A 55,003-nucleotide genomic window follows, 5' to 3' on the forward strand; every position below is an offset into this window, starting at 1 on the left:
GGAGCGACACACGAGGTTCGAACTCGTGACCTCAACCTTGGCAAGGTTGCGCTCTACCAACTGAGCTAGTGTCGCATCAACAACGTTTCCGCTGTTTAGGGCTGCGAATTATAAGAGCATTTTTTTGTGATGCAAGTCCTTCCTTCAAAAAAACTTTATTTTTTTACTGAACGACGAAAAAGCAATCAAAAGCGATATAAATTACAACAATTTGGATCGCAACCTTAACAGTTAAATCTTGAAAATAGTACCTCGATAGTACTTAAGTTCTGCGATGGACTCACGAATGTCGTCCAAGGCCAAATGTGTTCCCTGTTTTGTGAACCCATTTAGCACCTCAGGTTGCCAGCGACGTGCTAGTTCTTTAAGAGTACTAACGTCAACATATCGGTAATGGAAGAACTCTTCCAACTCAGGCATGTGCTTGTATAAAAAGCGACGATCCTGCCCAATGCTGTTACCACATATTGGCGACGCCCCTTTTGGCACCCATTTTTCTAAAAATTCAATGGTTTGTGCGACTGCGTCTTGTTCTGAGATTTGACTGTTTCGAACGCGCTCCACCAAACCGCTTGCCGTATGCGTATTAGTACACCAGTCGTCCATTTTCGCTAGTTCTTCTTCCGGCTGATGAATCGCTAACACTGGACCTTCAGCCAAAATATTTAGTTCGCTATCCGTGACAATAGAAGCAATTTCGATGATTTTGTGCGTTTCAGGATCAAGCCCTGTCATCTCTAAATCAACCCAAATTAGGTTTTGATCGCTAAAGGACATGGTTACGCCGCCTATTTGTTTATCGATAAAAGAGGTACTATACCTCAAAATACGAGAAACACGATACTCATACACGGAGCCAAGAGTACGGCTCAACCATTTGAGTAAATTCACATAAAGTACAGAATTGTGGCAAAGAAGAAAAAGTTAACCAAAGGTCAGGTGCGACGCGTACGTAGCAACCAACAAAAGCGTTTGAAGAAGCAAGAAGAGTCCATCCAGTGGGATGAAAACATGCTAGGCGCCAGCAAGCAAGGTCTCGTGATCACTCGTTTTGGTCAGCACGCGGACATTGAAGACCTTGAAACAGGCGAAATTCAACGCTGTAACCTCCGCCGTGGTATTGAGTCTCTAGTATCTGGCGATCGTGTTTTATGGCGCGAAGGATTGGAGTCTATGGCGGGCATCTCTGGTGTTGTTGAAGCGGTAGAACCTCGCTCTTCAGTGCTCACTCGTCCAGATTATTACGATGGCCTAAAACCCGTTGCAGCCAATATTGATCAAATGGTCATTGTCTCTTCGGTATTACCAGAGCTATCGCTAAATATTATTGACCGCTATCTCGTTGCATCAGAAACACTGAATATTGCGCCATTGTTGGTCTTAAATAAAGTCGACCTTCTAGAAGCCGATGATCGTGCAATGTATGAAGAATGGCTCAAAGAATATGAACGCATTGGCTATAAAGTGCTTCTGGTCAGCAAGAAGTCTGGAGAAGGCATTGCTGAACTAGAAACCCTGCTGCGTGACCGAATTAATATCTTTGTTGGTCAATCAGGCGTAGGGAAATCCAGCTTAGTCAACGCGTTAATGCCGGAACTAGAGAGCGAAGTGGAAGAAGGCGAAGTCTCTGAGAACTCTGGCTTGGGCCAACACACCACGACGGCTGCACGTTTATACCACATTCCAACGGGTGGCGATTTGATCGACTCACCTGGAGTACGTGAATTTGGTCTTTGGCATTTGGAAGCAGAAGAAGTAACAAAAGCATTCGTTGAATTTCGACCATATTTAGGTGGTTGCAAGTTCCGAGATTGTAAACACAATGATGACCCAGGCTGCCTTCTACGTGAAGCTGTCGAGAACGGGGAAATTAACGAAACTCGCTTTGAAAACTATCATCGCATTTTGGAAAGCATGGTTGAAAATAAAGCAAATCGTCAGTATTCACGTAATAAAAAAGCCGATCTGTAATTGAGTTAAGGCTGTAACTGTGTAAAAAGTCTTCACCTAATACTGACAAGCAAATTAAATTTCAGTAACATCACGCGCCCTAAAGCGCGAATCTAACAGAAGTATCGGAATTAAAGATGGACAAGTTTAAAGTTGGACTGCAGTACTGGATCCCACAACACGGCCTCACTCGCCTAATGGGTAAACTGGCTTCAGCAAAAGCTGGCGGTCTAACAACAGCAGTTATTCGTTGGTTTATCAAACAATACAATGTGAATATGGATGAGGCAAAGCACTCAGATCCTAAGCATTTTAAAACGTTCAACGAGTTTTTCGTTCGTGAGCTAAAAGAAGGCGCACGCCCAATTTCTGAAGGCGAAAACGTCATCACTCATCCAGCCGACGCTTGTGTTAGCCAGTTTGGCCCTATTGAAGATGGTCAACTTATCCAAGCAAAAGGTCATCACTTCTCAGCACAAGAATTGCTGGGCGGTGACGCGAATTTAGCGGGCGAATTTAAAGATGGTTCTTTTGCCACATTGTATCTATCTCCGCGCGATTACCACCGTGTACACATGCCATGTGACGGCACTCTGCGCCAAATGATTTACGTACCAGGTGACCTGTTCTCAGTAAACCCTCTGACAGCAGAAAACGTACCGAACCTATTTGCACGTAACGAGCGTGTGGTGTGTATCTTCGATACTGAGTTTGGTCCAATGGCACAGGTGCTTGTTGGTGCGACAATTGTTGGCAGCATTGAGCAAGTATGGGCTGGCACGATCACTCCGCCTCGTGGAAACACTGTCTACAAATGGGATTACCCAGCAGAGGGTGACAAGGCCGTGATCTTGAAAAAAGGCGAAGAGATGGGCCGCTTCAAACTGGGTTCTACTGTTATTAACCTGTTTGCCAAAGACGCGATTGAGTTTGACGCAAGCATGGAAAACGGTAAGCCAACCGTTATGGGCACACCTTACGCCTTGAAAAAATAAGTAAAACACCGTTAAAGAGCCCTTTATTAAGGGCTCTTTTTATTGATAAAAAGCAAAACTCCGTTCGAAATTTAGCCTCTATTTCTCAAACTCATACCTGCCTCTAAGACCCTCATTCCACAATCAATTATCCTGCGCTTAGAATGAATATTTAGAGGGGCAGCCAATGCCAAAGATGAGTGTAAACACGTTGGCGAAATTGCTGGTGTGCTTTTTAATTCCGCTCGGTGTTTTGATGATGCCGATCGATGCTATTCCTATTGACGATCTCACTTTAATTCAGCATCGCCTGTTGGCTATTTTTCTTCTTGCTGCCCTACTTTGGGTTCTCGAGCCGGTTCCCGTTTTTGCTACGTCCATTCTTATTATCGCTCTTGAACTGATCATGATATCGGATAAAGGTTTGCATCTATTTCGCAATCCACCAGCGGGGCATGATTTAGGGGAGTTAATTGCTTACACCGATATTTTCTCGGCCTTCTCTTCACCGATCATTATTCTTTTTATGGGTGGTTTTGCTCTCGCGATTGCGGCTTCCAAATACGAGCTCGACAACAACCTCGCCCGAGTGCTACTAAAACCATTCGGCACACAACCTAAGTTCATCATGCTGGGCTTGATGTTAATTACCGCCGTTTTTTCAATGTTTATGTCCAATACTGCCACGACCGTGATGATGCTAGCCCTGCTTGGCCCCATCGTCGCTTCAGCACCTAAAGGGGACTTAGGGATTAAAGCACTGGTGTTGTGTATTCCAATTGCCGCGAATACAGGCGGCATTGCGACTCCGATAGGCACGCCACCTAATGCGATAGCGCTTCAATATCTCACTGGAGAAAACGCGATAGACTTCCTATCGTGGATGACAATGGGTCTACCATTTGTGTTGGTACAACTCACTGTAGCTTGGTTCTTGTTGCAAAAGCTGTTTCCGTCTAGCGAACCAGAAATGAAACTAAAGCTAGATGGTACATTCAAAAGGAGCTGGCGTGCGATCGTCGTCTACATCACTTTTGCACTAACCATTGTGCTTTGGATGACAACGAAAGTGCATGGCATGAATACATACGTTGTCGCGATTATCCCACTAGCAGTGTTCACGTTAACGGGCATTATGGGAAAAGAAGAGCTCAAGCTGATTAACTGGGATGTTTTATGGCTGGTTGCCGGTGGTATAGCAATTGGTATTGCCTTAGACAAAACGGGCTTAGCCGAAGCATTAGCGCACGCCATTGATTACAGCCTGCTATCACCATTTGCCGTTGTTTTAGCCCTATCAGTAGTGTGTTGGTTAATGGCGAACTTTATGTCTAATACCGCAACAGCAAACTTATTGATGCCTATTGCTGCCGCTATTGGTACATCCATGCCAAGCCTTATTGCGGTTGGTGGCCTACAAGGTTTACTGGTTGTCGTCGCCTTCTCCGCATCACTTGGCATGATCTTACCGGTTTCCACACCACCAAACTCTTTGGCTTATTCAACAGGCCTCATCGAGAGCAAAGACATGGCGAAAGTAGGCCTGATTCTCGGTTTGATTGGTCTACTTATCGTGTATGGCGCAGTTTTGGTACTGTTTTAATCGAAGAGCTCCATGAAAAAGCGTGTTGTCATGGAGCTGCTCTCCAGCTACTGCCCTTACAGAGCGGCTTTTACATCCCATAAATTTCGTGCATATTAAGACTCCTCTACTCTACAAGGACGTCGACACATCATGGGTTACGAATGGCTTGCTTTATGCGCCGCTTTTCTGTGGGCAGTTTCTAGCCTAATTTCGGTCATTCCTGCACAACACCTAGGCGCATTTTCTTACAGCCGCTGGCGTATGGGCTGCACAGCCGTGATCTTATCAACTATGGCCTGGATAACTGGCGGCTGGTTAACGGTTTCTTGGGAACATGTAACGCCAATGATGGCCTCAGGACTGATTGGTATTTTTATTGGCGATACCGCTCTATTCGCGTGTTTGAATCGTATGGGGCCAAGACAAGCCGGGTTACTCTTCTCTTGCCACGCCGTGTTCTCTGCCATCTTGGGCTACTTCTTATTTAGCGAAGTCATGACCACAATAGAACTACTGGGCGCATCATTGGTATTTAGCGGCGTGGTGATGGCGATATTCTTTGGCCGAAGAGGTCAAGTGAATAACGTCTTGGAAGACATTAAAGGTAACATCTGGGTGGGCATTGGACTTGGCTTAACCGCAGCAATGTGCCAAGCATTGGGCGGCATCATCGCCAAGCCAGTAATGCAAACCAGTATTGACCCAGTTGCGGCTTCTGCTATTCGAATGATCAGTGCCTTTTTCGCCCACAGCATGTTGTTAATTCTAGGAGTCAAAGTCGCTCGCTCGACGCAACACATTACTTGGCGCATATTTGGTATTACTGCGCTTAATGGTTTCTTGGCGATGGCCGTCGGCATGACGCTAATCTTATACGCACTGCAAGAAGGAAATGTAGGTATGGTTGCCCTTCTATCTTCAACCACGCCAATTATGTTGCTACCACTGCTCTGGATTTACACCAAACGCCGACCAAACCGATTTGCATGGTTGGGCGCAGCCCTAGCTGTGATTGGTGCGGGCATATTGGTTCAGTAACCTTGCAGACCAGTCCTTACTGCCAGATACAAAAAAGCCCGAGTTTAAACTCGGGCTTTTGTCATGCTGAGCCGTTAGTTAACTATTTAACTAATACTTCACCCGTCATTTCTGCTGGGATTTCCAGACCAGCTAGAGAAAGCATGGTTGGTGCAAGGTCAGACAGTTTACCGCCTTCTTTGAATTCAACCACTTTGTCACCTACATAGATTAGAGGCACTGGTAGGTTAGTGTGAGCAGTGTGGATGCCGCCAGTTTCAGGGTCGATCATCATTTCTGCGTTACCGTGGTCCGCAGTGATCAATAGTTGACCGCCAACTTCTTTGATTGCTTCAACCACTTTACCCACACTTTCATCTAGAGCTTCGATTGCTTTCTCAGCCGCTTCATAAACGCCAGTGTGACCAACCATATCTGCGTTCGGGTAGTTACAGATGATGGTATCGAACTTACCAGACTTGATAGCCGCAACCATCTTATCTGTTAGTTCTGGAGAGCTCATTTCAGGCTGCATGTCGTACGTTGCAACTTTTGGTGAAGCAACCAATTGACGCTCTTCGCCTTCAAATTCGTTCTCAACACCACCGTTGAAGAAGAAAGTCACGTGTGCGTATTTTTCTGTTTCAGAGATACGTAGCTGAGTTTGACCTTGTTTAGATAGCCACTCACCGTAAGTGTTTTCTAGAGACGCAGGTGGGAATGCGATAGCTAGAGGGATATCAGCCGCGTATTGAGTCAGCATCACAAAGTTGATTGCTGGGAATACTGCACGCTCAAAGCCGTCAAACGCAGGAACGAATGCACGAGTGATTTGACGTGCACGGTCAGCACGGTAGTTCATGAAGATAACCGCATCACCATCTTGCATGATTGCGTCTTCTTGACCTTCCGCTTTGATAGCTGTTGCTTTAACGAATTCGTCGTTTTCTTCACGAGCGTAAGCCGCTTCTAGACCTGCAACTGCCGTTTCTGCTGTGAACTCAGCTTTAGCTTGAGTTAGAAGATCGTAAGCAACTTGGACGCGATCCCAGTTGTTGTCACGGTCCATTGCGTAGTAACGACCTACTAGAGAAGCAACGCGGCCTTTACCTAGTTTCGCAAATAGGTCTTGGAAACGTTGTAGTGAGTTTTCAGCACTACGTGGTGGTGTGTCACGGCCGTCTAGGAAGCAGTGTAGGTAGATTTTCTCTGCGCCACGCGCCGCTGCCATTTCAACTGCAGCGTAAATGTGGTCTTCGTGAGAGTGAACACCGCCTGGAGACATCAGGCCCATGATGTGTACTGCTTTTTCAGCTTTCACAGCAGAGTCGATTGCTTCAACTAGCGCAGGCGTTTGTTCGAACTCACCATCAGCAATTGATTTAGTGATACGAGTCAGGTCTTGGTATACAACGCGGCCTGCACCAATGTTAGTGTGACCAACTTCAGAGTTACCCATTTGACCATCAGGAAGGCCAACATCCATGCCTGAAGCAGAGATTAATGTGTGTGGGTTATTCGCAATCAGAGCATCCATTACTGGTGTTTTCGCATTCGCAATTGCGTTACTTGCTGTGTCTTCACGGTAACCGTAACCGTCAAGGATAACTAGAGCCAGTGGCTTCTTAGCTGACATAGTGATGACCTCATCAAATTTAAGTAACTTTTGGCGTAGGGCCTCGCTGCCCTATCTAACCTTGAAACAAAACTAGCGTAATTTTACTACACTTTTTAACCAAAACTGTAGGTTAAGATCAAATAATGTTTGCGATTTATTGTTGCTATCTTACAAGTTAAGCGAACAACGAGTCAGTGCCGACAATCGTGTTCCACAAGCATAGTCATTTCTAATACGCTTTGTACACCCCAGTCTAAGTTCGGTTTTCTTACGCTTCTCATTCTTATTTTTGCACTTGAAACAGCGCTAATTTAAAGCAACATCAAACAAGATGGGTTAATACCTATTGTTCTCTTTTCTCAGTAAAACAGAAGTCACTTAAACCGATAAGTCCAATAGGCAAAAGCAATCAAGCTACCAGAGCGAAATGTACGGATAGTAAGGGCATAAAGGGTTTATAGAGATCTCAATTATTCGTTAGAAAATTTTAACCCTCTCGCCTAAGAGCCGTAACCTCGCTATACTCCTGCTTTATTTTTCCGCCAACAGCGTAAGAGCTCAAGACATGCAAGAGTACATTGAATTTTTCCAACAGAACATGATTCTATCTTTGGTTTGGGTAGGTCTTCTTGTCGCCTTTATCATGAACATCGTGAAGTCAGCGACAGCCGCATACAAAGAAATCAACGTAAACCAACTGACTCATCTTATGAACCGTGAAAACGGCGTTGTAGTGGATATCCGTACCAAGGACGAGTTCAAAAAAGGTCATATCACCGACTCACTTCACATTTTACCGTCAGACATCAAAGCGGGTAACTTGGGTAGCCTTGAAAACCACAAATCAGACCCAATCATTGTGGTATGCAAGACAGGACAGACCGCTCAAGAAAGCGCAAACCTATTAGTAAAAGCTGGCTTCGAAAAAGTGAGCCTACTAAAAAATGGTTTGATTGCGTGGAACGAAGCGAACCTGCCGTTAGTTCGCGGTAAAAAGTAGGAACGTGGCAAGAACGAAAGTTCGCGTTTAAACGCGCTTTTACCAAGCCTCGCGGACAAAAAACTGAGCAAATTGAAAGCAGTTGGAGCACTAAGTTGTGACGCTTTGCACGTAATACACGCTTCATCTAGTCAAGGTAGATTGGCTCAGTTAGTCTCAGGACATACCAGTTTTCTGAGCTTAGACGTTTCTAGGCTCAACAAATATTGATTTAAGGATTAAAAAATGGCTGAAGCAGCACCTCAAGACGCACAACAAAACTTCGCAATTCAACGCATCTTCCTAAAAGACGTTTCTTTTGAAGCGCCGAACTCTCCAGTAATTTTCCAGAAAGAGTGGAACCCAGACGTTAAACTAGACCTAGACACTCAAAGCCGTGAGCTTGGTGAAGGCGTTTACGAAGTTGTTCTACGCCTAACCGTTACTGTGAAGAACGAAGAAGAGACTGCGTTCCTATGTGAAGTTCAACAAGGTGGTATCTTCACTGCTGAACAAATGGAAGCTGGTCAACTTGCACATTGCCTAGGCGCATTCTGCCCGAACATCCTATTCCCATACGCTCGTGAAACTATCTCAAGCCTAGTCGTTAAAGGTACGTTCCCTCAACTGAACCTAGCGCCAGTAAACTTTGACGCGCTATTCATGAACTACCTACAACAGCAAGCTCAACAAGGCGAAGCTGAAGCGTAATTCACGTTTTATAAGTGACGAATAGCCACAGTGCTGACGTCACCGAATCAAATAAAATGCACAGAGCGTCTACCATCCGATGCAATGTGCATTTTTTATTTCTGACAAAAGTTCCTAGTTCCTAATCGCCAGAAGGCGTAAAATTTGACGATTAGGAACTAGATTCTACTAGTAGCAAGACAATTAGGCGGTAGCATGACACAAGCAAATACAAACAATGCTTACGGTAAAGACATCGCAATGACTGTGATTGGCGCAGGCTCATACGGCACCTCTTTGGCAATCTCACTCGCTCGTAACGGCGCGAACGTTGTCCTTTGGGGACACGAGCCAGAGCACATGGCTCGCCTAGAAGCAGACCGAGCTAACCATGCCTTCTTACCAGGTGTTGATTTCCCTGAAAGCTTGATCATTGAATCGGATTTAGAAAAAGCCGTTCAAGCAAGCCGAGATTTGTTGGTTGTGGTTCCAAGCCATGTCTTTGGCATCGTGCTAAACAGCTGTAAACCATTCTTGCGCGAAGACTCTCGCATCTGTTGGGCAACCAAAGGGCTTGAACCTGAAACGGGGCGCCTACTGAAAGACGTCGCTTATGACATTATCGGTGAAAACTACTCACTAGCAGTATTGTCTGGCCCAACGTTTGCGAAAGAGCTCGCAATGGGTATGCCGACAGCAATTTCAGTTGCGTCTCCAGATTCTGAATTTGTTGCGGATCTACAAGAAAAAATCCACTGTAGCAAAACCTTCCGCGTATACGCTAATAGTGACTTTATTGGTATGCAACTGGGCGGCGCTGTGAAAAACGTTATTGCGATTGGTGCAGGTATGTCTGATGGTATCGGTTTTGGCGCCAACGCCCGTACTGCATTAATTACTCGTGGCTTAGCTGAAATGAGTCGCCTTGGTGCTGCGCTGGGTGCACAGCCAGAAACCTTTATGGGCATGGCGGGTTTAGGCGATCTTGTCCTGACATGTACCGATAACCAATCACGTAACCGACGCTTTGGCTTGGCATTAGGCCAAGGTAAAGACGTTGATACGGCTCAAGAAGAAATTGGTCAAGTGGTTGAAGGTTACCGCAATACAAAAGAAGTATGGCTACTTTCTCAACGTATGGGTGTTGAGATGCCGATAGTTGATCAAATTTATCAAGTATTGTATCAAGGAAAAGATGCGCGCTTAGCAGCGCAAGATTTACTTGCTCGTGACAAAAAAGCCGAAGGAAAGTAGCAATCTACCGCCCTTTGCAGCTCATCTGAGAAAAATTGAAGTTGTCGGGTCACGGAAGAACCACTCTGGATATTGAGAATGAAACACTGCGAAAAACAAAAAGTCTGGAACAAAATTGTCTCAGAAGCCCGTGAAATGTCAGAACAAGAGCCTATGCTGGCGAGCTTCTATCATGCCACCATTATCAAGCATGAAAGTTTGTGTGCCGCTCTGAGTTATATTCTGGCTAATAAATTGAACACCGCTTCCATGCCAGCGATGGCTGTACGTGAAGTGGTTGAAGAAGCCTTTGCAGCTGATCCAACCATCACTGACGGCGCGGCTTGTGATATTTGTGCCACGGTCAATCGCGACCCTGCTGTTTCAATGTACTCAATGCCATTGCTGTACCTAAAAGGCTATCACGCACTGCAAGGCTACCGAGTAGCAAACTGGCTATGGAAGCAAGGTCGTCACGCTCTTGCGACTTACCTACAAAATCAGATTTCGGTAGCATGTCAGGTCGATATCCACCCTGCAGCGCGCATTGGTAGTGGCATCATGCTCGACCATGCAACAGGCATCGTGATTGGTGAAACTGCCGTGGTCGAAAACGACGTGTCTATACTGCAAGATGTCACCCTTGGTGGTACTGGTAAAGAATGCGGTGATCGTCACCCGAAAATTCGCGAGGGTGTGATGATCGGAGCTGGTGCAAAGATTCTTGGCAATATCGAAGTCGGTGAAGGCGCGAAAATCGGATCTTGCTCTGTGGTATTGCAAGCCGTGCCTCCTCACACAACGGTGGCTGGCGTGCCTGCAAAAATCGTCGGACGTCCAAAAACGGATAAACCCTCTCTCGATATGGATCAAGGCTTTAACGGCAAGTCGCAAAGCTTTATCCATGGAGATGGTATTTAATCGTCAACAAACCTTTTTGACAACAACGTGGTAGGTAACTCTCAAGTGCGAAAACAAAATCACCCTGTTCTACGCTCGGCTATTTTATTAACTTGTGCTTTATCTGCCACTTATCCCATTACCTCCTCTGCTGTGAGTCAGCAAGAGCTCAAAGGCGTATCCAGTGAGATAAGCCGTCAGCGCAAATCGCTCTCTTCCCAAGAAAAGCAGCTCAATGAGTTACAGAAATCACTAAAAGATCAAGAGCTTGGTATTTCTAAGCTTGAGCGTGAAATACGACAAACCAAGTCTAACCTCGCACAAGCAGACAAAAACATAGAAAACCTGGAAGAGAAAATTGCCTTGCAAGAAGCACAGCGTCAAGAGCAAGAAGAAGAACTCAAACAGCTGCTGCAAACGTATTACGTAACCGAGCGAGCGAAGGCCAATGGTCACTTGTTAAATCAAGGTGTGGAAGAAGACCGCATGAGCCAATACTTCCAGCATTTAGCTAAAGCACGTGCTGAAGTGATTGATGCGATCACCAAAATAACCCAAGAATTAGCGCACAACAAAAACCAGCTCGAGCTAGAAAAAGAGCAAATCGAGACTCTGCTCAAGCAGCAATCCGAAAAACGTACAGCGCTAGCGAGTACACAATCCAAGCGTAAGCAAACCCTGAATAAAATTCAGAGCAGTATCAAGAATGACAAACGCTACTTAGCCGAGCTGCAACGCAACGAAACCCGTTTAAAAGCAGAGATCGCCAAAGCAGCGAAGCGTAATGCGGTGCCAATGGACGGACTCGGCAAACAGCGCGGTAAGTTGCCTTGGCCACTCAAAGGCAGTGTGTTACACAACTTTGGTACGCGACAAACTGGGCAGGTAAATTGGAAGGGTATGGTGTTGTCTGCCAACTATGGTCAACAAGTGAAAGCCGTTTATCCTGGTACTGTCGTATTTGCTGAGTATCTGCGCGGATACGGTTTAGTGGTACTGCTCGACCACGGCAAAGGTGACATGACCCTCTATGGTTACAACCAAGCCTTAACTAAAAAAGAAGGCGACCGAGTCACCGCCGGCGAAGTGATTGCTCTCGCGGGTGATACAGGTGGTCAAGACAGACCATCGCTGTACTTTGAAATTCGTCGTAATAGTGAAGCGCAGAATCCGAAATCTTGGTTAAAACGCTGATTATCTGACTCATAGACTTATAATAAAAAAGGAGCCACTCGGCTCCTTTTTTGTATTCATATTTTGGAAAATGCTATGCGTAGTAGGTTTCTACCGCATCAATAAAAGCATTCACATCATCTTTGCTTAACGCGTTGATTCCTGCCGCCGCCTCTCGCCCCCCACCTGTCGGGAACTGACCACACACGGCAACGGCACCTTGTTTATTGTTTAATGGGGCGCGGAGTGAAACCGTATAAGTACCATCTGCATTTTCAGTAAGTACCGCATGCGCAGAGTCAGGGGTTTGGTTTGCTAGCCAGTTGCCATAAACACCACTGATTCGGCGTGATGCCGCCGTGTTTGGTAACTCAAACAACTTCAGCTTACCACTCTCATGCATGGCAGGCACTGCGAGAGCCGCCTCCATGTCTTGTTGGTAAGCCGATTGCAATTGGTAGTATGGCGAGGCCGTATCTTCAATAGCTTCAAATGGTGACGTGTACTTCAGCAAAGCTCGGTACAGCTCCGCAGGGTGAAAGTGTAAATCTTCGACCTTCGATCCGTAGCCGTTGTAGTTAATTAAAGTACCCAGCTCTTTTAGCTGCTCTTTCTGTTGCTGCAACAAGCCCGCGTTATTCGCTAACTCATCGGCTTTAGCAATCATGTTATCGCCATAAGCCGCCGTAATCGCCCAGTCATGAAAACGCCCATCAAGCAACTTATCGACAATCAACGCCGTGCACATGTTGGCATCGAGATCGATGTGCGCATCCAAATTACCATGCTGAGGAATGTCGCCCGCTTTGTGATGATCGGCGTAAAAGACGTGCGCGCCTTGAGCCAAAGCTTGCTCTAGACCTGCCATGTTCTTTTCCATCGAAATGTCTAACACAGTCAGCTCATCACCCGCTTGCACGTCTACTTTTTCCACCAGCTTGATGTCGCGCTTTACACCGGTTATTAACTGGGCATCGACAGGATCAGCCAAACGCAATTGTAGAAGAGCAATGATGCCATCAGCATCACCATTAAAAATGTCGTAATTCATGGGGCGATAGTTCCTTTATCGAGAATCTTATCCCTGCAAGGGTTTTTAGCGTATGGGACTATTGTGCGTGGCATATTTGACAAGTCAACTCGAGCCACGACTCGAAAATGAGAGTGACTCTCGAAATATTAAGCAGTTTGACGTTTAACTGTGTAGATTGCTAACCGCATCTTCTAATAACAGTAGCTGCTCTAAGCCCTGCTCAGTTGCTAATGGCTTAACGACATTAAGCATCTGCAACATCCCTTGCTTCACCATTTGCTCGGTAATGTTGGTTTTTGAAGCCATCGCGGATTGATACGCCAACCAACTACACGCAATCAAGTGCAATGTACATACCAATGACTTCAACTGTTGTTGATCGACATTCAACAGCTTCATCGTTACGAACTCTTGCATAATAGCAATGAGGTTCGCTTGCAGCTTCTCTTGCACATCGATGTACTGTTCGTGTAGCTGTTCATCTCGTGACAAGATTTCTGGTAAGTTTGCGTAGAAAAAGCGGTATTTCCACATCAAGGTAAAAATAGAGTCTAGGTAGCTCTTCAGCATAGTCAGGCTCTCTTGCGAACCTTGAATAGGGGTAAATCTTTCTAAAAGTTCTGCTGAATAAAGCGCAAAGATCTCACGAACGATTTCTTGCTTATTGCGGAAGTGGTAATACAGATTACCAGGGCTAATTTCGATGTGATCGGCAATGTGATTGGTGGTGATGTTGCGCTCACCATGTTGGTTGAACAACTCCAGTGCCGCGTAGACGATTTTGTCGCGCGTTTTCATTGTTATCGTGTTCCCTCTTCATTAACGAATCGAGTATAGCGACTTCACCAACCTAGGTCGATAGAGGCTCCAAATACGGTAACATAACAGACCAGTTAAGATGCCAGTTGAGTTGGCGACAAGGTCTAACCAAGAAGTTTGTCGCCCTACATACCCTTGCAACCACTCAATAACGGCGCTGAATAGCAAAATACTAATCGCCACCGCCCAACGTTGACGCCAACGCCACACACAAAAACAACCTAAAAACGCAAAGCCGCTATACGCCATAGCGTGCTGCATTTTGTCGAGATACGCGATATTGCCCCAGTCTTGCAGTTCACCTGAACTCAGAGATAAAAAAGCGATCAATATGGCGTAGCTAAAGATGACGAAACGTGCAGCCGTCAGGTTCATTGGACGTCCTTATGCAATTGGAAATGGAAAGGCCGTCACTTGATCAATGTGGTCACAGCCTAGCGCCAGCATGATCAAACGATCGATACCCAACGCGACCCCTGCACAATCTGGCAACCCTGCTTCCAGTGCAGAGATCAGATGATAATCGATCGGCTGTGGTTTTAAACCCATTTCGATACGCTTTGCGTTATCTTGTTCAAAGCGCGCTAATTGCTCTTTCGGGTTATCCAGTTCATGAAATCCGTTCGCCAGCTCTATCCCCTTAAAGTACACTTCAAAACGATCCGCGACGCGATGATCTTGAGGATTGATTTTCGCAAGCGCCGCCTGTGATGCAGGGAAGTCGTACACAAAAGCCGGCACGTCCTGACCAATTTTGTTTTCTACTCCCACGCTAAATAGTAGTTGCAGCAGCGTATCGCGATCTTCTTCTGGCTCAGCAATGTCACTCAAACCCAGCTTGCTTGCCGCCGCTTTCAGCTCAGTCATTGAGCCTTCCAGTGGACACGCACCCAACACATCAATGAAGGCTTGCTGATACGTCATGCGCTGCGCTGCGCCACACTTCAATACCAGCTGCAACAGGTCATCCATTTCATCCATCAATTTATGATGGTCAAAGCCAACGCGATACCACTCCAACATCGTGAATTCAGGGTTGTGGTAGCGACCATTCTCTTCATTACGAAATGCTTTGTTGATTTGATAAATACAACCGCTGCCCGCAGCCAAAAGGCGCTTCATATGGAATTCTGGGCTGGTCATAAAAAACAGCTTACTGCCATCGGCATAGCCTGGGCCAACAAACTCGGTTTGGAAAGTATGCAAATGGATGTCAGTCACGGTTGCGTGACTCATGGCTGGCGTATCGACTTCCATCACCTGTCGGTCAGCGAAGAATTGTCGAATCGACGCGATTAACGTCGCACGTTGACGAAGTTGGTCAATGGAAGCAGTAGGTTGCCAGTTGGTTTGCATAACAAGTCTCTCAAACTTTAATTCAGCGAGGAAAGCCTCATTCTACATTCTTTTTACTCTTCAAGAAGAGAGGAATATCCCTTCTTCTTTTTACTAATGTGCTCGCCAATTTGAGGCAAGCATTACTCGTGCCGCAGAACAAAAAACACTCAGTTAAAATCCTATTATCCATGCGGTTAATGTCGCGCAACACAGGTTTAACATCCCTAATGTTAATGCTTGAGGGCCAAAACCTCGATGCCGTGATAGCAGTCACATAACCTATAAATTCTATGCCCTTAAGTGCATTACCGAAGCAAAAACCCAATTACATCAATTTTTCTGCCATGTGGCTCATCTACACTAACCCTACTACTTTTGGGGAGTTCTTTTTAAAGAGCGCCTCGTAATGACAATAACAAGCGGATTTCCGCAATCACACACTGGAGGATAACTGTGCAAATTATCACCACAGATATCGCAGTCATCGGCGCAGGCGGCGCTGGTCTTCGTACTGCTATTGCAGCGGCTGAAGCAAACCCAGACTTAGAAGTCGCTCTGATTTCTAAAGTTTATCCAATGCGCTCCCACACGGTAGCTGCAGAGGGTGGCTCAGCAGCAGTTATCAAGGATGAAGATAGCTTAGACAACCACTTCAACGACACTGTTGGCGGTGGTGACTGGCTATGTGAACAGGATGTTGTTGAATACTTTGTAGAGAACGCGACTCGCGAAATGATCCAAATGGAGCAATGGGGTTGCCCATGGAGTCGTAAAGAGAACGGTGAAGTCAACGTACGCCGCTTTGGTGGTATGAAGGTTGAACGTACTTGGTTCGCTGCAGACAAAACTGGCTTCCACATGCTTCATACGCTATTCCAGACATCAATGAAGTACAGCAACATCAAACGTTTTGATGAGTACTTTGTGGTGGATCTGCTTGTTGATGAAGGCGAAGTTCAAGGTCTGATTGCTATTCACATGTCTGAAGGCGAGCTTGTTACTATCAAAGCAAAATCTGTTGTTCTAGCAACAGGTGGCGCGGGCCGTGTTTACCACTGTAACACCAACGGCGGTATCGTAACGGGCGATGGTATGGCAATGGCTTACCGTCACGGCGTTCCTCTACGTGATATGGAATTCGTTCAATACCACCCAACAGGTCTTCCTGGTACAGGTATCCTGATGACGGAAGGTTGTCGTGGTGAAGGCGGTATCATCGTTAACAAGAATGGCTACCGTTACCTACAAGATTACGGTATGGGCCCTGAAACTCCAGTTGGCCAACCGAAGAACAAATACATGGAACTGGGTCCTCGTGACAAAGTTTCTCAAGCTTTCTGGCACGAACAACAGAAAGGCAACACCATCAAACACCCACTGGGTGACGTGGTGCACCTAGACCTTCGCCATCTTGGTGAGGAGTACCTACAAGAGCGTCTACCGTTCATCTGTGAACTAGCAAAAGCTTACGTAAACGTGGACCCTGCAAAAGAGCCAATTCCAATTCGTCCAACCGTTCACTACACCATGGGTGGTATTGAAACGGACGGCGGTTGTGAAACTCGCATTAAAGGCCTATTCGCGGTGGGTGAATGTGCGTCTGTTGGTCTTCACGGTGCAAACCGTCTAGGTTCAAACTCACTGGCTGAATTCGTAGTATTTGGGCGCGTAGCGGGTGAAAACGCAGTGAAACGCGCGGCAGAATTCAAAGGTTGGAACGACGCGGCAATTGACGCGCAAGTCAAAGCCGTTGAAGAGCGCATCGCGAAACTGATGAACCAAGAAGGCGACGAAAACTGGGCAGAAATACGCACAGAAATGGGCCACACCATGGAAGCGGGCTGTGGTATCTACCGCCAAGAAGATTTGATGCAAGCGACTATCGACAAAATCACTGAGTTGAAAGAACGCTACAAACGCATCAGCATCAAAGACAAAGGTAAAGTGTTCAACACAGACCTTCTATACGCAATCGAAGTGGGTTACGGCCTAGAAGTCGCAGAAGCGATGGTTCACTCTGCGATTCTACGTAAAGAATCTCGCGGTGCGCACCAACGTCTAGACGACGGTTGTACAGAACGTGATGACGTGAACTTCCTAAAACACTCACTTGCTTTCTACAAGCCAGAGTCAGCACCAAGTATCGATTACAGCAATGTGACCATCACTAAGTCACAACCAAAAGCTCGTCTATACGGTGAAGCAGCAGAAAAAGCAGCGGCTGAAGAGAAGAACGCAGAGGAGCAAGCATAATGTCAGCAAATCGCATTCAAAAAGTAGACATCCTGCGTTACGACCCAGAAAAAGATGCAGAACCATACAAGCAAACATTCGAAGTCCCATTCGATGAAACCATGTCTGTACTTGACGCACTTGGTTACATCAAAGACCACCTAGACAAAGATCTGTCTTACCGTTGGTCTTGTCGTATGGCGATCTGTGGTTCTTGCGGCATCATGGTGAACAACGTACCGAAACTTGCTTGTAAGAGCTTCCTACGTGACTACCCAGACGGCGTGACTATCGAGCCTCTAGCGAACTTCCCAATCGAGAAAGACTTGATTGTTGATATGACGCCATTCATCGAGCGCCTAGAAGCAATCAAACCATACATCATTGGTAACGATCGTAAACCAGAAGACGGTACGAACTTGCAAACGCCAGAACAGATGGCGAAATACAAGCAATTCTCTGGCTGTATCAACTGTGGTCTATGCTATGCAGCATGTCCTCAGTTTGGTCTTAACCCAGAGTTCATCGGTCCTGCTGCACTAACGCTAGCCCACCGCTACAACCTAGACAGCCGTGACAACGGTAAAGATGAGCGCATGAAGCTTATCAACGGTGAAAACGGTGCTTGGGGTTGTACGTTTGTTGGTTACTGTTCTGAAGTTTGTCCGAAGAACGTTGACCCAGCAGCGGCTGTAAACCAAGGCAAAGTGGAGTCTTCTATGGACTTCGTGATTGCTATGTTGAAACCTGATGGTTCACCAAAGAAAGTGGAGGCATAAGGATGAGCAATCGTAAACCTTACGTTCGTGAAGTAAAACGCACTTGGTGGAAGAACCATCCTTTCTACCGCTTCTACATGCTACGTGAAGCGACGGTGCTTCCGTTAATTCTATTCACTCTGTTCCTAACTTTCGGTTTAGGTTGCTTGGTGAAAGGTCCTGAAGCATGGCAAGGTTGGTTAGCGTTCATGGCGAACCCAATCGTCGTCGCAATCAACATCGTTGCACTACTCGGTAGCCTATTCCACGCTCAAACTTTCTTCAGCATGATGCCACAAGTAATGCCAATTCGTTTGAAAGGCAAACCAGTGGACAAGAAGATCATCGTATTGACTCAGTGGGCCGCGGTTGCGTTCATCTCACTGATCGTTCTCATCGTGGTGTAAGGAGCTGAGCAATGAAACCGAATTATAGTGTAAACACATCACCAAAACGTTCTGATGAGCCAATCTGGTGGGGTCTGTTTGGCGCAGGCGGTACTTGGTTCGCGATGATCACGCCAATCACTGTTCTTGTGCTAGGTATCTTGGTACCACTAGGCGTGATTGACGCAGAAGCGATGAGCTACGAGCGTGTCTCTGCATTCGCAACCAGCATCATCGGTGCGCTATTCATCATTGGCACGCTAGCATTGCCAATGTGGCACGCAATGCACCGTGTACACCACGGCATGCACGACCTTAAATTCCACACTGGTGTGATTGGTAAAATTGCATGCTATGCATTTGCAGGCCTCATCACTGCACTAGCAGTTATCTTTATCTTCATGATTTAAGAGACTGACCAAAAAAGAAAAAGCTGGCTAAATGCCAGCTTTTTTATTGCTTTGGGTTACCTATGATCTTTTTGCTTTTTAAGCTTTTGACCACCCATGATCTTATTGCTGTGCGACCTTCTTTGTCTGGTCCATAAGACCCAGAGCACCAAAGCCAGTAATCACATCTAGGTTTGTTTTCAAGCCCGTTTCGTCACTTCCACCAATGTAATTTTGTGGCATCTGAACTTGGAAGTTTTGCAAATTGTTGTACAGCGAGTTCGCTACGTCTCGATTCAATTCTGCCAAGTAAACTTCACGGTTTGCTCCTAACGCCGCATACTTACCTTTTAGGACTTCAGATTCTGCGCGACCTTTCGCTAATATCGCTTTCGCTTCAAACTCAGCAGAAAGTGCGTTCGCTTTTTGAATCGCTAAGTTAGCCTCTGCGATAGCTAGCTCTTTCTCCTTCTCGACTTCAGCAAGTCGTTTGGTCTTTTCCACTTCAACGATTTCACGCTCTGCAATCTGACGTGCAACTTCCACTTCTTTTTGCTGAGCAATAATTGCGAGTTCTTTACCACGCTGGGCGTCTTGCACCTCACGTGTTCGTTGAATCTCTTTGCGTAACTGCTCGGTCTCTGCCTGTGCTTTCGACGTTTCTTGTTCCTGAATCGCGCGAATACGATCCGCCACTAAACGCTTTTTATCTGCCAATAGCTGATCTAATTGCTTTTCTGGCTGCGGGTCACCAATGGTCACCTGCGTCACTTGAATGCCGTATTGTTGTAACGGATTGTCTTGACGAATTGGTTGCCCGGTTTTGTCTACGACAGGCACGGTTTTCCATACCAGTTGATTGGTGCGCTGTAATTGGTTCGGATTGGCTTGATTCGCCCCAACAGGCGCAAGATCCAACTCTTCCACTTCAACCTGACGTCGCTCTGTTAGATAAATCCCCTCTCGTAACTGATCGCCAAGTTTCGATTTGAACTGGTTCAAGCCACCTTGGAAAAACTCTTCACCCGTGTATTGGGTTGCGGTAATCACCGTTACGTTACGTGCGTTCTTTACAAGCAGCGCATCGATCAAGTTACTGTTGTTGCGGAACTCTTTGTGCATCTTCTTCACCGCTTCAGGGTCATTACTGAGCTTAAAGCGGAATGTTACGGGGATCTGACCAATATAGGTGTCGGCAAATCGAACCTGAATCGCATCAAGGCGTTGATAAAAATCTTCGCCCTTGCTGTTACCGAATGACACGGTGATCACTTGGTCATACTTGGTGATTTTGGACAGAAATGGCATGCGAAAATGAATGCCAGGTTCAGTAAACACATCCAACTCACCAGTAATATTATTCTGATGCACGTAGCTGTAACCCGCATCGGTCATCAGCACCGAGCTATTAATCGTTAAGCCTATTGCCAACAGCGGTACGCCAAATACGGCTGCTTTTAATCCTTTATGTAGTAACTGACGTCTTTCTTCCACCTTTAAACCCCTTCCTAAACCTCTGCTTTCCATTTTGTTCTCCTTTTTGGATTGTTACTGAGTTAAATCGATAAAAATCAGATTGCTATGCAACTCAGCGACAAGTACTAATGTATCAAAATGTTACATTAAGGAATAATCGACAGATTCATGGAATAAATAAGATTTTTACGAATAATACAAAATCATCAAAAATTTGCGGAGAATATCGATGTTTTACGCTGAGGGATTAAAAGAGAAGAATCACAGGCAATAAAAAAGGCCGCCGAAGCGACCTTTCTAACAATCATATAAAGTGCTTACTTCACACGACCTACGTATTCAGCAGTACGAGTATCTACGCGAATCACTTCACCAATTGAGATGAACAGAGGAACACGAACAACAGCGCCAGTTGATAGCGTCGCTGGTTTACCGCCAGTACCTTGAGTATCACCTTTCAGGCCTGGGTCTGTGTCTACAACTTCTAGCTCAACGAAGTTTGGTGGAGTAACAGTAATTGGGTTACCGTTCCAAAGAGTGATCATACAAGTGTTGTTTTCTACCAACCACTTAGCGTTTTCACCTACCGCTTTTGCATCCGCTGCGATCTGTTCAAACGTTTCACTGTTCATAAAGTGGTAGAATTCGCCGTCTGAATATAGATAATCTAGGTCGATATCCATTACGTCTGCCACTTCACAAGTGTCACCAGACTTGAATGTTTTCTCTAGCACTTTACCAGAAAGAAGTTTACGAATTTTAACACGGTTGAACGCTTGGCCTTTACCTGGTTTAACGTATTCGTTTTCCAGAATTACACAAGGCTCGTTATCAAGCATTAACTTAAGACCGCCTTTAAATTCATTGGTGCTAACTGTAGCCATTTTTTCCTCTTACATTCTTAGAGCTAAATTCAATGCCGCACATAATAACCCGAAAAGTCGAATCTGTTGAGCAAAACTGGCTCAAACAGTTGGCGAATGGGATCTCTGATCCTGCAAAATTGCTCGAAATACTGGAAATTGATCCTTCACCGTGGCAAGACGGGTTTGCCGCGCGCAAGCTGTTTGCACAGCGTGTACCGCAAAGTTTTGTCGATAGGATGGAGAAAGGCAACCCTAAAGACCCTCTTTTACGTCAGGTTTTACCACTGAGCGACGAATTTGAGGTGCATCCGGGTTACTCCAATGATCCATTGGAAGAGCAGGACAATGAAGTCCCTGGCCTGCTACACAAGTATCGCAACCGCGCCCTGATGATTGTCAAAGGTGGCTGCGCGGTAAATTGCCGTTACTGCTTTCGTCGTCACTTCCCTTATCAAGAGAACAAAAGCGGGAAACAAGCCTGGACCAAGTGCTTAGAGTACATGGCACAACAACCAGAGTTGAACGAAGTCATCTTCTCAGGTGGTGATCCATTAATGGCAAAAGACGATGAGATTCATTGGCTTTTAGAGCACATTGCTCACATTCCTCACATCAAACGTCTGCGTATTCATAGCCGTTTACCTGTGGTGATTCCAGCTCGAGTCACTGATGAACTATGCCAACTTCTGCAAGCATCAAGGTTACAAATCATCCTCGTCACTCACATCAACCATGCCAACGAAATCAATGACGAATTTGCTGAACAGATGTTCAAGCTCAAAAGAGCGGGCGTTACGCTTCTAAACCAAGGCGTTCTGCTGAAAGGCGTGAATGATTCGGTAGAAGCTCAAGTGGCGTTAAGTGAGGCCTTATTTGACGCGGGTATCTTGCCTTATTACCTCCACGTTCTTGATAAGGTGCAAGGCGCAGCGCACTACTTTATTTCGGACGAAGAAGCGAAAGCTATTATGCGCGGACTCATCACGCGTGTATCGGGTTATCTGGTACCAAAACTCACACGAGAAGTTGGTGGCAGGCCAAGTAAAACGCCGTTGGATTTGCATTTAGAATAAGCTCTGACACTCAATTAAATTTGTCGTCTAGATTGATTATTTTTGTTCGCTTTGCACGGTAAGTCTATGCATACTCCGCACTTTTGGAGGTCAAGATGCATACAGCATTCGAACAAATTTTCGATCTTGGCCCATTCAGTTGGCCTGCCCTACTATGCTGCGCCATTAATGGGCTCATGATCGGTATAGAGCGCCAAACTCGTGGTAAACCGGTTGGCATTCGCACAGCAATATTAATTATTTCAGGCACCTACCTGTTTATGTCGATGGCAGTGTCGTTATCGCCAAATACTCTTGATCAAGCACGAGTGCTTGGTCAGATCATTACTGGCGTCGGCTTCTTAGGCGCTGGCGTTATGATGACACTTGATGGAAAAATCCATGGCGTAACATCCGCGGCTGTAATATGGGTGCTAGCAGGTTTAGGTTTGATGATAGGTTTAGGTTATTTAACGCAGTCGGTGGTTATTACTCTCCTGACATTAACCGTGTTGTTAGGTGTGGATAAAGCAGAAAACCACATCAAAGCATTACGCCGCGGTGTTCATCAAAGAATTCAACAACGCAAAACTTCATCACGATTAATTAAATAGTTAACGCTCCGAGAAACTCGCTTCATCCCATCTGTAATTAAAAAGCCCTCGACGAACATCGAGGGCTTTCTGTATATAAAGATTCTGACTTTCTCAGGGATTACTTAGCAAAGTTGATGAGTGGGAAACACTTGAAGAAACCGTTATCCGCACAGTTCAAAAGACCAATTTGCACGCCATCGATTTGATCGGTCATGTTGAAGAAACCAAACTGGAAATTAGACTTCTTAGAGATACTCGCTAAGCCCACATCCGCCATGGTGTAGCCTTCAGAATAGTTCACCGCGCTCCAGTTCAAGCCTTTTACGTTGTTCGTAATGTTAACAGCACCCAAGTTAACACCCGTCGTCTGACCTTGGTTCCAGTTAACTAAGCCTAAAGACGCGCCTTTCATTTCTTGATTTACTTTTGCTGCGCCAAAAAACAGACCGAAGTTCACACCTGTCGTACGATCCGTTTCTGACATACCAAGCAGTGAAAAGTCGACACCTTTAACCTCATTTACCTGCCCATGCAGCACAGCTAAACGAACGCCACCAACTGAAGAATTAGAAGGTGCGTTTGTGTTATCGATAGTAGAGAACATCACAGGTGTACTGTCGGCAAAAGCAACAGGTGATGCGATAGCGGCTGCAACCGCCAATGACGTCATAAGCTTTTTCATTTTCATCTCCATGATGGGAAGCAACAATTTACAACATAGTGTAATGTTCAGATTTTGCTCTGTCCCCGTTCAAAAAGTGTTAGCAATAGGTCAGATTTAACCATCTGACTCAAAAGAAAAAATATTTCTCTTCGATTTTTTGCTTCTGAAATGGCGCTTTTTACGCTCAAAAATTTCATGATAAGCCACACCAGAACGTCATGTTTCTCAGGTGACACGCATAAAAAAGTCGAGGCATCTGCCTCGACTTTTAAAGGTTTGGTCGGTTATCTTTCCGCTATAAGGTTTCCCTAGAGCGATGAGATAAGCTGGCTGTCGGGTAGCAGCGACGCATTACTGCGCCACCGCCCCCTAAGAACCGTACGTGCGAGTTTCCCCGCATACGGCTCAAGCCTTTATAAGCCCGTACTTGCATACGAGCCAGCAACAAAGATAAGCACTTCAATTAATGAAGTAGCGTCTCTCCGAATTTCTACTGATTATCACTCTTGTAAGCAAACCAGAAGACTACACCCACTAAGGCGATAGTTACTAACAAGCCTAACAGCCAGTACCACATATACATGACGAACCTCCTTCCTGTTCAAAACGTATTGTAGGGATTACCGTCAGAATCGACATCGATACCTTTGTGACCCATCATAGGTAGCCCCGTGGCTGGATTGTAGGATTTTCGTTTACGACTAACCCTAGGATGATTGTGTGCGTTGTCCTTCACAAACCTAATTACAGTTATAAGCAGGAACACGCTGAACGAAGCCAAAGCAAACTGCCAATGCACGAAAGTGACCCCAAGCCAAAATACTAACGCTGCAAAGCGATTTTTATGGATGAGGTTCAATAAGCGCATGAGCCAGAACACAATAGGAATGGCCATAACGCCCCATCCCCAAACTGTGTCAGTTACCATAACAAAACCCAATAACAGGAGAAACAGCCCAAAAACATTTACTAGATGTCTCATGACGCTCTCCCTACTGTTGGTTTTTCATTCAGTTGATTTGAGTCTATCTCAAGTTCCTTTTCGAGAGTAGCCCCCTCTGAATGTTGTCTATGGTGCAATTGCCTGTGACAGTTAATATGCAACATCATCAAATTCGAGCTCATGTCCGTGCCGCCATCCACTCTTCTGACGATATGGTGAATATCCCATTCATCTTCTGAGTGAAACTGCTGGTGACACACCGCACATTTGTAGTCTTGTCTTTCGACAATCTTCCATAGCTTCCAGTTACCCGCCAAAGATTTCTTCAATCTTTGCATTTTCAGACGCTCAAAATATTGCTCGTCTTCCGGTAGGTAACAATTCGCTGTTGCCCGAATTTTCACATGTTTATCGACTTTCACTCTCGCTGAACTCAGCAGGCGGTAGTGACCGTCTTCCCCTTTCGGTTTCGGTGCACTGAATACCCAGTTTCTATCACCCACTGTTTTAAAGTATTTTTCTTTAATCCAGCGTTTACGGCGATTCAAATGGATTCGGCGACACCACTGCCATAACATTTTCCAGATACGATAATCGATATACTTGAATGTCTCACTCGCACATACCCAGCGGTGGTAGTTGCACCATCCTCTGAGCATCGGGTTCAACTTCGCTATCACCGCTGAAGCTGGCACCGTTTTATGGCTGTTGAGATAATCTCGTATACCGCGCAGAAAATTCTTCACGTTTTTCTTTGACGGCTTAATCAACATCTTGCCGTCGTATTTACGCAAATTCTGCCCGAGAAAATCGAACCCGTCGTCTATGTGCGTGATCAGCGTTTTTTCTGCTGAAAGTTGCAGACCACGTTCGGCCATAAAGGCTTCAACAATGGGTAAAACCTCACCTTCCAGTAGCTCTTTCGAGATCCCAGTGACGATGAAGTCATCCGCATAACGCACATAGTTGACCTTAGTTTTGTAACTGGCTTTTGTGTTCTTCTTCCCGAAGTGGGATTCAAGCACCGTTTCCAGTCCGTCTAAGGCCATATTGGCGAGTACAGGTGAGATAATCCCACCTTGCGGTGTACCCGCCTCCGTCGAGTTAAACTTACCAGATTCCATGAATCCGGCTTTCAGCCACTTCTTGAGTATCGCCTTATCCAAAGGAATATTGGCGATAAGCCAATCATGACTGATAAAGTCAAAACACCCTTTGATATCACCCTCCAGTACCCAACGGGCACTGGCCTTGCGGCTGAGGTTCACGAAACATTGTTCGATAGCATCAGCACAAGAGCGATTCGGGCGAAAGCCATAGCTGTTTCGATCCGCCTTGGTTTCCGATATGGGTTCAAGAGCTAACAGGTATAGTGCCTGCATTGCTCTATCACGCATGGTTGGTATTCCCAGCGGCCTGCGTTTGCCATTGGCTTTAGGGATATAGACTCGCCTCAACGGCATTGGCTTGTAGCCTTTGCGCGTCAGTTGATCTATAGCTCCCCATTTCAAAGCAGGAGTGTTCCAGGTTTCTCCATCAACACCCGGTGTGTTTTTCCCTCTGTTTTCAGTGACGCGCCGAATGGCTATCACCTTGGCAGCAAACGAACGAGTTAACATGCGTTGCAGTCTTTTGACCTTTCGCCAGTCAGACTTTTTCGTTGCCTTTGCGATCCGCACCTGTAGCCCTCTCACCGTACGATACATTAGTGACCAATCGATGCTGTGCCACTGCTGTGCCTGGTGGGAGGATGCAGATACGTCAATTTGCATTGAAGTATGCACCTTGCTTTCCTCCATTAACGATAAGTTAAACAAGCAACACAAGGTGCATCTGTGCCCCATAGGGCAGAGATTTACCCTATGAGGCTTGAACTTGTTGCTGACAGTACCCGAAATCCTCAAATAGGAAAGGTAACGCCCACAATTGGACTCTGACAGTTTCAACTACCGTAAACTTGACGGCTTTACTGATTTTCACGCAATTAAAGACCAAGCAGACGTGGGCCCCGTTTCCGGTGAAAGCACGTTGGCTTTCTATCCAGCTCATTACAAGTTGGCTTTCGCTTTTTCTGCTCTCCTGTGCCCGCATCCTCAACAGCGCCTCTTACGAGTTGCCTGCCCTATTGGGGCAAAGATACGGGGTTTCCGAGTTCCGTTTTCATTACACGAGTTACTTAGGTTCTACCTATCCACCGATGGCGCATGAGTCAGCGTATCCCCAGATGTAAAAGAGATAACCGGCCATATACCTTTTGGTCAGAGCGTTAGTGACGACAAATCCTCCCAAAGGGATACTTAGTCGTCACGACAATAGCGTTACGCTCGTCGCGGCTGACGGTGTTTATCAGTAGTTCACTTACGTTAACCATATAACTCAGCCTAGCCCCTCAACCACCTGCTATTGGCGATTGTCTTAACCTTCACTTCGCAGCAAGGATTAACCACTTGCGTGGGGGTACATTGTCAGGAAGCTCCGCACACCGCGTTACCGCAGATGCACTATCCCTAGGCTACTATTGGCTGAACAATAGGTCTCACTGTCCAATCACCTACCCGTTCGAGTATGAAATTGGTTAAGACAATAATGAAAACAGCTTCGCACCGTGCAGGTGGCTCAAGCTTAAATAAGACACGAATATTCCCGTTACTTCACAGACACTGATAGCGCTGCTTCAACGTATATCATTCGCCTAAAGCGAGGGACACAGACTTTCGCCCATGCCTAAAATCGGACCTCTTACGAGGACCGATATTCGGGCTTGGGTTCAGCCCGAATATCGGGTTTTATTTATTTGCTATTTCGGCGGGTGGGATAGTAACCACAACACAAAGTTAGTGGTTACTATGGACGTAGCCCGCTCGGCTAGCTACCTACGCGACTCTCGTCGCACTACATCATGCCGCCCATACCGCCCATGCCACCCATGCCGCCCATGTCAGGCATCGCTGGCGCGTCTTTTTGCGGTAGGTCAGTAACCATCGCTTCAGTAGTGATCATCAGACCTGCAACCGATGCTGCGAATTGTAGTGCAGAACGAGTAACTTTAGTTGGGTCCAGGATACCCATTTCTAGCATGTCGCCGTATTCGCCTGTTGCCGCGTTGTAGCCGTAGCTACCTTCACCCGCTTTCACGTTGTTCGCAACCACTGAGTCTTCCTCACCTGCGTTCTTCGTGATTTGACGGATTGGCGCTTCCATTGCACGTAGTGCAACGCGGATACCAACGTTTTGTTCTTCGTTGTCACCCGTTAGGTGAGCAATCTTAGATGCCGCGCGGATAAGTGCAACACCACCACCAGCAACAACACCTTCTTCAACCGCTGCGCGAGTTGCGGCTAGCGCATCTTCTACACGGTCTTTCTTCTCTTTCATTTCAACTTCAGTCGCAGCACCAACTTTGATTACTGCAACACCGCCAGCCAGTTTAGCTACGCGCTCTTGTAGTTTCTCTTTGTCGTAGTCTGAAGTTGCGTCTTCGATTTGTTGACGAATCTGAGCAACACGGCCAGAGATCATCTCTTCTTCACCGATACCATCGATGATAGTCGTGTTTTCTTTCGTGATAGAAACACGCTTCGCTTGACCTAGATCTTCTAGTGCAACTTTTTCTAGCTCTAGACCGATCTCTTCAGAAATCACAGTACCGCCAGTTAGGATAGCGATGTCTTGTAGCATTGCTTTACGACGGTCACCGAAGCCAGGTGCTTTCACAGCTGCAACTTTTACGATGCCACGCATGTTGTTCACAACCAATGTTGCTAGCGCTTCGCCTTCCACATCTTCTGCAATGATAAGCAGTGGACGAGATGCTTTCGCGACAGCTTCTAGCGTTGGAAGAAGCTCACGAATGTTTGAGATCTTCTTGTCTACTAGAAGAATGAATGGGTTTTCTAGATCAACACTGCCTGATTCTTGGTTGTTGATGAAGTAAGGAGACAGGTAACCGCGGTCGAACTGCATACCTTCTACTACGTCTAACTCGTCTTGTAGCGCCTGACCTTCTTCAACCGTGATAACGCCATCACGACCCACACGCTCCATTGCTTCTGCAATGATATTACCTACGCTTGCGTCTGAGTTTGCAGAGATAGTACCAACCTGCGCGATCGCTTTTGTGTCGTTACATTCAACAGAAAGCTCTTTTAGTTGCTCAACTGCCGCGGCAACAGCTTTGTCGATACCACGCTTAAGATCCATTGGGTTCATGCCCGCTGCGACTGCTTTTAGACCTTCGTTAACGATAGATTGTGCTAGTACCGTTGCTGTTGTTGTACCGTCACCCGCTGCGTCGTTTGCTTTAGACGCAACTTCTTTAACCATTTGTGCGCCCATGTTCTGGAATTTATCTTCCAGCTCGATTTCACGCGCTACTGATACACCATCTTTAGTGATAGTTGGTGCACCAAAAGATTTGTCTAGAACGACATTACGTCCTTTAGGACCCAGTGTTACTTTTACTGCGTCAGCCAGAACGTTTACACCTTCCAGCATTTTAACTCGTGCGTCATTACCAAATTTAACGTCTTTAGCAGCCATCTTTGATTTCCTTTCTAAAATTCTTTGTGTGTAATTTCGTAATTGAATCTGAGCAAAAAATTACTCAATGATTGCTATTATTCAACGATCGCCATGATGTCGTTTTCAGACATGACAAGCACTTCTTTACCGTCGATTTTTTCAGTTTTTGTACCGTAACCTTCAGCGAAGATAACGGTATCACCGACTTTAACGTCTAGTGGCAGTACGGTGCCGTTTTCTAGGATGCGGCCTTTACCCACAGCTAGAACAACACCGCGAGTCGATTTTTCTGCAGCAGAACCAGTCAGAACGATGCCACCAGCAGACTTAGATTCAACTTCTTTACGTTCAACGATAACTCGGTCATGTAATGGACGAATGTTCATCGGTCGTCTCTCCTGAAAATTTCCATGTTTATTTGATAATTGTCCTTAGGGACTGTAGCCCCAGACACGTGATCCCTATATAAGGGGTCGAAGCAGCGATCCCAAGGGGGTGGCACAAAATTTTTGTGACTTAGTTAAAATAACGAACAACTAGGCAACGGTTTGCGTTAGAAATGCTCACTCGCTCGGCATCTCGCTTTCTTGTATCCTTGCAGTTTGCTCACCAGATAGTTGTCACACATGCAGGAAAATAACAAGCTGGAACCCCAAGCGACCGATAAGCATGGTTTGTTGACCGCACCCATTCCTGAAACGCTGCGGAAAATGACCGTACCCATGACTATGGGCATGATCGCAATTTTGATGTTTAACTTGGTGGACACGTTTTTTATCTCGTTGCTTGGCACTCAAGCGCTAGCAGCTATCAGCTATACCTTCCCTGTCACCTTTGCGGTTAACTGCATTACGATGGGGATTGGGATTGGACTATCGACCAATATTGGTCGCTTGCTTGGGCAAGGTCATGCACCACAAGCTGCACGGTTCACCACCCACGGTTTGTTATTAGCCGTGTTACTTGTGGCTATCGCGTCTTCTATTGGCTTTACCACCATTGCGCCATTGTTTCGTTTTCTTGGTGCGTCTGATGATCTCATCCCTCTTATTGAGCAGTATATGCAGGTCTGGTATCTCACCATTCCTCTGCTAGTGATCCCAATGGCGGGCAACAGTGCTATCCGAGCTACTGGCGACACAAAGACACCAGCAAAAGTCATGATGTTGGCTGGTTTGATTAATGGCATGCTCGATCCATTGTTGATTTTCGGGTATGGCCCTTTTCCGGAACTTGGCATTCAAGGCGCAGCCATAGCAAGTGCCTTTAGCTGGTTAGGTGCTTTGTGTGGCTCATTCTATGTGCTAATTAAACGGGAAAAATTGCTTGCTCAACCCCAATGGGCTTTGCTGAAACAAGACTGGCAACAGACACTAAAAATTGGTACCCCTGCAGCGCTATCAAACGCGATGAATCCGTTGTCCGGTGCCATTCTGATGATGCTGTTATCCAACCACGGTACAGCAGCGGTTGCTGCTTACGGGGCAGCGCAGCGTATTGAGTCCATATTGATTTTAGTATTGATGTCGCTGACCTCTGCCCTCACACCGTTTATGGCACAAAATTTAGGAGCCAAACAACCGCAACGAGCCTTTTCCGGTTTATTTATTAGCATGCGTTTTGCAGTGGTATTCCAAGGGTTTATCTTCTTGATGATGGTACCGCTGAGCATTCCTCTGGCTGCGCTGTTTTCTCAGGAAGATGCGGTGAAAAACCTGCTTTGGCATTATTTACTGGTGGTGCCATTTAGTTATGGCTTCCAAGGCATCGTGATGATGTTAGTCAGTGGTTTGAATGCGATGCACAAGCCATTGCGTGCATTCCAGTGGAGCTTTATGCGGCTGTTCATTTTTACCTTGCCATCGGCTTGGGTCGGGAGCCAAATCTACAGCATTGAAGGCTTGTTTATCGGTATCGCGGTTGGGAATACGTTGGGTGGGCTACTGGGCTACTTGTTTGCGCTGCGCGAGCGAAAATTAACGCTCATAGAGCAGAGCAGCGTGTCTTAACACTCGTCTATCGCTAGTTTCTTTTTGTTGATTCTCAAATACAAAAAAACCGCGGAAAGCCGCGGTTTTGTTTATCTATTTCAAGCTTGCTTAGAACAACTCTTCAGCAACTTTGTATAGATCGTTGCGTACTGGACGCTTCATGTTTTCGATTGCGTCGATGATATCGTGGTGAACAAGTTGCTCTTTCACGATACCTACACAACGACCACCATGACCTTCGATCAATAGGTGAACAGCGTAGTTACCCATACGAGATGCTAGTACGCGGTCAAATGCAGTTGGACGACCACCACGTTGGATGTGACCAAGTACTGTTGCACGAGTTTCACGACCTGTCGCGGCTTCGATGTCACGTGCTAGTTCATTAGCATCCATCATTAGCTCAGTAAGCGCGATGATCGCGTGTTTCTTACCTTTAGCGATACCATCTTGGATGTTGCTGATCAGCTTGTCTTTGTCTAGACCAGTTTCCGGAGTGATGATGTATTCACAACCGCCCGCAATTGCAGACATCAGAGTCAAATCACCACAGTGACGGCCCATGATTTCTACAATTGAAATGCGTTGGTGAGATGAAGAAGTATCACGTAAACGGTCGATTGCATCGATAACGGTGTTTAGTGCACTTAGGTAGCCCACAGTGTAATCCGTACCTGCGATATCGTTGTCGATTGTGCCCGGAAGACCGATACATGGGTAACCCATTTCAGTCAGTTTCTTCGCACCCATGTACGAACCATCACCACCGATTACCACTAGTGCATCGATACCATGTTTTTTCAGGTTCTCAATCGCTTTTTCACGAACTTCCACTTGTTTAAATTCAGGGAAACGTGCAGAACCTAGGAACGTACCACCTTTGTTGATCACATCTGAAACGCTAGAACGATCTAGCTTCTCGATGCGGCCTTCGTATAGGCCTAGGTAGCCGTCGTACACACCGAATACTTCCAATCCTTCGGATAGTGCTGTACGTACTACGCCGCGTATCGCAGCGTTCATACCAGGTGCGTCACCGCCACTTGTTAAAACACCGATCTTCTTAATCATGCTCACCCTCGATCTTTGGCAATCAATTATTTAATTTTCTTTTAGGCCCCTTGTTACCAAGCAACCTGCATAATCCAGAACTGTGCGTTATGTTACATTTCCTCTACAGGATTACCAATGAAAACGCACTTTTTTATGTAACTTTTCTACTTATGTAAGAGTATTACAGTTTCTCTATGAAACTTTGTTGATTCATATCAGGATCACGAATCTTAATAAGTATTGATGGAAAGATAGTCAATAAGTACCTGTTTGTCGTCGGGCTCTGATGGATTTTTCAAGCCTACCAATCTTGCGCTTTCTGCTCTTTCTCAGGTCCGAAAACGACAGACAATGGATCTTGATGGATCAGTACGTCCGCATCAGGAAACAGAGCCAATAAATTATCTTCCACTTTATCAGCAATGTAATGCGCCTCAATTAATCGTAAGTTATCGTCTAGCTCTAAATGCAACTGTATAAAGCGCGTCGGTCCTGACATTCGTGTGCGTAACTGATGCACACCCAATACCCCTTTTACGCTCAAACAAGCTTGGTTAATTTGCTCAAGCTCTTCATCGGGCAACTTTCTATCAAGTAAGGTTTGAATCGCTTCGCTGACCATTTTGAAAGCGCTATAAAGAATGAAGACACCAATACCAATCGCAAACACAGCATCCGCTTGAGTCACTCCAAAATAACTGAGCCCCAGAGCCACCATGATCGCAGCATTCATATACAAGTCAGTCTGATAATGCAGAGAATCCGCCGCTATTGCTTGGCTCCCCGTCACGCGAACCACATGTTTTTGGAACATCACCAAGCCAAGTGTGACCACAATCGCAAACAGCGATACATACACACCTAACTCCGGTGCGTGTAAAGCATGTGGGCGGAAAAATCGGTCAATCCCGTTAAGAATCAAAAATACTGCCGAGCCCGAAATAAACATTGCTTGGGCTAGGGCCGCTAAGGACTCAGCTTTACCATGTCCAAACGTATGTTCGCGGTCTGCCGGTTGTAAGGCGTAACGAACCACCACAAGATTCACAACCGAAGCCGCGATATCTAACATGGAGTCAATCAATGACGCCAATAAGCTCACTGAGCCGGTTACCCACCACGTGATGACTTTTACTATCAGAAGAAGCGTCGCCACAATGGTTGCAGTCCAAGCGGCGGTCGTAACTAAACGTGCGTATTGCTGTTTCATAATCAAAGAGTTAACTAAAACCATACGTTGAGTATATTGAATGACCATGAAATAACCAGATCAAAAAGAGGCAACCAATGGCTGCCTCTTTATATAACATCAATTCATGACTTAATTATTGCGCGACTTTTCCATGCGCTTGTGCATTCTGTCGCCACACTCTTGCATACGTTCATTTTGTAGCTCAACAAATTTCGCTTTCTGCTCAGGTGTTAATACGCTAAGCATTTGGTGCTTTCTTTCTAGCATTTGCACGCGACGTTCCGTTTGGCGCGCAACCATCTCTTTTGCTAATTCGGTAGCTTGAGCTTCATCAAAATTATCCGCCAGCAAAAGCGATTGCACTTTTGCGTGATGCGCTTGACGCTCAGTCATACGTGCTTCTTTGCCATCAGAGAATTTTGCTTTCATTTCCGCTTTGTTTGCTTCACGCATTTCTTTTAGCTGATCTTTTTGTGCATCAGTCAGGTCTAGTTGACGCATGACACCTCGGTCCATACCCATGCCGCATTCGTCACGAGGACCTTTATGATGGTTTTTACCACCGTAAGCGAATGCGCTTGCGGCGCCAAGAGTAAGAGGTAGAACAACAGCAGCTAACACAAGTTTTTTTGCAGACTTCATAATACGATTCCTTACACAGGTGAGTGGTTCTTCTGAGCTGTTCTCACAGCGCTTGAGTATAGAATACGACCCGCTAGGTAAAGCGACGTATAGGGAGCGTAAAGAATCGTAAAGAGTGATTTTTCTCCTCTTCGTTGCGCATCATTCCAATGTAATATTAGGCTATCGGTAACTTACTATAGGTGCCCCCATGGCAAACATTCTTTTAATCGATGACGATATCGAGCTAACCAGCTTATTAAAAGAAGTACTCAGTTTCGAAGGGTTTGACGTCAGCGAAGCAAATGACGGTGAAGCCGGCTTAGCCGCGATCAATGATAAGATTGATTTGATTTTGTTGGATGTCATGATGCCAAAACTCAATGGCATGGAAACGCTGAAACGCTTACGTGAAAATTGGGAAACTCCCGTCTTGATGCTGACCGCTAAAGGGGAAGAAATTGATCGCGTGATCGGCTTGGAACTGGGCGCGGATGATTATTTACCAAAACCTTTTAGTGACCGAGAGCTGTTAGCGCGAATCCGCGCGATTTTACGCCGCACTAGCAGCACACAAAAAAATACCAAAAACAGCGATTGCATTGAGTATCAAGAAATCCGCCTCTATCCCGGTAAGCAAGAAGCGTATTGTGAGCAACAGCTACTCGATCTCACGGCAACCGAGTTTGCGCTACTCACCCACTTCGTACAAAACCCAGGACAAGTGCTGACCAAAGAGACACTGAGCTTAGATGTGCTTGGTAAACGACTCGCTGCTTTTGATCGCGCTATCGATATGCATGTCTCGAACTTACGTAAAAAATTACCAGATCAAAGCAATGGCAAGCCGCGAATCAAAACCCTGCGTGGTCGTGGCTACATGCTGCTTGAGGAGGATTAATGCGCCTATCACGCATCAAACTGCCAAACATCAATAGCCTGTATGGACGCATCTTTGCCATTTTTTGGTTCACCATGTTATTAGTATTGATAGCCGTGCTATCACTGCCACATTTGGACCCACGCAAAGCTCGCGATATTCCAGAAGAACACTACAAACGTATGGTAGAAACGCGTGACTCAATCCAACAAAAATACAGCCAGCAAACTGATTTAGGCCGCATACTTTTTCGTATCGAGGGCAACCGCCACGGCAAGCACGACCCTCGCCCACGAGTGTTTTTTTCTGACTACAGCGGTAATGTTCTTACGACAGAAAAACGCAGCAATTTTCAATTGCGTGCCATGCAAAACTTTGTCACCAGTATCGAAGATTACAATAATCCAAAGCAGAAGCTGTATGGTCGATACATGATTGCGGGCCCAATTCCTATCACTTTGGCAGATTCCGATATCTTGATGTACGTGGGCTTCAAGTGGAATGAGCCACCACCTCTACTCCTGCGTCTGTTTGATCACCCATTCCAGCTCTTGCTTGCGGTCATGTTGGTTAGTACACCATTGCTGTTATGGCTTGCTTGGGCTTTGAGTCAGCCTGCACGTCGTCTTGAAGCCGCTGCTCAACGTGTAGCGAAAGGTGAATTTGTCACAGATCCAAATTTAGAAAAAGGTACGGCGGAATTTCGTCAAGCAGGCAGCAGCTTCAACCAGATGGTCGAAGCGGTTAATCAAATGATTTCAGGACAACAACGTTTGCTATCCGATATTTCTCACGAGCTGCGCTCACCTTTAACTCGTCTGCGCATGGCAAGCGCATTAGCGACGCGTAAACAAGGCGAAAGCCCAGAACTGACTCGTATCGATACCGAAGCGCAGCGCTTGGAACAGATGATCAGCGAACTATTAGAGCTTTCTCGCATGCAGGCGAACAGTCATATGACTCGCGAAACACAGCCACTAGAAAGTTTATGGGAAGAAATCATTAAAGATGCGCAGTTTGAAGCAGAGCAAATGGGCAAACAGCTACACTATTCAGAATTACCTAAGCGCAATATTTCCGGTAACCCTAAACTGCTGATGAGTGCGGTGGAAAATATCGTTCGTAACGCCATTTACTACGGAAAAGATGAGGTACAAATAGACATCAAAGCCGATGACGATACGCTTCGTATCACGGTTGACGATAATGGAGAAGGTGTACCAGAAGAGGAACTGGCCGCGATTTTTCGCCCGTTCTATCGCGTTTCCACGGCACGCGATCGCCACTCTGGCGGCACAGGTCTCGGCCTAACCATTACCGAAAGTGCCATTCGCCAGCACAGTGGCACGATCGCAGCCAGCCGAAGTCCTTTAGGCGGATTGCGTATGAGTATCACCTTACCGATCAATTGTTAGTCTCAATTTGATGAACTAACAATAATTCGCACCATATTTCTAGAGTGAGTGATTCACAGCCCCACCCTCACTTTAGAAATTGGTGAGGCTTCTTAGAATACCCTTACAAAGATCAAAGTTGATAATAATTATCGTTAGCATTAAAGTGAATTTTCCAATTAAGGAGGATTTACTATGTCACATACATTTCCCGCTCTGCCTTACCCGTACGATTCACTAGAGCCGTACATCGACGCGAAAACCATGGAAGTGCATTACAGCAAACACCACAAGACGTACTTTGATAAGTTTGTAAATGCCGTTGAAGGGAGTGAGCTCGAAACTCAGTCATTAGACGAGATCTTTGACAATATCTCTAAGCTCAGTCCAGCAGTACGTAATAATGGTGGCGGCTATTACAACCACATCATTTATTGGAATTGCATGTCACCAAACGGTGGCGGAGAGCCTCAAGGCGCGCTTGCTCAAGCAATTAACGATAAATTTGGTAGCTTTGCGCAATTTAAAGAGGCGTTTGCCCAAGCTGCCATCAATACCTTTGGGTCTGGCTTTGCATGGCTGATCGTAAAAGATGGTGAGATTCACATTACGTCCACCAGCAATCAAGATAACCCTCTGATGGACGTAGTGGATGTGCGCGGTGAACCAATCCTCGCATTAGACGTGTGGGAGCACGCGTATTACATCAGTTACCAAAACCGTCGCCCAGAATATATTGATGCGTGGTGGAACGTCGTCAACTGGCGAGCAGTTGAAGAAAACTATGCTCACGCTCTCTTATAAAGAGCATCGATACGTACGGTATTAACATCCGCGCTAATGCCTGCTTTCATACCCAGGTCAATCTTGCTGAATCTCGCATATTTCGGTGACTTGGGTATATACTGCCCCTCTCTTTGACCAACTCTATTTCAATACCATGTTTGATATCGCTTTATACGAACCAGAAATCGCGCCGAACACCGGCAACATCATTCGACTATGCGCCAACTGCGGTGCAAACCTTCACTTAATTGAACCTCTGGGTTTCGATCTTGAAGAGAAAAAAGTCCGCCGTGCTGGTTTGGATTACCATGATTTAGCTCGCGTAACACGCCATAAAAACTATCAAGCGTTCTTAGAGTATTTAGAGACAGAGAAGCAAGGTAACTACCGATTGTTTGCCTGCACCACCAAAACCACAGGTCACCACGTTGATGCACAATACCAAACGGGTGATGTTTTGATGTTTGGTCCAGAAACTCGTGGTTTGCCTGCTGAAATCATCGATAGCTTGCCAATGGAGCAGCGTATTCGCATTCCAATGATGCCGGACGCACGCAGCCTAAACCTTTCGAATGCCGTTGCGATCATTGCTTTTGAAGCATGGCGTCAAATGGGCTTTGAAGGCGCATTGTAAGCAGCACGAATTCCAAATACAGAAAAGGGCGCTTGGTGCGCCCTTTTGTTTTCTTTACTGACTAACTCAATCAGTTGAGCTTGTTGCGATCATCATCGTCTTTACGCTCGTATTCCCCTTCGAAGGTCTTGCCATTATCTGACTGGGAATCAAAAGGGTCACGACGGAACGGGTCTTGCTCAAATGGCCCCTGGTTAGAGAAACCACCTTGGAAGCCACCACCATGCATGGTTTTCACCACCATTTTGCTCATCAAGTATTTAGCTATCGCGGCGCGTGGCGCAGGAAGCAACACCAACATACCAAGGGCATCGGTCATAAAGCCCGGGGTTAACAGTAGCACGCCAGCCACCGCTAGCATTACGCCTTCAAAAATTTGCTGGGCTGGAATTTCACCTTGTTCAAGACGCCCCTGTACTGACATCAGTGTTTGTATACCTTGGCTACGAACCAACGACGCACCAACAAATGCAGTGATTAAGACTAGTGCAATGGTCGGCCATAAACCTAAAAAGCCGCCCACCTGAATAAATAAGCCGATTTCAATGATCGGAACAAAAATAAACGCTAATAATAAGATAGGAAACACACGCCCTCCTTTGTTTAATTCAGTGTAATGGTAAAAGCAGACTAAGCTCAAACGAATCGTTGTAAAAAAGCGTGTTCATACTGGTCTCCTTCTTTTTTAGAAAAAGTAGCGGGAGCGCGTTTCATTCAATTGCATACCGATTTTTTCGTGCTTTTAAAGTGCTAATTTCGAACTCTAAAAACTCATGTTTGTCGAGGAAAATCGAGTACCTATAAAGGGTTATTAATAACCCGTTCATACTTTGCAAATTATTGACTCATGAAAAACGAAAAAGGTGATCTAGTTACTATTTTTATGCGCTAGGTGCAGTATCATGTGCCACATAAGTCAGGACGGATTTTCCAGCCAAAAATTCTGATGAATGGATTCTAGATTGCAGAAATGGCTAATAAATAACTTTATTATCAGAATTATCATCTAAGGATCCTGCTATGGCTACCCTATCTGATGCTCCAAAAACAGCAAACCCAGCCACTCGTATTGAAGAAGATCTATTAGGTCAACGTCATGTCCCTGCAGATGCGTACTACGGTATTCATACGCTACGTGCGATCGAGAACTTCAACATCTCTAATATGACCATCTCTGACGTACCAGAATTTGTACGCGGCATGGTAATGACCAAAAAAGCCGCAGCGTTAGCAAACAAAGAACTTGGCGCTATTCCAAAAGACGTTGCAAACTACATCATCGAAGCGTGTGATTTGATCCTAGAAACTGGCAAGTGTATGGATCAGTTCCCATCAGACGTATTCCAAGGCGGTGCAGGCACTTCAGTTAACATGAACACGAACGAAGTGATCGCAAACGTTGCGCTTGAGTTGATGGGTAAAGAGAAAGGCCAATACGAATTTGTTAACCCAAATGACCATGTAAACAAGAGCCAATCAACCAACTGTGCGTACCCAACAGGTTTCCGTATTGCGGTATACAACAGCGTACACAAGCTAATGGAAGCAATTGAGTACCTAAAAGGCGCATTCGAACTTAAAGCCGTTGAGTTTAAAGATGTACTGAAAATGGGCCGTACTCAGCTTCAAGACGCAGTACCAATGACAGTAGGTCAAGAGTTCCATGCATGGGCGGTAACACTAAACGAAGAGATTCGTGCTCTAGATTACACATCTAAACTCCTCCTAGAAATCAACCTAGGCGCAACCGCAATCGGTACTGGTCTAAATACACCAACTGGCTACCAAGCGCTTGCAGTAAAACACCTAGCGGAAGTAACAGGCCTTGACGTTGTTGCAGCAGAAGACCTTATCGAAGCAACGTCTGACTGTGGTGCATACGTAATGACTCACGGCGCGCTAAAACGCCTAGCAGTGAAACTATCGAAGATCTGTAACGACCTTCGTCTACTTTCTTCTGGTCCTCGTGCGGGTCTAAATGAATTGAACCTACCTGAAATGCAAGCAGGCTCTTCAATCATGCCAGCTAAAGTAAACCCAGTTATCCCAGAAGTAGTAAACCAAGTTTGCTTCAAAGTTCTCGGTAACGACAACACGGTTTCTTTCGCAGCAGAAGGCGGTCAGCTACAGCTAAACGTTATGGAACCTGTGATCGCACAAAGTGTGTTTGAGTCTATCTCTCTACTACACAACGCGTGTGTGAACCTACGTGATAAATGTATCGACGGCATCACTGTGAACAAAGAAGTTTGCGAAAACTACGTTTACAACTCTATCGGTATCGTCACTTACCTAAACCCATACATCGGCCACCACGAAGGTGACATCGTAGGTAAGATTTGTGCAGAAACTGGTAAGAGTGTTCGTGAAGTCGTGCTAGAGCGCGGTCTGCTTACAGCAGAGGAGCTTGATGAAATCTTGTCAGTAGAAAACTTCATGCATCCTACTTACAAAGCAAAACGTTACGAGTAATAACGAATCCGAAGGGGGCCACTCAGGCCCCTTTTTTAGGCTCTCATACGGTTAACCACATTTTTTATATGCTTTTATTGCCGCTAAACCACTAGGTTCTCATTCTCTGAGCATTTACTCCTGTTCCTGAGTGTTCAAAAAATCAGAATCAAATAAAAAACTAAAGAGGTATCAATATGGTCATGGTCGAACTCTTCGTGGTTCTGCTCTTCATCTATTTGGGGGCAAGAATCGGTGGTATCGGCATTGGTTTTGCCGGTGGTGCTGGGGTCATTGCGTTGTCTTTGATCTTGGGCGTACCAACAAGCCAAGCTTACATTCCCGTTGACGTAATTTTGATCATCATGTCTGTAATCACCGCTATCGCAGCAATGCAGGTAGCGGGTGGTTTAGACTGGATGGTGCAAGTTGCTGAAAACTTTTTGCGCAAGCATCCTGAGCGCATCACCTTTTATGCGCCTATCGTAACTTACCTAATGACATTAATGGCGGGTACTGGCCACACGGCATTCTCTACTTTGCCAGTGATTGCAGAAGTAGCGAAAGGCCAAGGCGTGCGCCCTTCTCGTCCACTGTCTATCGCGGTCGTAGCATCGCAAATCGCTATCACCGCATCACCAATCTCAGCGGCTGTTGTAGCGTTCGCGGCAATGCTGCACCCATTTGGCGTTGACTACCTAACACTACTAGCAATCTGTATTCCAACGACGTTCATCGCGTGCATGATCGGTGCGTTCGTGGCGAATTTCATGGGCTGTGAGCTAAAAGACGATGCTGAATACCAAGAGCGTCTAGAAAAAGGCTTAATCAAGCTAAATACAGAAGCAAAACGCGAAATCCTACCAACAGCGAAGAAAGCAACCTTCATCTTCCTAGGCGCAATCGCATTTGTCGTGTGTTACGCAGCAGCAATTTCTGGCTCTGTTGGCCTTATCGAGAACCCTGCTCTAGGCCGTAACGAAGCTATCATGACGGTAATGCTAGCAGCTGCGGCAGCTATCGTAATGAGCTGTAAAATCGATGCTGGCAAAATCCCAGCCGCAGCAACATTCCGCTCTGGTATGACAGCGTGTGTGTGTGTTCTTGGTGTGGCATGGCTAGGTTCAACGTTCGTTAACGCGCACGTTGACGGCATCAAAGAAGTTGCGGGTGCGCTACTAGCAGACTACCCATGGATGCTAGCACTTGTTCTATTCTTCGCTTCAATGCTGCTTTACTCTCAAGGTGCAACCACGGTTGCGCTAATGCCAGCAGCACTTGCTATCGGTGTGGCACCACTTACCGCAGTTGCATCTTTCGCAGCAGTAAGTGCGCTATTCGTGCTGCCAACTTACCCAACGCTACTTGCCGCGGTTGAGATGGACGACACGGGTTCAACTCGTATCGGTAAGTACGTATTCAACCACCCATTCTTTGTACCTGGTGTGGTAACCATCGCTTCTGCGGTAGCACTTGGCTTCGCATTCGGTGGTCTACTGATCTAGTAGAAACAGAGTCTTACTCGGGGAGCTTCGGCTCCCTTTTTTATTGCCTGTTGTCTTGATTTATGCTCAATAAATCTTCATTTTCATGAAACTTATTGACTCGCCTCCGGGTCTGATTGAGTTACACTAACGGCAATTATCTAAGATGAATTGACTCTTTTATGCGCGCATTACTTTCCGTTTTACTCTTAGGGCTCATTACCTTTTCCACTCCGTCTTTAGCTTTATTTGGCAAAGACCAGTTTAACAGTAGCCAGAACAACAGTTTTGGTACCAGCAGCGACAGTTTTGTTCCTGTTGATCAGGCGTTTCCATTTAACTTCTACCAGCAAGATGACAAATTGATGCTCGATTGGCAGGTACGTGACGGGTACTACCTATATCAAGAGCGCTTGTCTGTAGCTGGTGAGAAAGTATCGCTAGGCGAACTGCAAATGGAAGACGGCACACCGCATAAAGATGAATTCTTTGGTGACGTGCATATCTATACTCAACCTCTCTTCGTTAATGTACCAATGCATGATTGGCAAGACGGTGCTCGCGTAGTCGTGCAATACCAAGGTTGTGCGAAAGCAGGCTTCTGTTACCCGCCAGAAACTCGCGTGATTCCTATCAACGCGTTTACTTCGTCGAACTCAGATTCAACAACGGCGACAACTGCATCAAAAGCAGAACAGGCACCAACAGCAACGCCACCAGCGGCGCAATCATCTACGTCTGATGACACATCATCAGCGCCAGTAACACAGCAAGATAGCCTTGCAGCCAACCTTGCTGATAACTGGTGGACACCACTTCTGTTCTTGGCGCTTGGTGTGGGCTTGGCGTTTACACCTTGTGTGCTGCCGATGTACCCAATTCTGACCAGCATCGTGCTTGGCAGTGGCAAACTGAGTCAGCGCCGTGCGCTAGGCTTGTCGTTTGTCTATGTACAAGGCATGGCGCTGACTTACACCCTACTCGGCCTTGTGGTGGCATCTGCAGGTATGCAGTTCCAAGCGGCAATGCAACACCCTTATGTGCTGATTGGCTTGAGCGTACTGTTCATCGCACTCGCTTTGTCTATGTTTGGTCTGTACTCATTACAGCTACCAAGCAGCGTTCAAACGTGGTTAAACAACCTCAGCAACAAACAGCAAGGCGGCAGCAGTGCTGGCGTGTTTGCAATGGGGGCAATATCTGGCTTGGTGTGCTCACCATGTACCACGGCACCTCTGTCTGGTGCGCTACTTTACGTTGCACAAAGCGGCGATTTGCTTACCGGTGGTATCGCGTTATACGCGCTGGCGATGGGCATGGGTATTCCGCTGATTCTTGTTGCGGTCTTCGGCAACAAACTGCTACCAAAAGCAGGTGGTTGGATGGACCGAGTGAAAACACTCTTCGGCTTTATTCTGCTTGCCGCACCTATCTTCTTACTAGAACGTATCATGCCAGAAATGTGGTCAACGATTCTGTGGTCAGCACTGGGTATTGCTGCTTTTGGTTGGCTATACCACATCAAAAACAGTCTAGAGTTTGGTGGCTGGAAACAAAGTGCCGTGGGCATAATCGCCGTCTTAGGTTTGCTAGCCTCAGCACAACCTATTTTAAATTACTGGTTTGGCAACAGCACAACACAAACTCAGCAAGCCACTGTTAGCTTTACTCGCATTGCTAACGTGGCGGAGCTTGAAGAACAACTGGCACTTGCGAAAGCGGCAGGTAAACCCGTCATGCTCGATTTCTACGCCGATTGGTGTGTAGCATGTAAAGAGTTTGAAAAGTACACCTTCCATGACCCAAGCGTCGAAGCCAAACTGCAAGACTTCGTTCTTCTGCAAGCGGACGTGACCAAAAACCAAGTGCAAGACATCGAACTACTGAAGCACATGAGTGTGCTTGGTTTACCAACAATTGAGTTTTGGGATGCCAGTGGTGAACGCGTTTCAAACGCTCGTTTGACGGGCTTTATGCAAGCCGAGCCTTTCTTAGAGCATATCAAGCAGTTCTGATAACCAGATATTCAAACGCCAGTGATGTCCACTGGCGTTTTTTATTGCTCAGATTTGAATAAGAACATTGCGTTTATATGCAATTTTCCTAATAAAAGTCGATTTGGTTCAGACTTTTAGCGAATAAATATTGTCCACTCTCTCAAAGCTGGACAATAATAAATTTAACTAAATAGTCAAAAGTGTTTAACGTCATGGATTCGACCTACACCATCATTATTGCAGATGATCACCCACTCTTCCGGAATGCCTTGTTTCAATCTATCCACATGGCTATTAGTGGTGCAAATTTGCTGGAAGCGGACTCACTCGACGCACTTCTGGCTTTGTTAGAACGAGAGGAAGAGCCAGATTTAGTGCTATTGGATCTCAAAATGCCAGGAGCAAATGGTATGTCTGGCTTGATTCATTTGCGAGCAGAGCATCCAGATTTACCTATCGTCGTCGTTTCAGCGAGTGAAGAGCCGGCGATCGTGACGCAGGTGAAAAGCCATGGTGCATTTGGTTTTATTCCCAAGTCCAGCGACATGCGCGAATTAGTGAACGCGCTCAATCAAGTGCTGAATGGCGACCCATACTTCCCTGAAGGGTTGATCACCAATAACGCGGCATGTAATGACTTAGCGGAAAAGATTGCTGCGCTAACACCGCAGCAATATAAAGTGTTGGGAATGTTGTCCGATGGCTTGCTGAACAAGCAAATCGCTTACGAATTGAATGTTTCAGAAGCCACCATAAAAGCGCACATGACAGCGATTTTCCGTAAGCTCGGTGTAAAGAACCGCACGCAAGCCGTGATTATGCTGACGGAAATGAGCGACTAGATTGACGTCTTATCGTCAGACTTACTTTTTTCGTTTGGCAATCGGATACCGACTTTAGTGACCTGCTGATCAACAACATCAGCGACGATCCAATGCAAACCTTGCCACTCGAAATGGTCTCCCAATACTGGCGTGCTACCTAATTGCTCTTCGACAAGGTTTCTCAAACTTTTATCCAGCGGCTCATCCCCCAGATTCAAACCATACATCACGGCAATATCGGCAAGCTTCACTTCAATATCGAGGAAGAAGTCACCGAAGAATCGCGCTAGCGACGCTTTCTCTGGGGCTTCACTAAACAGTAAGCTCAGTGCATCTAAATCCTTTTCTTGTGCTAATACACACAAGGTATCATCTTCCTCAAGACGCGTACTGCCGGATGGGTGCAATAGCTCTTTACTGCGAAATACAGCGGCGATACGCGTTCCTTCCGGCATCGAAAGACTACGTAATGGCTCACCAATGCACCATTTATCTGCTTTAAGTCTATAGATAAACAGCTCCCACTCACTGGTCGGGTAAATCTCTACACCCGTACGCGAAATTGGCTCAGGCTTAGAAGGTAGCTCGACCTTTGCAAGAGACATCGCCTTAGTCAACGTGCCCCCTTGTACTATCAAAGACACCATTACTACAAAGAATGCCAAATTGAAGTACAGTTGAGCATCTGGCAACCCTGCCATCATTGGAAATACCGCGAGGATGATAGGTACAGCGCCACGCAATCCTACCCAAGAGACAAACCACTTTTCACGTGGCGTGAAACTCTTGAATGGCAGTAAACCAATCCAAACTGAGATTGGTCGGGCAAACAAAATCATCCCGAAGGCAAGCGCAAGACCTGGCAACGCAATAGAGAGTAAATTAGATGGTGTAACCAACAAGCCAAGCACCAAAAACATACCAATTTGAGCTAGCCACGTCATACCATCTAAAACATGAAGAATAGAGTGTCGGCTGCGTGTTGGACGGTTACCTAATAAAAGACCAACGAGGTAAATCGACAAAATACCACTGCCACCCAAAGTGTTAGATAAAGCAAAAATAAGCAAGCCACCACTGACCGTTAAAATAGAATACAGCCCATCTGGTAATTGATTGCGATTGATAACTTTCCATAAGATCCAGCCACCAGCGAAGCCAAGTAACGCGCCGATACCAAACTGCTTAAGAAAACTGAACGCCAAAAAGCCCGCACTTAAATCTGCGCCAGGGTTCGCTAAAATAGCAATCAGAGTTACGGTCAGAAACACCGCCATAGGGTCATTGGTGCCGGATTCAATTTCCAGCGTTGAACCAACACGTTCGTTCAGGCTACGACCTTTGAGTAGAGAGAAGACCGCGGCAGCATCGGTGGAACCAACAATCGCACCAACCAATATGCCTTGCAATAAATCTAAGTCGAATAACCACGTTGCCATCAGCCCGGTCAAAATGGTGGTGATCGCAACGCCAAATGTCGCCAAAGAGACCGAGGGCCATAACGCAACCCTAAAGCTGGCGACCCGCGTTCTCATCCCACCATCAAGCAAAATGATGGCTAATGCGAGGTTACTAACCAAATAAGCGATGGAAAAGTTATCGAATAAAATGCCGCCTAAGCCGTCTTCCCCCGCCAGCATTCCAACGGCTAAAAATACCAAAAGAATTGGGATCCCCAACTTAGAAGACACTGGGCTTAAAAGAACGCTAAGTGCGATTAACAACGCACCTATTAGAAAAAAACTGTTAATGGTGTCTGCGTCCATTCTCACCCTCCCTTAATGAAAAACGATAATAATTGTGATGAGCAAGGCTACTTCGTTAATGAAGTAATGCCCTAATCTGCCTCCCCTTTACACCGTCTCAAAATGCGAGGTTGTACGAGAATGACTCAGTTATATTACTTTATTGTGCGTTAAAACGGTGATTTGATGCGAAAACTTTATGTAAATAAATTACTTGTGAGCTTTCTTATCTACGCCTTCTCTCTTTAAGAGCCACAAGATCACCACCAATACTTACACAGCATCTCCAAGTTCAATGAAGAAAAGATTAATGGCCAGTCTTAATCATGCTTGTTTATCCAATCAACCTTTAGACCTTTGGCTAACTTAACAGTTTATTAACATAATATTTTACCCCTTTGTTCGCTGCAAAAGCCCATAGCATGGGGATTCTTCATTTTTAACACCCCGACTAAAGTTGAAAAGAGTTATTGCCAACACCTTGCTAATGTACACATTGAAACATTTCATTAACAACAATACCAATCGTAAGGAGACGGCAATGGCATTTGAAAGCGAAGAAAGAGCCAAAGCCTATTGGGACAAAAACGTGAAGCTCATGATCGGCCTAATGGTCATCTGGTTCGTCGTGTCTTTCGGCTGCGGCATCTTATTTGTCGACGTACTAAATCAATTTCAACTAGGCGGTTACAAACTCGGTTTCTGGTTTGCTCAACAAGGCTCCATCTATGCCTTCCTAGGAATTATTTTCTATTACGCATGGAAGATGCGCCAAATTGACCGTGAATTCGGCGTGGACGAATAAGGAGTCACTCAGATGGATTTGAAAACTATTACCTACCTGGTCGTTGGCGCCACGTTCATCCTGTACATCGGGATTGCTATTTGGGCTCGCGCCGGCTCAACCAAAGAGTTTTATGTTGCTGGTGGCGGTGTAAACCCGATTGCAAACGGTATGGCAACCGCAGCCGATTGGATGTCCGCAGCGTCGTTTATCTCAATGGCAGGCTTAATTGCCTTCATGGGCTATGGCGGCTCAGTATTTCTAATGGGTTGGACTGGTGGTTACGTTCTGCTTGCGCTGTTGCTAGCGCCTTACCTACGCAAATTTGGTAAGTTTACGGTGCCAGAGTTTGTTGGTGAACGCTTTTACTCCAACACAGCACGTATCGTAGCGGTTGTTTGTCTTATCATCGCATCAGTGACTTATGTTATCGGTCAGATGAAAGGCGTGGGCGTTGCGTTTGGTCGCTTCTTAGAAGTGGACTACTCCACTGGCCTATTAATTGGTATGTGTATCGTTTTCATGTACGCGGTTCTTGGCGGCATGAAAGGCATCACTTACACGCAGATTGCTCAATATTGCGTACTCATTCTTGCTTACACTATCCCTGCAATCTTTATCTCTCTGCAACTCACTGGTAACCCAATCCCACAAATTGGTCTGGGGAGTACCATGGCTGGTACCGATGTCTATCTACTCGATCGGCTTGACCAAGTGGTGACCGAACTCGGATTCAGTGAATACACGACCCAAGTACGTGGCGACACACTTAATATGTTTGTCTACACCATGTCACTGATGATTGGTACTGCCGGTCTACCACACGTAATTATCCGTTTCTTTACCGTGCCGAAGGTTCGCGACGCACGTACATCAGCAGGCTGGGCTCTGATCTTCATCGCAATCCTTTACACTACAGCACCAGCGGTATCAGCGATGGCTCGTCTCAACCTAATGAATACGGTAAATCCAGCTCCGGGTCAGCACCTAGCGTATGACGAGCGTCCTGCGTGGTTCAAAAACTGGGAAACAACTGGACTACTCGGTTTTGACGATAAAAATGGCGATGGCAATATCCAATACACTTCAGATGCGTCCACCAACGAACTGCGCGTTGATAACGACATCATGGTATTGGCTAACCCAGAGATCGCTAAACTACCAAACTGGGTGATCGCACTTGTGGCAGCAGGTGGTCTTGCAGCTGCACTATCTACCGCAGCAGGTTTACTACTCGCCATTTCTTCAGCTATTTCCCATGACTTAATCAAAGGGGTTATCAATCCGAACATATCCGAGAAAAAAGAGCTACTTGCTAGTCGAATATCAATGGCAGTAGCGATAGCAGCCGCAGGCTATCTCGGTTTAAATCCGCCTGGATTTGCCGCAGGTACGGTAGCACTCGCCTTTGGTCTTGCCGCTTCATCCATCTTCCCTGCATTGATGATGGGCATCTTCAGCAAGAGCATCAACAAAGAAGGCGCAATCGCCGGTATGATTGCGGGTATCAGTATTACGCTGTTCTACGTATTCCAACACAAAGGCATTCTTTTCGTTGCTGATTGGAAATATCTAGAAAGCTGGGGAACAAACTGGTTCCTAGGTATTGAGCCAAACGCGTTTGGTGCTATTGGCGCACTATTTAACTTCATCGTCGCATTCGCTGTATCCAAAGTAACAGCAGAAACGCCACAAGAAGTAAAAGACCTAGTCGAACACGTTCGCGTGCCAGTAGGTGCTGGTAGTGCAGTGGATCACTAAAAACTAATCAAAACCACAAAAGCCCCGTTTGGAACCAGCCGTCCGGGGCTTTTTTATTCTCACTTTTCAGTTACCATATTCGCAGTATGTCGTTGCAAGGAAGCCAAGATGTTCAAAAACAAGCACTTTATTCTCGCTCTACTGATTGCGCCAGTTCTCTCTTTGATCGCTTACTTCGGTACCGATATGGCCCTCAGCGAGAAGCCCCACGCGGCGCAAGAAGGGGAAACTTACAAACTCGCGAGTAAGTCTAATTGTCGTTACACCAGCGGTCTGTGTGATATGGAAAATGGCGATTTTAAAGTGAAATTTCGCTCGGAAAAACTCACTAAAAATAACTTAGAATTGTCACTCAACGCCGCTTACCCACTCGAAGGGGTTAAAGTTTCTATTGTGAGTGACAAAGAAAAAAACGCTCAACCGATTGATATGAAGCCCGCCGATCAAGCAGGCCAAAGCTGGTACATCACCTTACCAAAGCCTGCATCTGCAGAAAGCTGGTTAAGAGTCGTCATTCAATCAGGCGGCACACTATATTATGGTGAAACACAAACCGCATTTGTGAAGTACGAAACCTTATTTACTGAATAACGGTGACAAGCTAATTCACCGGTCTTCAAACGACATTGAATTAGTTTCACTTAGCATAAATGAATTCCTACTCAGCCGACGCCTTTGCGTCGGCTTTTGTTTCCGTAAGTCTTTCTTCAACAACCTCTTACTCTAAAAAGGGTTGCCAACCCACAAGTTAATTGATAATAATTATCATTACATTCAATGAGAGGTGGTTATGGACAACAAACGGGACATCTTTAACGCATTTTTTAAAGCCCAAGATAGATTCCTTCTCGCCGCACCACATGGCTTTGAGCCAGACGTGATTCATGACTATATTCATTGGGGAATGGTGTTGTCTTCCTGTTATGAACACGATGCCGATGAAGAAAATCTATTGTTGTGTGAGCTGTTTTTACGTCAGGTTTATTTCCATTTACTAGACGCAATTCAAGACTCAACTCGCAGTCGTATCTTCCGTCGTGTTTGTCTCGATTCTATCCATACGCCATTATTCTGCCTCAAACGCTATTACTACCAGTTTGAACAAGGCGACGTGAAATTTCTCGCACTACAACAACAATTACGCCTGATTCAAATCTCACTCGATTAACCAAAAGGATCCCTACCATGAGCACCGAATTCCGCATAGAAACTGACAGTATGGGCGAAGTAACGGTCCCTGCAGATGCTCTCTACCAAGCCCAAACTCAACGCGCCGTCGATAACTTCTCATTCAGTCAACATAAAATGCCATCTGGTTTTATCAAAGCGTTAGCACACATCAAGCAGACTGCGGCACTCACCAACGCACAGCTAGGGCTGCTTGAGGGAGATATTGCCAACGCGATTGCTGACGCAGCTCAAGCAATTATCGAAGGCAATCATATTGAGCAATTCCCAATTGACGTGTTCCAAACGGGATCTGGCACTAGCTCAAATATGAATGCGAATGAAGTAATTGCAACACTGGCCTCCCAGCATCTAGGCGGCACTGTCAGCCCTAATGATCACGTCAACATGGGGCAAAGCAGCAACGATGTGGTACCAACGGCCATTCAAGTTAGCGCAGCATTAGCCATCGAAAAACAGCTCTTCCCGGCCCTGTCACACCTCAGCCAAACACTAGAGTCTAAACAGCAAGCATTGAAAGATGTTGTAAAAACCGGTCGCACCCACTTAATGGACGCGATGCCAATTACCTTTGCTCAAGAACTTGGCGGTTGGCAGTTCCAAATCGAGCATGCAAAACAAGCGATTGAACAAGCTCTTCCTGCTGTAAAAGCCTTAGCCCAAGGTGGTACGGCGGTTGGAACGGGGATCAATGCCGATCCACGCTTTGCAGACTTATTCGCTAGCAACCTAACCCAGTCAACTCGTATTCAGTTCACGGCCAGTGATAACTTCTTTTTCAATTTAAGCAGTCAAGATGCGATCGTCGCTCTGTCGGGACAGCTCAAAACAGCAGCAGTTGCGATCATGAAGATCGCAAACGATCTTCGTTGGATGAATTCAGGCCCATTGGCTGGTTTAGGTGAGATTGAATTACAAGGCTTGCAACCGGGTTCTTCCATCATGCCTGGCAAAGTAAATCCTGTGATCCCAGAAGCCGCAGCTATGGCATCAGCGCAAGTCATTGGTAATGACACCACCATTACCGTCGCAGGCCAAGCGGGCAACTTCCAGCTTAACGTCATGCTGCCAGTTATTGCTCATAACGTATTGGAGAGCGTCGAGTTACTCTCTAACAGCGCAACCGCTTTAGCTGACAAAGCCATTGCGACGTTTGAAGTTCGCCAAGATAACTTGGATGTAGCACTCGCCAAAAACCCTATTTTGGTCACGGCTCTCAACCCGGTCATTGGTTACCTAAAAGCGGCAGAAGTCGCGAAAAAAGCCTACAAACAGGGACGCGCGATTATTGATGTCGCGGAAGAAGAAACTGATTTGGATAGAGCCACACTAGAGCGATTACTTAATCCAGCCAAACTGACTCAAGGCGGAGTCGCAGAATAAGCGGCAAACTCAGCCTATCAACTAAGATTACAAACATCGAGACCTCCATTCGGAGGTCTCTTTTTATAGCGATTTTTCAAACACTCCAATCCTAAGCGACTCGATTGAGCACCGAACGCAGCTTAAGCGGCTTAACTGGCTTAGCAATAAAGCTGAACCCATTTGCTTTGATGCCATCAAGCATATCATCGGTACGATCTGCACTGATGATGACGCCTTCAAAGCTGTGGCCTAATCTCAGGCGGCATTGCTGTAGCACTTCTAAACCAGTACGACCATCATCAAGTCGGTAATCGGAGAAAATTACATCCGGAATCCAACCATCCTCAAGCGCTTGTAGACTTTCAACTAAATCAATCGCAACTCGTGTATCGCAGCCCCATCGGGAAAGTAAGTTTTCCATGCCGACTAGAATGTCAGGCTCATTATCGACACATAGGATTCTCAGATGACCAAGTTCAGATTGCTTACTCATTGCCACGTGAACTGGATGAGGCTGAACATGATCAGCTTTATCTAGGGTGATGGAAAAAACACTGCCTTTTCCAACCCAAGAGCGCATCGAAATTTCATGCCCAAGTACCTGAGCAATTCCTTTCGAAATCGCCAAACCAAGTCCGAGACCTTGGTCGGAACGAACTTGAGTTCCGCGATTAAACTCTTCAAAAATCTCTTGCTGCTTCTCTTCTTCAATCCCCACTCCATTATCCCATACATCAATACGCACTCGCCCTTTCACGCGGCGAACACCGAGTGCGACTTTGCCATTCGGGTTATAACGAAACGCATTGGTCAGGAAGTTTTGCACCACACGGCGCAGCAGTTTGGGATCCGACTTAACCATGAGTGAGGACGGAATCATGGTGAACTCTATACCTTGCTGTTTGGCTAACGCACTAAACTCAGCATTCAAATTCGATAACACATCATTTAACGCAAAGCCATGCACGTTGACTTCCAACTTGCCCGATTCCAAACGCGAGATATCCAGCAAATCTCCAATTAAGTCTTCGGCAGCCTCTAAAGCACTTTCAATGTGTGCTGACAGCTTTTTGGCTTCGCTGTCTTTGGCGACTTCCGATAGTGAAGAAGCGAATAGACGCGCCGCGTTGAGCGGTTGCATCAAGTCATGGCTTACTGCCGCCAAGAACCGTGATTTGGATTTCGATTCCAAATCCGAGCGCTGCGTCGCTTCCACCAGCTGCTTGTTAAGTTGTTCTAATTCTCGAGTCCGCAGACGTACCCTTTCTTCCAATGTCTCGTTGGCGTCTTTCAGTGCTTGCTCTGCATCACGGAATACGGTGATGTCGGTAAAGCTCATCACAAAGCCACCACCTGGCATTGGGTTACCTTGCACCTCTATCACGCGACCATCGGGACGAACCCGAGAAGAGGTGTGCCGAGTCCCTTGCTCAAGGTGATAAACACGGCGACGAACGTGGTCATCAGGGTCACCAGGGCCACACAACCCCTGCTCTGCATTGTGCCGAATCACATCCGCAATCGGTCGACCTACTTGAATCAGGCCTGGCGGAAATTCAAAGAGTTCTAAATAGCGTTGGTTCCACGCTACCAAGCGTAGTTGCTTATCGACGACCGCAATACCTTGTCCAATATGCTCAATCGCGCCTTGGAGTAAACCCCGACTAAAATCGTACAGTTCAGAGGCTTCATCGACGATAGTCGCCACCTCTTCAAGCTGCATGTTTCTTCCTTGCAGAGCGGAAGTAAGTACTAACTTAGCAGAAGATGCACCAAATACCCCTGCTAGCACACGCTCCGTATGCCGAATCAGAGAAGATGGCGCTTGCTGATTCGGCATTAACTCTTCTCGTTGCTGGCTCCAGTAGGCTTGAAACGCCGCTTTAACTCGCGTTCGTCCGACAAATCTGGACGCTAGCATTTCCAGTTCCGCAACCGTAACGCGGCTCTGGTACAGGCTCATATTTTCGCTTTCAGGCAGCGGTGTACCAACGAATGATGCCGATTGTAAGCGCTCACTTAGGCTTGGTCGGGTAGCCATAGAAACCACAACAAAACACACTGCATTAGCGACCACACTGAGGATCATCCCCCAATCTGAAATCGCGATATCAAAACTAGCCAATACCTCTGGTGGCGTAATCAACCAGATCAGGAAGTTATTACTGGCGTCTCCGGCAAGCATGTCTGTTTGGCTCATTAACGTAATCAACCAGGTAGCAAAACCCACCGCGAGGCCAACATACACACCTTTCTTATTCCCTTGACGCCAATACATACCGCCAACCAGCGCAGGAGCAAATTGCGTGATAGCCGCGAACGAGAGAAAGCCGATAGCAGAAAGTGAATGAATGGTGTCCAACGCTTGATAGAAACACCACGCGCCAATCAACAAAACTAAAATCAAACCACGGCGGATCCGCAGTAATAATTCAGAAAAATGGTGGTGGTTACGCTGCGTCAGTCGCATGCGACGCAATAGCAATGGCATAACCAAGTCATTCGAGACCATGATCGCTAAGGCAATCGTCGATACGATAACCATGCCGCTTGCCGCTGAAGTACCGCCTAGAAACGCAAGCAAGGCGATTTCACTCGCCCCGACCGACATCGGCACACTGATGACATAAGTATCAGGCGAAGCGCCACTCAAGAGGCCTTGCCCTACCCACGCAATAGGTAAAACAAAAATCCCCATTAAGATCAGATAAATGGGGAACAACCAACGAGCCACGTGCAAATCTTGAGCACGTTCATTTTCCACCACCATCGTATGGAATTGTCGCGGAAGGCAAACGATCGCCAGCATGGTCAGTACAGTATGAATCAATATAGTCGGGATATTTGGTGACTGATACGTCTGCGCGGCAACATCAAGTAAGCTCAAACTCTCGGTGTTCATCGCCAACCAAACAATGAAGACACCGACCACTAAAAAAGCCAGCAGTTTGATAATGGATTCGAAGGCAATTGCCATCATCATCCCACGATGGTGTTCCGTGTTATCAATGTGGCGGGTACCGAATAGCATCGTAAAAATCGCCAATGCGACCACAACAAACCACGACACGCTATCGTTTTGATAACCAAAATCAGTAGCCAGCTCCGGAGCAATAATTTCAAGCCCCATAGTGATACCACGCAGCTGTAAAGCGATGTACGGCAAAATTCCCGCAACCGCTATGAGCGTAACAACCACGGCCAAACCTTGGGATTTACCGTAGCGTGCTCCGATAAAGTCAGCAATCGACGTGATGTGTTCCCGTTTAGCAATCAAAATAAGCCGAGCTAAAACGCGCCATCCGATGGTAAACACTAAAATGGGAGCAATATAGATGGGCAAGAAAGACCAAGGATTACTGCTGGCCTGCCCGACCGTGCCGTAGAAGGTCCATGATGTACAGTACACCGCAATGGAAAGGCTATAAATCCAAGGCCGCCAGCGTGCTAGCCACCTTTTCTGAATGTCGCCGTACCACGCGATGATAAATAAAGCTCCCAAATACGCTAAAGAAACGGGAACCACCAGCCATCCTTGCATCCGATATCCTTTCTTGCCTTTCTTGCTACTTTTAAAGCAAGAGAGTAAATTACCACCTTCTAAAGAAGGTGGCTTTGTGTGAGCCCCCTAAAAGGGGGCCTTTGTTTAGTCCAGCGCCAA

48 protein-coding genes and 1 tRNA gene are annotated in these 55,003 nt (G+C 46.2%); 29 read left to right on the plus strand and 20 right to left on the minus strand.

The window, feature by feature from the left end:
* Positions 1-2: 2 nt before the first annotated feature.
* Positions 3-75 (minus strand) — tRNA-Gly (locus tag R7127_RS21135).
* A 156-nt stretch (positions 76-231) separates the two neighbouring features.
* A complete protein-coding gene (gene orn, locus R7127_RS21140; RefSeq protein WP_017635574.1) occupies positions 232-777 on the minus strand; it encodes an oligoribonuclease in 546 nt (181 codons plus the stop codon).
* Between the two features lie 129 nt (positions 778-906).
* On the opposite strand from orn, the gene rsgA reads away from it, so the two are divergent.
* The 4 genes from rsgA (at position 907) to R7127_RS21160 (ending at position 5,547) form a co-directional block, all read left to right on the plus strand.
* Positions 907-1,971: a small ribosomal subunit biogenesis GTPase RsgA gene (gene rsgA / locus R7127_RS21145; protein WP_025768798.1), complete on the plus strand. Its 1,065-nt coding sequence runs from the start codon at positions 907-909 to the stop codon at positions 1,969-1,971.
* Positions 1,972-2,087: 116 nt separating this feature from the next.
* Entirely contained in the window at positions 2,088-2,945 is an 858-nt protein-coding gene (gene asd / locus R7127_RS21150; protein ID WP_172563465.1) for an archaetidylserine decarboxylase, read from the plus strand.
* 166 nt (positions 2,946-3,111) lie between these two features.
* The gene (locus R7127_RS21155) at positions 3,112-4,527 is read left to right on the plus strand and encodes an SLC13 family permease (RefSeq protein ID WP_025768799.1); all 1,416 of its coding nucleotides are present in this window, start codon (positions 3,112-3,114) and stop codon (positions 4,525-4,527) included.
* A 132-nt stretch (positions 4,528-4,659) separates the two neighbouring features.
* Positions 4,660-5,547, plus strand: coding sequence for a DMT family transporter (locus R7127_RS21160; protein WP_005386417.1), 888 nt, complete (start codon positions 4,660-4,662; stop codon positions 5,545-5,547).
* 82 nt (positions 5,548-5,629) lie between these two features.
* On the opposite strand, the gene gpmM is transcribed toward R7127_RS21160, so the two are convergent.
* Positions 5,630-7,162, minus strand: a complete 1,533-nt coding sequence (gene gpmM, locus R7127_RS21165) for a 2,3-bisphosphoglycerate-independent phosphoglycerate mutase (RefSeq protein WP_172563464.1) — start codon at positions 7,160-7,162, stop codon at positions 5,630-5,632.
* Between the two features lie 547 nt (positions 7,163-7,709).
* Between gpmM and R7127_RS21170 the strand changes: the two genes are divergently transcribed.
* From R7127_RS21170 to R7127_RS21190, 5 genes are all read left to right on the plus strand, one after another.
* Positions 7,710-8,144, plus strand: coding sequence for a rhodanese-like domain-containing protein (locus tag R7127_RS21170; RefSeq protein WP_005381472.1), 435 nt, complete (start codon positions 7,710-7,712; stop codon positions 8,142-8,144).
* 225 nt (positions 8,145-8,369) lie between these two features.
* Entirely contained in the window at positions 8,370-8,834 is a 465-nt protein-coding gene (gene secB, locus R7127_RS21175) for a protein-export chaperone SecB (RefSeq protein WP_005386410.1), read from the plus strand.
* 195 nt (positions 8,835-9,029) lie between these two features.
* A complete protein-coding gene (gene gpsA / locus R7127_RS21180; protein ID WP_005381474.1) occupies positions 9,030-10,067 on the plus strand; it encodes an NAD(P)H-dependent glycerol-3-phosphate dehydrogenase in 1,038 nt (345 codons plus the stop codon).
* 78 nt (positions 10,068-10,145) lie between these two features.
* Positions 10,146-10,967 (plus strand): serine O-acetyltransferase, encoded by an 822-nt coding sequence (gene cysE, locus R7127_RS21185; protein WP_005381475.1) that lies wholly within the window; start codon positions 10,146-10,148, stop codon positions 10,965-10,967.
* A gap of 27 nt (positions 10,968-10,994) precedes the next feature.
* Complete coding sequence (locus R7127_RS21190) at positions 10,995-12,140, plus strand: murein hydrolase activator EnvC family protein (protein ID WP_005381476.1); 1,146 nt, start codon at positions 10,995-10,997, stop codon at positions 12,138-12,140.
* 73 nt (positions 12,141-12,213) lie between these two features.
* Here R7127_RS21190 and R7127_RS21195 read toward each other — a convergent pair whose 3' ends face one another.
* The 4 genes from R7127_RS21195 to epmA all read right to left on the minus strand — a co-directional run bounded on the left by R7127_RS21195 (position 12,214) and on the right by epmA (position 15,327).
* Positions 12,214-13,170, minus strand: a complete 957-nt coding sequence (locus R7127_RS21195; RefSeq protein WP_017821834.1) for an acetyltransferase — start codon at positions 13,168-13,170, stop codon at positions 12,214-12,216.
* Positions 13,171-13,314: 144 nt separating this feature from the next.
* Positions 13,315-13,950 carry a TetR/AcrR family transcriptional regulator gene (locus tag R7127_RS21200; RefSeq protein WP_005381480.1) on the minus strand — a complete coding sequence of 212 codons (636 nt, stop codon included), beginning with the start codon at positions 13,948-13,950 and terminating at the stop codon, positions 13,315-13,317.
* Positions 13,951-13,971: 21 nt separating this feature from the next.
* The gene (locus R7127_RS21205) at positions 13,972-14,346 is read right to left on the minus strand and encodes a VanZ family protein (RefSeq protein WP_017635567.1); all 375 of its coding nucleotides are present in this window, start codon (positions 14,344-14,346) and stop codon (positions 13,972-13,974) included.
* Between the two features lie 9 nt (positions 14,347-14,355).
* On the minus strand, positions 14,356-15,327 hold the full coding sequence (gene epmA, locus R7127_RS21210; RefSeq protein WP_132937287.1) for an elongation factor P--(R)-beta-lysine ligase: 972 nt from the start codon (positions 15,325-15,327) through the stop codon (positions 14,356-14,358).
* A gap of 435 nt (positions 15,328-15,762) precedes the next feature.
* On the opposite strand from epmA, the gene frdA reads away from it, so the two are divergent.
* Genes frdA through frdD form a run of 4 tightly spaced genes read left to right on the plus strand, consistent with a single transcriptional unit; the run spans position 15,763 to position 19,095 of the window.
* The gene (gene frdA / locus R7127_RS21215; RefSeq protein ID WP_005381487.1) at positions 15,763-17,562 is read left to right on the plus strand and encodes a fumarate reductase (quinol) flavoprotein subunit; all 1,800 of its coding nucleotides are present in this window, start codon (positions 15,763-15,765) and stop codon (positions 17,560-17,562) included.
* Positions 17,562-18,320: a succinate dehydrogenase/fumarate reductase iron-sulfur subunit gene (locus R7127_RS21220; RefSeq protein ID WP_318142067.1), complete on the plus strand. Its 759-nt coding sequence runs from the start codon at positions 17,562-17,564 to the stop codon at positions 18,318-18,320. Before frdA ends, R7127_RS21220 begins: the two co-directional genes overlap by 1 nt.
* A gap of 2 nt (positions 18,321-18,322) precedes the next feature.
* Positions 18,323-18,706: a fumarate reductase subunit FrdC gene (gene frdC, locus R7127_RS21225; RefSeq protein ID WP_005381491.1), complete on the plus strand. Its 384-nt coding sequence runs from the start codon at positions 18,323-18,325 to the stop codon at positions 18,704-18,706.
* An 11-nt stretch (positions 18,707-18,717) separates the two neighbouring features.
* A complete protein-coding gene (frdD, locus tag R7127_RS21230) occupies positions 18,718-19,095 on the plus strand; it encodes a fumarate reductase subunit FrdD (protein ID WP_005381493.1) in 378 nt (125 codons plus the stop codon).
* A gap of 102 nt (positions 19,096-19,197) precedes the next feature.
* On the opposite strand, the gene R7127_RS21235 is transcribed toward frdD, so the two are convergent.
* Together R7127_RS21235 and efp are read right to left on the minus strand one after the other, a co-directional pair.
* Entirely contained in the window at positions 19,198-20,601 is a 1,404-nt protein-coding gene (locus R7127_RS21235; RefSeq protein WP_005386397.1) for an SPFH domain-containing protein, read from the minus strand.
* A gap of 266 nt (positions 20,602-20,867) precedes the next feature.
* Positions 20,868-21,434: an elongation factor P gene (gene efp, locus R7127_RS21240; RefSeq protein ID WP_005381500.1), complete on the minus strand. Its 567-nt coding sequence runs from the start codon at positions 21,432-21,434 to the stop codon at positions 20,868-20,870.
* Between the two features lie 32 nt (positions 21,435-21,466).
* Between efp and epmB the strand changes: the two genes are divergently transcribed.
* Both epmB and R7127_RS21250 read left to right on the plus strand, forming a co-directional pair.
* Positions 21,467-22,489: an EF-P beta-lysylation protein EpmB gene (epmB, locus tag R7127_RS21245; RefSeq protein ID WP_053307395.1), complete on the plus strand. Its 1,023-nt coding sequence runs from the start codon at positions 21,467-21,469 to the stop codon at positions 22,487-22,489.
* Between the two features lie 95 nt (positions 22,490-22,584).
* Positions 22,585-23,082 (plus strand): MgtC/SapB family protein, encoded by a 498-nt coding sequence (locus R7127_RS21250; RefSeq protein WP_005381504.1) that lies wholly within the window; start codon positions 22,585-22,587, stop codon positions 23,080-23,082.
* A 100-nt stretch (positions 23,083-23,182) separates the two neighbouring features.
* Here the strand turns inward: R7127_RS21250 and R7127_RS21255 are convergent, their stop codons facing one another.
* From R7127_RS21255 to R7127_RS21275, 5 genes are all read right to left on the minus strand, one after another.
* The gene (locus tag R7127_RS21255) at positions 23,183-23,746 is read right to left on the minus strand and encodes a VC2662 family protein (RefSeq protein WP_005381507.1); all 564 of its coding nucleotides are present in this window, start codon (positions 23,744-23,746) and stop codon (positions 23,183-23,185) included.
* A gap of 583 nt (positions 23,747-24,329) precedes the next feature.
* Positions 24,330-24,710, minus strand: coding sequence for a hypothetical protein (locus R7127_RS21260; protein ID WP_021024079.1), 381 nt, complete (start codon positions 24,708-24,710; stop codon positions 24,330-24,332).
* Positions 24,707-26,443, minus strand: coding sequence for a group II intron reverse transcriptase/maturase (gene ltrA / locus R7127_RS21265; RefSeq protein ID WP_318142068.1), 1,737 nt, complete (start codon positions 26,441-26,443; stop codon positions 24,707-24,709). Before ltrA ends, R7127_RS21260 begins: the two co-directional genes overlap by 4 nt.
* 1,120 nt (positions 26,444-27,563) lie before the next feature.
* On the minus strand, positions 27,564-29,210 hold the full coding sequence (groL, locus tag R7127_RS21270) for a chaperonin GroEL (protein WP_005381509.1): 1,647 nt from the start codon (positions 29,208-29,210) through the stop codon (positions 27,564-27,566).
* 77 nt (positions 29,211-29,287) lie between these two features.
* Entirely contained in the window at positions 29,288-29,578 is a 291-nt protein-coding gene (locus R7127_RS21275) for a co-chaperone GroES (protein WP_005381516.1), read from the minus strand.
* 240 nt (positions 29,579-29,818) lie between these two features.
* Here R7127_RS21275 and R7127_RS21280 point away from each other — a divergent pair, with 240 nt between their 5' ends.
* Entirely contained in the window at positions 29,819-31,201 is a 1,383-nt protein-coding gene (locus R7127_RS21280) for an MATE family efflux transporter (protein WP_318142069.1), read from the plus strand.
* 90 nt (positions 31,202-31,291) lie between these two features.
* Here R7127_RS21280 and pfkA read toward each other — a convergent pair whose 3' ends face one another.
* The 3 genes from pfkA to R7127_RS21295 form a co-directional block, all read right to left on the minus strand.
* The gene (gene pfkA / locus R7127_RS21285; protein ID WP_005381521.1) at positions 31,292-32,254 is read right to left on the minus strand and encodes a 6-phosphofructokinase; all 963 of its coding nucleotides are present in this window, start codon (positions 32,252-32,254) and stop codon (positions 31,292-31,294) included.
* 283 nt (positions 32,255-32,537) lie between these two features.
* Positions 32,538-33,446: a CDF family cation-efflux transporter FieF gene (gene fieF, locus R7127_RS21290; RefSeq protein ID WP_025768809.1), complete on the minus strand. Its 909-nt coding sequence runs from the start codon at positions 33,444-33,446 to the stop codon at positions 32,538-32,540.
* A 111-nt stretch (positions 33,447-33,557) separates the two neighbouring features.
* A complete protein-coding gene (locus R7127_RS21295; RefSeq protein WP_262585273.1) occupies positions 33,558-34,070 on the minus strand; it encodes a CpxP family protein in 513 nt (170 codons plus the stop codon).
* Between the two features lie 190 nt (positions 34,071-34,260).
* On the opposite strand from R7127_RS21295, the gene R7127_RS21300 reads away from it, so the two are divergent.
* The 4 genes from R7127_RS21300 to trmL all read left to right on the plus strand — a co-directional run bounded on the left by R7127_RS21300 (position 34,261) and on the right by trmL (position 37,743).
* A complete protein-coding gene (locus tag R7127_RS21300) occupies positions 34,261-34,950 on the plus strand; it encodes a response regulator (RefSeq protein ID WP_005382384.1) in 690 nt (229 codons plus the stop codon).
* On the plus strand, positions 34,950-36,344 hold the full coding sequence (gene cpxA / locus R7127_RS21305; RefSeq protein WP_170894109.1) for an envelope stress sensor histidine kinase CpxA: 1,395 nt from the start codon (positions 34,950-34,952) through the stop codon (positions 36,342-36,344). Before R7127_RS21300 ends, cpxA begins: the two co-directional genes overlap by 1 nt.
* Before the next feature lie 174 nt (positions 36,345-36,518).
* Positions 36,519-37,127, plus strand: a complete 609-nt coding sequence (locus R7127_RS21310; protein ID WP_005382382.1) for a superoxide dismutase — start codon at positions 36,519-36,521, stop codon at positions 37,125-37,127.
* Between the two features lie 136 nt (positions 37,128-37,263).
* Positions 37,264-37,743: a tRNA (uridine(34)/cytosine(34)/5-carboxymethylaminomethyluridine(34)-2'-O)-methyltransferase TrmL gene (gene trmL / locus R7127_RS21315; protein ID WP_053303025.1), complete on the plus strand. Its 480-nt coding sequence runs from the start codon at positions 37,264-37,266 to the stop codon at positions 37,741-37,743.
* 70 nt (positions 37,744-37,813) lie between these two features.
* Here the strand turns inward: trmL and R7127_RS21320 are convergent, their stop codons facing one another.
* Positions 37,814-38,332 carry an FxsA family protein gene (locus R7127_RS21320; protein WP_005386383.1) on the minus strand — a complete coding sequence of 173 codons (519 nt, stop codon included), beginning with the start codon at positions 38,330-38,332 and terminating at the stop codon, positions 37,814-37,816.
* A 431-nt stretch (positions 38,333-38,763) separates the two neighbouring features.
* On the opposite strand from R7127_RS21320, the gene aspA reads away from it, so the two are divergent.
* The 4 genes from aspA to R7127_RS21340 all read left to right on the plus strand — a co-directional run bounded on the left by aspA (position 38,764) and on the right by R7127_RS21340 (position 44,517).
* Complete coding sequence (gene aspA / locus R7127_RS21325; protein WP_005382379.1) at positions 38,764-40,215, plus strand: aspartate ammonia-lyase; 1,452 nt, start codon at positions 38,764-38,766, stop codon at positions 40,213-40,215.
* Between the two features lie 176 nt (positions 40,216-40,391).
* On the plus strand, positions 40,392-41,699 hold the full coding sequence (locus R7127_RS21330) for an anaerobic C4-dicarboxylate transporter (protein WP_005382378.1): 1,308 nt from the start codon (positions 40,392-40,394) through the stop codon (positions 41,697-41,699).
* Between the two features lie 161 nt (positions 41,700-41,860).
* The gene (locus R7127_RS21335; protein ID WP_206971458.1) at positions 41,861-43,693 is read left to right on the plus strand and encodes a protein-disulfide reductase DsbD; all 1,833 of its coding nucleotides are present in this window, start codon (positions 41,861-41,863) and stop codon (positions 43,691-43,693) included.
* 194 nt (positions 43,694-43,887) lie between these two features.
* Positions 43,888-44,517: a response regulator gene (locus R7127_RS21340; protein WP_005382375.1), complete on the plus strand. Its 630-nt coding sequence runs from the start codon at positions 43,888-43,890 to the stop codon at positions 44,515-44,517.
* Here R7127_RS21340 and R7127_RS21345 read toward each other — a convergent pair.
* Positions 44,514-46,265: a potassium/proton antiporter gene (locus R7127_RS21345; RefSeq protein WP_005382374.1), complete on the minus strand. Its 1,752-nt coding sequence runs from the start codon at positions 46,263-46,265 to the stop codon at positions 44,514-44,516. The two genes, R7127_RS21340 and R7127_RS21345, sit on opposite strands and share 4 nt — an antisense overlap.
* Before the next feature lie 520 nt (positions 46,266-46,785).
* Here R7127_RS21345 and R7127_RS21350 point away from each other — a divergent pair.
* The 5 genes from R7127_RS21350 to R7127_RS21370 all read left to right on the plus strand — a co-directional run bounded on the left by R7127_RS21350 (position 46,786) and on the right by R7127_RS21370 (position 51,360).
* Positions 46,786-47,049 (plus strand): DUF4212 domain-containing protein, encoded by a 264-nt coding sequence (locus tag R7127_RS21350; RefSeq protein WP_005382373.1) that lies wholly within the window; start codon positions 46,786-46,788, stop codon positions 47,047-47,049.
* Between the two features lie 12 nt (positions 47,050-47,061).
* The gene (locus tag R7127_RS21355; RefSeq protein ID WP_005382372.1) at positions 47,062-48,789 is read left to right on the plus strand and encodes a sodium:solute symporter family protein; all 1,728 of its coding nucleotides are present in this window, start codon (positions 47,062-47,064) and stop codon (positions 48,787-48,789) included.
* A gap of 108 nt (positions 48,790-48,897) precedes the next feature.
* Positions 48,898-49,380: a hypothetical protein gene (locus tag R7127_RS21360; RefSeq protein WP_005382371.1), complete on the plus strand. Its 483-nt coding sequence runs from the start codon at positions 48,898-48,900 to the stop codon at positions 49,378-49,380.
* A 199-nt stretch (positions 49,381-49,579) separates the two neighbouring features.
* Positions 49,580-49,957 carry a hypothetical protein gene (locus R7127_RS21365; RefSeq protein ID WP_005382370.1) on the plus strand — a complete coding sequence of 126 codons (378 nt, stop codon included), beginning with the start codon at positions 49,580-49,582 and terminating at the stop codon, positions 49,955-49,957.
* A gap of 17 nt (positions 49,958-49,974) precedes the next feature.
* Positions 49,975-51,360, plus strand: coding sequence for a class II fumarate hydratase (locus R7127_RS21370; RefSeq protein ID WP_176311193.1), 1,386 nt, complete (start codon positions 49,975-49,977; stop codon positions 51,358-51,360).
* A gap of 91 nt (positions 51,361-51,451) precedes the next feature.
* Here the strand turns inward: R7127_RS21370 and R7127_RS21375 are convergent, their stop codons facing one another.
* Entirely contained in the window at positions 51,452-54,883 is a 3,432-nt protein-coding gene (locus R7127_RS21375; protein WP_033907290.1) for a PAS-domain containing protein, read from the minus strand.
* Positions 54,884-55,003 lie beyond the last annotated feature (120 nt).

The sequence above is a fragment of the Vibrio sp. 1159 genome (assembly GCF_033340395.1).
Classification (GTDB): Bacteria; Pseudomonadota; Gammaproteobacteria; order Enterobacterales; family Vibrionaceae; genus Vibrio; species Vibrio alginolyticus.

Excerpts from the sequence above, each read along its gene's own strand:
- R7127_RS21220 (WP_318142067.1), top strand. The coding sequence starts at position 17,562 with ATGTCAGCAAATCGCATTCAAAAAGTAGACATCCTGCGTTACGACCCA.
- R7127_RS21340 (WP_005382375.1), top strand. The coding sequence starts at position 43,888 with ATGGATTCGACCTACACCATCATTATTGCAGATGATCACCCACTCTTC.
- pfkA (WP_005381521.1), bottom strand. The coding sequence starts at position 32,254 with ATGATTAAGAAGATCGGTGTTTTAACAAGTGGCGGTGACGCACCTGGT.
- R7127_RS21310 (WP_005382382.1), top strand. The coding sequence starts at position 36,519 with ATGTCACATACATTTCCCGCTCTGCCTTACCCGTACGATTCACTAGAG.
- gpsA (WP_005381474.1), top strand. The coding sequence starts at position 9,030 with ATGACACAAGCAAATACAAACAATGCTTACGGTAAAGACATCGCAATG.
- orn (WP_017635574.1), bottom strand. The coding sequence starts at position 777 with ATGTCCTTTAGCGATCAAAACCTAATTTGGGTTGATTTAGAGATGACA.
- R7127_RS21155 (WP_025768799.1), top strand. The coding sequence starts at position 3,112 with ATGCCAAAGATGAGTGTAAACACGTTGGCGAAATTGCTGGTGTGCTTT.
- R7127_RS21195 (WP_017821834.1), bottom strand. The coding sequence starts at position 13,170 with ATGAATTACGACATTTTTAATGGTGATGCTGATGGCATCATTGCTCTT.
- R7127_RS21295 (WP_262585273.1), bottom strand. The coding sequence starts at position 34,070 with ATGAAGTCTGCAAAAAAACTTGTGTTAGCTGCTGTTGTTCTACCTCTT.
- R7127_RS21260 (WP_021024079.1), bottom strand. The coding sequence starts at position 24,710 with ATGAGACATCTAGTAAATGTTTTTGGGCTGTTTCTCCTGTTATTGGGT.
- R7127_RS21350 (WP_005382373.1), top strand. The coding sequence starts at position 46,786 with ATGGCATTTGAAAGCGAAGAAAGAGCCAAAGCCTATTGGGACAAAAAC.
- R7127_RS21205 (WP_017635567.1), bottom strand. The coding sequence starts at position 14,346 with ATGAACCTGACGGCTGCACGTTTCGTCATCTTTAGCTACGCCATATTG.
- aspA (WP_005382379.1), top strand. The coding sequence starts at position 38,764 with ATGGCTACCCTATCTGATGCTCCAAAAACAGCAAACCCAGCCACTCGT.
- R7127_RS21160 (WP_005386417.1), top strand. The coding sequence starts at position 4,660 with ATGGGTTACGAATGGCTTGCTTTATGCGCCGCTTTTCTGTGGGCAGTT.
- R7127_RS21255 (WP_005381507.1), bottom strand. The coding sequence starts at position 23,746 with ATGAAAAAGCTTATGACGTCATTGGCGGTTGCAGCCGCTATCGCATCA.
- R7127_RS21280 (WP_318142069.1), top strand. The coding sequence starts at position 29,819 with ATGCAGGAAAATAACAAGCTGGAACCCCAAGCGACCGATAAGCATGGT.
- cysE (WP_005381475.1), top strand. The coding sequence starts at position 10,146 with ATGAAACACTGCGAAAAACAAAAAGTCTGGAACAAAATTGTCTCAGAA.
- R7127_RS21375 (WP_033907290.1), bottom strand. The coding sequence starts at position 54,883 with ATGCAAGGATGGCTGGTGGTTCCCGTTTCTTTAGCGTATTTGGGAGCT.
- ltrA (WP_318142068.1), bottom strand. The coding sequence starts at position 26,443 with ATGCAAATTGACGTATCTGCATCCTCCCACCAGGCACAGCAGTGGCAC.
- R7127_RS21345 (WP_005382374.1), bottom strand. The coding sequence starts at position 46,265 with ATGGACGCAGACACCATTAACAGTTTTTTTCTAATAGGTGCGTTGTTA.
- R7127_RS21365 (WP_005382370.1), top strand. The coding sequence starts at position 49,580 with ATGGACAACAAACGGGACATCTTTAACGCATTTTTTAAAGCCCAAGAT.
- frdC (WP_005381491.1), top strand. The coding sequence starts at position 18,323 with ATGAGCAATCGTAAACCTTACGTTCGTGAAGTAAAACGCACTTGGTGG.
- epmA (WP_132937287.1), bottom strand. The coding sequence starts at position 15,327 with ATGCAAACCAACTGGCAACCTACTGCTTCCATTGACCAACTTCGTCAA.
- efp (WP_005381500.1), bottom strand. The coding sequence starts at position 21,434 with ATGGCTACAGTTAGCACCAATGAATTTAAAGGCGGTCTTAAGTTAATG.
- R7127_RS21275 (WP_005381516.1), bottom strand. The coding sequence starts at position 29,578 with ATGAACATTCGTCCATTACATGACCGAGTTATCGTTGAACGTAAAGAA.
- R7127_RS21235 (WP_005386397.1), bottom strand. The coding sequence starts at position 20,601 with ATGGAAAGCAGAGGTTTAGGAAGGGGTTTAAAGGTGGAAGAAAGACGT.
- R7127_RS21330 (WP_005382378.1), top strand. The coding sequence starts at position 40,392 with ATGGTCATGGTCGAACTCTTCGTGGTTCTGCTCTTCATCTATTTGGGG.
- secB (WP_005386410.1), top strand. The coding sequence starts at position 8,370 with ATGGCTGAAGCAGCACCTCAAGACGCACAACAAAACTTCGCAATTCAA.
- epmB (WP_053307395.1), top strand. The coding sequence starts at position 21,467 with ATGCCGCACATAATAACCCGAAAAGTCGAATCTGTTGAGCAAAACTGG.
- asd (WP_172563465.1), top strand. The coding sequence starts at position 2,088 with ATGGACAAGTTTAAAGTTGGACTGCAGTACTGGATCCCACAACACGGC.
- trmL (WP_053303025.1), top strand. The coding sequence starts at position 37,264 with ATGTTTGATATCGCTTTATACGAACCAGAAATCGCGCCGAACACCGGC.
- R7127_RS21360 (WP_005382371.1), top strand. The coding sequence starts at position 48,898 with ATGTTCAAAAACAAGCACTTTATTCTCGCTCTACTGATTGCGCCAGTT.
- groL (WP_005381509.1), bottom strand. The coding sequence starts at position 29,210 with ATGGCTGCTAAAGACGTTAAATTTGGTAATGACGCACGAGTTAAAATG.
- frdD (WP_005381493.1), top strand. The coding sequence starts at position 18,718 with ATGAAACCGAATTATAGTGTAAACACATCACCAAAACGTTCTGATGAG.
- R7127_RS21250 (WP_005381504.1), top strand. The coding sequence starts at position 22,585 with ATGCATACAGCATTCGAACAAATTTTCGATCTTGGCCCATTCAGTTGG.
- R7127_RS21335 (WP_206971458.1), top strand. The coding sequence starts at position 41,861 with ATGCGCGCATTACTTTCCGTTTTACTCTTAGGGCTCATTACCTTTTCC.
- R7127_RS21170 (WP_005381472.1), top strand. The coding sequence starts at position 7,710 with ATGCAAGAGTACATTGAATTTTTCCAACAGAACATGATTCTATCTTTG.
- gpmM (WP_172563464.1), bottom strand. The coding sequence starts at position 7,162 with ATGTCAGCTAAGAAGCCACTGGCTCTAGTTATCCTTGACGGTTACGGT.
- R7127_RS21370 (WP_176311193.1), top strand. The coding sequence starts at position 49,975 with ATGAGCACCGAATTCCGCATAGAAACTGACAGTATGGGCGAAGTAACG.
- R7127_RS21200 (WP_005381480.1), bottom strand. The coding sequence starts at position 13,950 with ATGAAAACGCGCGACAAAATCGTCTACGCGGCACTGGAGTTGTTCAAC.
- cpxA (WP_170894109.1), top strand. The coding sequence starts at position 34,950 with ATGCGCCTATCACGCATCAAACTGCCAAACATCAATAGCCTGTATGGA.
- fieF (WP_025768809.1), bottom strand. The coding sequence starts at position 33,446 with ATGAAACAGCAATACGCACGTTTAGTTACGACCGCCGCTTGGACTGCA.
- R7127_RS21355 (WP_005382372.1), top strand. The coding sequence starts at position 47,062 with ATGGATTTGAAAACTATTACCTACCTGGTCGTTGGCGCCACGTTCATC.
- R7127_RS21300 (WP_005382384.1), top strand. The coding sequence starts at position 34,261 with ATGGCAAACATTCTTTTAATCGATGACGATATCGAGCTAACCAGCTTA.